Origin of the sequence: Aeromonas sp. QDB31 (assembly GCF_027707605.1) — a bacterium.
Classification (GTDB): domain Bacteria; phylum Pseudomonadota; class Gammaproteobacteria; order Enterobacterales; family Aeromonadaceae; genus Aeromonas; species Aeromonas media.
In genome coordinates, this window is record NZ_JAPCIX010000010.1 from 1 (window position 1) to 57,671 (window position 57,671).

The following is a 57,671-nucleotide window of genomic DNA, read 5'->3' on the forward strand; positions in this document are numbered from 1 at the left end:
CCAGGGATTGAGCCATCAGGTGCTGCATAACCGGGCGGGACAGCGGGTGATAAGCGGTGCTTACCATATCCAACATGTGAACGGGTATCACCGCAGGCTAAAGGAATGGTTGGAGCGATTTCACGGTGTCGCGACGTCTTACTTGAAGCATTATCTGGGTTGGCGGCGGATGCTGGAGCGTTATCAACGAGGGATAGACGTCAGGTGTTGCTTGCATGAGGCGCTAGGGCGCCCCATGCAACACGTAATTGGGACATAGCCTTTTTTTATGCCGGTGCGCTGAAAAACGGTCATTTTGCGTATAAAAGCAGACATTGGCACGCAATCTGCAAAGTTCCACATGTCCTGCATAAGGATATGTGTGTGATTGTTACCCCAACGTTCAGGTTTTAAGGGCCATCCCGGCGGGATGGCCTCTTTTTATGGTTTTTTCGGGGGAAGGGCCCGTCAGGGGCACAGATCGGCCGTGGGGCTGTGCACTCTTGGGGCTTGTCACTGGTGATTTCACCCCATGATGGTGCATTTTTTACCTATAAGGGAATAGGTCGCATGGCTGTGGGGATCCCTGGCTGCATGGACCTCAGTTGGCAAAGCCGCTCATGTCGATCACCAGCTTGCCCACCATGCGGCCCGCCTCCAGCTCGCTATGGGCCTGTGCCAGGCTGGTCGGAGTCAGTTCGGGCAGTGTGCGAGTGAGCGTGCTCTTGAGCACCCCTTGGTCCAGCAGGGCGGCGACCCGGCCGAGCAGCTTGTGCTGCTCGATCATGTCCGGGGTCTGGAACAGGGAGCGGGTAAACATGAACTCCTGGCTGAAGGTTACGCTCTTGGCCTTGAGCAGGCCCAGATCCCAGGGCTCGCTGGATTCGGCAATGGTGCAGATGTGACCGAAGGGGCGAATGAGGCTCGCCATGGCGGCCCAGTGCTGCTCGGTGGCATTGGTGCAGAAGATGGCATCGAGCTGGCTGATGCCAAGGCCGGCCAGCTCTTCCTGCAGGTTGTGATGACTCACTACCTGGTGGGCGCCCATGGCCAGGCACCAGTCACGGGTTTCAGGTCGGGAGGCGGTGGCGATCACCTCCATCCCGGTGAGCTGGCGTGCCAGCTGGATGGCGATGGAGCCGACGCCGCCGGCGCCACCTATGACAAGCAGTCGCCCGGTACTTTCGCGGTTGAGGCCGATGCGCTCGAACAGGGTTTCCCAGGCGGTGATGGCGGTCAGGGGCAGGGCGGCGGCTTCCAGGTCGCTCAGGGTCTTGGGGGCGAGGGCGGCGATGCGCTCATCCACCAATTGCAGGGCGCTGTTGCTGCCGGGGCGGCTGATGTCGCCGGCATACCAGACCCTGTCCCCCGTCTTGAACAGGGTCACCTCGTGGCCCACGGCCACCACTTCCCCCACGGCATCCCAGCCCAGCACCCGAGGATTGCTCTCTACCTTGGCCTTGGGGGCGCGTACCTTGGTGTCCACCGGGTTGACCGAGGTTGCCGTTACTTTCACCAGCAGATCCCGTGGGCCCGGGGTCGGATCCGGTAGTTCAGTCTCGATGAAGCAGTAGGGGTGATCGCTTGGCAGATAATGGGTGAGGGCGATGGCTTTCATGGCAGTTCCTTTCAAATCGCTATGAGTGGGATTGCCAGCGAGTCTAGTCTGGTTGATTATTTCGATTAAGATGGGTAATCGGGACAGACTGTTTGTATATATGAACAATGTCGAACTGGAGTTGATGGGGCTGTTCGCCACCGTGGTGGAGCAGGGCAGTTTTACCGGGGCGGCCGAGGTGCTTGGCATGCCCAAGTCCTCGGTGAGCCAGAAGATCTCACGCCTCGAATCACGGCTCGGGGTGCGACTGTTGCAGCGCACCACCCGCAGGCTCAGCCTGACTCCCCAGGGGGAGGTCTATGTGGAACATTGCCAGGCCCTGCTGGCCCTGGCGAGAAGCGCCAATCTGGCCATGGCCAGGTTGCGCTCGGCCCCTGCGGGTCGGGTGCGGATCACCGCCCCCGAGGCGACCGGCACCCTGCTGCTTGGCCGGATTATGGCCGAGTTTCGTGCCCTCTATCCCGAGGTGGTGCTGGAGCTGACCTTGAGCGACGAGCAGCTGGATCTGGTGGGGGAGGGCTACGATCTGGCGCTGCGGGCGGCGCCGCTCAAAGATTCGAGCCTCATCTGTCGGCGCATCGGCCAGGTGGCGCGCCATCTGGTGGCGGCCCCGGGTTATCTGGCGAGCCAGGGCACGCCGCAGCAACTGACTGAGCTAGGGGGGCATGTCTGCCTGGTGCACACGTCGCTGCCGGTATGGCCGTTGCTGGAGGGGGGCTGGCGGCCGCAGGGGGCCTGCATCAGCAACAGCCTGCTGGCGCTGAGGGAGCTGGCGCTCCACGAAGGGGGGATAGCCCTGTTGCCAGATCATGTCTGCCGGGACGATCTGGCGGCGGGGCGCCTGCTGAAGGTGCTGCCGGATCACCCCATACCCCCCAATCCCTTCTATCTCATCTACCCGAGCCGCGAGCATCTGGCACCCGCCCTGCGCAGCCTGATGGACTTCGTCGCCGAGCGGCTGCCCTTCGCCTGATCAGCGGTGCTGGCTGAGGGGGGCCTGACCGGGTTCGAGACCGAGCGGCACTGACTGTCGCTCTGCCAGCATGCGGATCTGCCCCTCGATGAGACCGGCGTTGGGGCCCAGCACCAATACCAGCTGATGCTCGTTGAGCTGGATCCAGGAGAGGCAGCCGAGCCTGGCCAGACGGGACTGATCCACCAGCGCCATCTCCCGCACCCGCAGGCTGAGGCGCGTCAGGCAGACGCTCATGGCCTGCAGGTTGTCCATGCCTCCCAGCATCTTGAGGTACTGGATGGCCAGCATCTGGGGATCCGTGGGGGCCACGGTCGCGAGCTGGGGCAGCTCCTCGGCGATGGGCTTGCTCGGCAGGCTGAGGGGGGCGTACTCAAGCAGCCGGGAGAAGACCAGGGCATAAATGACGAAGAACAGGATGCCGAGGGGAATGAGCCAGAAACTGTGTTCACCTGAGTCGTAGCTGAGCACCAGATCCAGCAGCCCGGCGGAGAAGTAACTGCCCACCTGGATGCCGAGCCCGCTGCAGATGGCCAGCGACAACCCGGTCAGCAGGGCATGGGCCAGGAACAGCCAGGGGGCGGTGAAGGCGAACAGGAATTCGATGGGTTCGGTGATCCCCACCAGGGCCGAGGTGAGCGCCAGGGTGAGCAGCAAGCCCCCCTGCGGCAGGCGCCGCATCCGCTGGCGATGGAGCCAGATGGCAAAACAGGCGCCGGGCAGGCCGAACATGATGACCGGATAGAGACCCGCCACATAGCCCTCGTGCAGCGGCTGGGCGGCGGAGAGCGCCTGCAGGTTGCTCTCCCCCAGCCCCATGAGGCTGCCCAGCACCTGGTGAAGGCCGAGGGGGATCAGCAGCCGGTTCAGCACGCCGTAGCAGAAGGCGCCAAACGGCGTGGTGAGCAGGTCGGAGGCGAGCAGGGTGATGCCTTGCTCCAGCAGCGGCCAGAGCAGGGCCAGGGGCACGACCAGCAGCAGGCTGGCCAGGGCCGAGAGCAGCAGGCCGGGCAGCTCTTCCTGCAGCGGTCGCAGCCAGCCGGGGAGGGTGAGGTTGCGGGTCCAGGAGCAGACCATGGCGGTGGTCAGGCCCGCCAGCAGGCCGCAGATCATGTCCGCATGCAGACCGGGCTGCAGGGTGGCGAGCGCCGAGCTCAGCAGCAGGAAGTTGACCGCGCCGGCCAGGGCCTGCGCCCCTTGCCCCTGCCGGCTCAGCCCGAAGGCGATGGCCACCGCATAGATGAGCGGCATCTGGCTGAACAGGGCGCGTCCGGCCAGGGAGAGCACCGCCAGATCCAGCACGTCCGGCTGGCCGAGCCGATAGAGCAGGGCCGCCAGCGGCAGGATGGAGACGGGCAGCAACAGGGCATAACCGAGCCGTTGCAGGGACTGGGTCAGGATCTTTCTGGCGTTCTGAACTGGCATAAGGGCGCGGTATTTTGTGACGTGGCGCACATTTTACTCACTCGCACCCATTTGGGAATAGGTGCGAGTCCCTTTATTGGCCCTTTCTTATTTCTGATCAAACAATCGGCGAACCGACTGATCCGGGGCCGGGGTCAGCAGGCTGACCAGGATGAAGGCCGCGAGGCCGAGTCCCAGGCTAGGCACTATGGCGTGCAGGCCGGCCAGCTTGATCCCCCACTGACTCAAGGCCCCGTAGCAGACAATGCCTGACACCATGCTGGCCAGCGCCCCCGGGCCGTTGGCCCGCGACCAGTAGAGGCCGAGCACCAGGGGCCAGAGGAAGACCGCCTGCAGGCCGCCGAAGGCGAGCAGGTTGAGCCAGATGATCATCTCGGGGGGCTGCAGCGCCGCCAGCAGCACCAGGGTGCCGAGGATCAGGGTGCAGAGCAGGGAGAGCCTGGGAATGCGCACCTCCAGCTTCTCTTGGCGAGGATTGAGGTAGTTGAGGTAGAGATCCTTGACCAGGGTCGCCGAAGCCTGGATCAGCTGGGAGTCGATGGTGGACATGATGGCCGCCATGGGGGCCGCCAGGAAGACCCCCGCCAGCCAGGGGGGCAGCACTTCCATCATCAGGGAGGGCATGATCTTGTCCGGGCTGTCCATGCCGGGCAGGATGGCGCGGCCCAGGGCACCTGCGAGGTGCATGCCCAGCATCAGCAGCGCGCTGACCACGGTGCCGATGAGGATGCCCCGGTGTAGCGCCTTGCTGTCCCGATAGCCGAAGCAGCGCAGGGCCGAGTGGGGCAGCCCCACCACACCGACGCAGACCAGGATCCAGAAGCTCAACATGAAGGGCTGGGTCAGCATGTCACCGGCGCCGGTCGGGCTCACCAGCTTGGGATCGATTACCTTGAGCTGGTGGATGAGGTTCGGCAGGCCGTCACCGGCGATCAGGATCCCGGCCAGCAGGGCGCCGGTGCCGATCAGCATGATGATCCCTTGCAGGGCGTCGGTCATCACCACGGCGCGAAAGCCGCCGATCACCGTGTAGAGCAGCACGCAGCTGGCAAACAGGAAGAGCCCCTGCTGGTAGCTGAGGCCGGTTGCCGTCTCCAGCAGGCGGGCGCCGCCGATGAACTGCACCACCATGGTCGCGATGAAGGCGAGGATGATGGTCACCGAGCCCAGCACCACCACCCACTTGCTGCGGTAGCGGGCCCACAGCATGTCGTTGATGGTCACCGCATTGACCCGGCGGGCGATGATGGCGAACTTCTTGCCAAGCACCCCCAGGGTGAGCCAGACGGTGGGTAGCTGGATCATCGCCAGCAGCACCCAGCCCAGGCCTATCTTGTAGGCGGCACCGGGCCCGCCGATGAAGGAAGACGCCGAGGTGTAAGTGGCTACCAGCGTCATGGCCAGCACCAGACCGCCCATGCTGCGGTTGCCGATGAAGTACTCCTGCACGAAGTCACCCCCGGCACGGTGGCGACCGGCCCAGAAGCCGACCCCGAGCACCAGCACCAGATAGACGAAGAGCGGCAGCATCAACTCAAGATTCATGGGGGGACTCCTGGGTGTCCAGCGGGGCGTCGGCAAACCGGGGATCCGTCATGGGTTCAGTACGCGGCTCAGGAGTCATGAGGAGGTTCCTCGGGGTCGAGAGGAATGTCGACGAACAGGCGATCCACCATGAGCGCGCAGAGGCCGATAAACAGCAGTGGCATCAGGATGCAGCTGAGCAGAAACCAGAGCGGCATATTCCAGAGCTCGAGCGTCTCGGGAACGAAGTACGCCGAGCCATACCAGGCAACGAAGTAAAGCAGGGTCAGCAGCAGGCAGAGGGCTGCTTCCCGACGGGCGAGCGCGAAACGATTCACCTTGGCCTCCGACAATTTTGAGGGGCGCAAGGATAACAAAAAAGGGCCATGTCGCCATGGCCCTTTTTTCGCTGTCGATCCCGAGGGACCGAACGCGCTCTGCTAAAGCGTCTTTTACAGACCCAACTTCTTGTGCAGGTAGTGGATGTTGGTGCCACCGTGCTGGAAGTTCTCGTCCTTCATGATCTCTTTTTGCAGGGCGATGTTGGTCTTGATCCCTTCCACCACCAGCTCGTCGAGAGAGTGACGCATGCGGGCGATGGCGATGTCACGGTTCTCGCCGTAACAGATCAGCTTGCCGATCATGGAGTCGTAGTAGGGCGGCACCTTGTAACCCGCATAGATGTGGGATTCCCAACGCACGCCCAGACCGCCCGGCGCGTGGAAGCGCTGGATGAGGCCAGGAGACGGCATGAAAGTGGCCGGGTCTTCGGCGTTGATCCGGCACTCGATGGCATGGCCACGGATGCGGATGTCCTGTTGGGTGATCGACAGGGGCTGGCCGGCGGCGATGCGTAGCTGCTCCTTGATGAGATCCACACCGGTGACCATCTCGGTGACCGGGTGCTCGACCTGGATCCGGGTGTTCATCTCGATGAAGTAGAACTCGCCGTTCTCGTACAGGAACTCGAAGGTGCCCGCACCGCGGTAGCCGATTTCGAGACAGGCGCGCACGCAGCGCTCACCGATGAACTTGCGCATCTCTTCGGTGATGCCGGGTGCCGGCGCCTCTTCCACCACCTTCTGGTGACGACGCTGCATGGAGCAGTCGCGCTCACCCAGATAGAGGGCGGTGCCCTGGCCGTCAGCCAGCACCTGGATCTCGATGTGGCGCGGGTTCTCCAGGTATTTCTCCATGTAGACCATGTCGTTCTTGAAGAACTGGCCCGCTTCGGATTTGGTCAGGGCGATGGCGGCGGCCAGCTCCGACTCGTTGCGCACCACGCGCATGCCACGACCACCACCGCCACCGGCGGCCTTGATGATCACGGGGTAGCCGATCCGCTTGGCAATGGTGGCGTTGCGCTTGGCATCGTTGTCCACCGGGCCGTCGGAGCCGGGTACGCAGGGCACGCCCGCCTTCTTCATCGCTTCGATGGCGGAAACCTTGTCACCCATCAGGCGAATGGTCTCGGCGCGCGGGCCGATGAATATGAAGCCGGATTTTTCGACCACTTCGGCAAAGTCGGCGTTCTCGGAGAGGAAGCCGTAGCCCGGGTGGATGGCGACGGCACCGGTCACCTCGGCGGCGGCGATGATGGCCGGCACGTTGAGGTAGGACTCACCGCTGGCGGGTTTGCCGATACAGATGGTTTCGTCGGCCAGGAGCACATGCTTGAGCTCCCGATCGGCAGTGGAGTGAACGGCCACTGTCTTGATCCCGAGCTCTTTGCAGGCGCGCAGGATCCGCAGGGCAATTTCACCGCGGTTGGCGATGACTACTTTGTCCAACATGGGTGGCGTCTTCCCTTATTCGATGATGAACAGCGGCTCGTCAAATTCGACGGCCTGACCATTTTCAACCAGGATCGCTTTGATCACACCGGCCTTGTCAGACTCGATTTGGTTCATCATTTTCATGGCTTCGACGATGCACAGGGTATCGCCGACATTGACGTGTTGACCGACTTCCACGAACGGCTTGGCTTCCGGGCTGGAGGAGCGGTAGAAGGAGCCGACCATGGGGGAGCGCATCAGATGGCCACTCGGGGCGGCATCGGCAGCAGGGGCGGCGGCCTGGGCGGCAGCGGCGACCGGCGCGGCAGCATGTTGAACCTGCGCCGGCTGCATCATCATCTGCGGGGCAACGCTAACCTGGCCGGAGAAATTGCGGCTGATGCGAACGGACTCTTCCCCTTCGGAGATTTCCAGCTCGGCGATGCCGGACTCTTCAACCAGTTCAATCAGCTTCTTGATTTTGCGGATATCCATTAGCATTCTCTTTCTTCTTTATCTGATCAGTGATTATCAAGCCGCGCGCAACTGATGCACGGCCGCGGTTAAAGCGAATTGGTAGCCATCGGCACCCAGCCCACAAATGACCCCTTTGGCGACATCAGACAGATAGGAGTGATGGCGGAAGGGTTCCCTGGCATGAACGTTTGACAGGTGAACCTCGATAAAGGGGATGGCCACGCCCAGCAGGGCATCGCGCAGGGCGACACTGGTGTGGGTGAAGGCGGCCGGGTTGATGATGATAAAATCCACCTGGCCCATGGCCTGATGGATGCGGCCGACCAACTCATGTTCGGCATTGGATTGCAGGTGTTCCAGGGTGACACCGAGTTCGTTGGCGTGCTGGGTCAGATCGGCGACGATCTCATCGAGCGTCTTGCTGCCGTAGATGCCCGGCTCCCGCTTGCCCAGCAGATTCAGGTTCGGGCCATTGAGCAGGAGGATTCGGTGATGTTGCGACATATTGAGTACATCCTCGATGATTATGCTGCTATCTATCAGCTATCTGTGGACCACCAAAAATCTAGCCACTTTCTGCACAATTCGGTGTGCCCTGGCACACAGATTTCGCAATTATATTGATTTCGTGAAAATTAGCAGCATTTTACTGGTCTAATCTCTACATCTGGCCATTTATTGAGCATGTTGGCGCGCAGCGCCGCTCTGCCGCAGTGTCCGCCTCTTTGGGCTTTCCAGATACAACAAAGCCGGCACAAGGCCGGCTTTGTTGTGAGAGGGGAAGGACTCAGGCCGCTTCCGACTTCTCGCGGATAAGTTTGTCCACGACGCCCGGATCCGCCAGGGTGGAGATATCCCCCAGGCTGTCGGTCTCGCCGGTGGCGATCTTGCGCAGGATACGGCGCATGATCTTGCCGGAACGGGTCTTGGGCAGCCCCTCGGCCCAGTGGATCACGTCCGGGGTGGCGATGGAGCCGATCTCCTTGCGCACCCACTCCTTCACCTCTTTATGCAGCTCGCGGCTCGGCTCCTCCCCGGCGATCAGGGTGACATAGGCGTAGATGCCCTGACCCTTGATCTCGTGCGGCACGCCCACCACCGCCGCCTCGGCGATCTTGGGATGGGCCACCAGGGCCGACTCGATTTCGGCGGTGCCCATGCGGTGGCCGGAGACGTTCAGTACATCATCCACCCGACCGGTGATCCAGTAGTAGCCATCCTCGTCGCGACGGGCGCCGTCGCCTGTGAAGTAGCGGCCCGGGAAGGTGGAGAAGTAGGTCTGCTCGAAGCGCTCGTGATCGCCGAACACGGTGCGCATCTGGCCAGGCCAGGAGTCGGTGATCACCAGGTTGCCCTCGGTGGCGCCCTCCAGCGGCTCACCCAGGTTGTCTACCAGAGCAGGCTGTACCCCGAAGAAGGGACGGGTGGCGGAGCCGGGCTTGAGGGCGGTGACGCCGGGCAGCGGGCTGATGAGGATGCCGCCTGTCTCGGTCTGCCACCAGGTGTCGACGATGGGGCAGCGCTCGTCCCCTATGGTGCGGTAGTACCACTCCCAGGCTTCCGGGTTGATGGGTTCACCCACAGATCCCATGATGCGCAGGCTGGTGCGGGAGGTGCCCTCAATGGCCTCCTTGCCCTTGGCCATCAGGGCGCGGATGGCGGTGGGTGCGGTATAGAGGATGCTGACCTGGTGCTTGTCCACCACCTGGCTCATGCGGTTGGTGGCCGGGTAGTTTGGCACCCCCTCGAACATCAGGGTGGTGGCGCCGTTGGCGAGCGGCCCGTAGACCAGATAGGAGTGACCGGTGACCCAGCCCACATCGGCGGTACACCAGTAGATGTCCTCTTCGTGATAGTCGAACACGTACTTGAAGGTGAGGGCGGCATAGACCAGATAGCCGCCCGTGGTGTGCAGCACCCCCTTGGGCTTGCCGGTGGAGCCCGAGGTGTAGAGCACGAACAGGGGATCCTCGGCGCTCATGGCCTCGGGCGGGCAATCAGGGCTGGCGGCGGCGACGGCGTCGTGCCACCAGATGTCCCTGTGGTCATGCCAGGCGACCTTGCCGCCGGTGCGCTTGAGCACGATGACCTTGTTGACCTTGGTATCAGGGTGGGTGAGCGCCTCGTCCACATTCTTCTTGAGGGGAATGGGGCGGCCGCCGCGCAGGCCTTCATCGGCGGTGATGACGATGGAGGAGCCCGAGTCGATGATACGACCCGAGAGGGCCTCCGGCGAGAAGCCGCCGAAGACGATGCTGTGCACGGCGCCGATGCGGGTACAGGCCAGCATGGCGATGGCCGCTTCCGGCACCATGGGCATGTAGAGACAGACCATGTCACCGCGCTTGACCCCCTGGGCTTTGAGCACGTTGGCAAACTTGCACACCTCGCCGTGCAGCTCGCGATAGGTCAGCTTGCGATCCTCGGCCGGGTTGTCCCCTTCCCAGATGATGGCGACCTTGTCGCCGCGCTGGGCCAGATGGCGATCCAGGCAGTTGGCCGACACGTTGAGCAGGCCATCCTCGTACCACTTGATGGAGACGTGGCCCGGATCGTAGGAAGTGTTCTTGACGCGGGTGTAGGGGGTCATCCAGTCGAGGATTTTGCCCTGCTCACCCCAGAAGGCGTCCGGGTTCTGTACCGACGCCAGGTACATGGCTTCATAACCTTCCTTGTCCAGCAGGGCGTCGCTACCTATGTGGGCCTTGACCGGATAGACCTTGCTCTCGCTCATCTCTCACTCCTGTAAATACATTTTTGTAATGATTGAGTAACAACTTATACCTTTGGCACGGGAGGGCAATTAGACTTTTGGATAGCGACGCGAGGAGGAGGGGTACCTCTGAGCGGCCCCTGACGGGAGCAAGCGGAAGGGAGTAAAGAGAAGGGAGCCTGGCGCTCCCTTCTTCATGGGGTCCCTTTCGGCTCGCCGTCAGCGCTGGGGGGCGAGCATGGAGGTCATGTGGGGTTGGGACAGGGGGTGGCTGAACAGGTAGCCCTGACCCTCCTCGCAGCGCAGAGACTGCAAGAACTGGCGCTGGGGCTGGGTTTCTATGCCTTCCGCCGTGACCGCCATGCCGAGGCTGTCGGCCAAGCTGACGATGGTGCGGCACAGCTCCCGGCTGTGCTTGTCGTCGGGCAGCGCCTGCACGAAGGCCCTGTCTATCTTGATGCGATCGATGGGCAGGCTCTTGAGCAGGCTCAGGGAGGAGAAGCCGGTACCGAAGTCGTCGATGGCGATCTGCACTCCCAGCGCCTTGAGGCGAGTAAAGAGGTGCAGGCTCTGATCCACGCTCTGGATGATGCTCTCGGTGACTTCTATCTCCAGCCGCTCCGCCGGGAAGCCGGTCTGCGCCAGGATGGCGGTGACCCTGTCCACATAGTCGGGGGAGCGCATCTCCCTGACCGACACATTGACGGAGAGCCTGGGCACGGCAAACCCCTCCGCCAGCCACCGCTGTCCCTGCTGGCAGGCGGTGCGCATCACCCACTCCCCCAACTGCTCTATCAGGCCGCACTCCTCGGCTACCGGAATGAAGCGGGCGGGAGAGATCATGCCCTCGCTGGGGTGCTGCCAGCGCACCAGGGCCTCGAGGCCGCTGAGGCTGTCATCGGCCAGATCCGTCATGGGCTGGTACAGCAGGCGGAATTGCTGCTGCTCCATGGCCTTGAGCAGCCCCTGCTCGAGGGCCATGCGCTCTCTCATCTGCGCCATCATGTCGGGGGAGTAGAACAGGTAGCCGTTGCGGCCCCGGCGCTTGGCCTCGTGCATGGCATTGTCCGCCGCGCTGATGAGGCTATCCGGGGTCAGGCCATGATCCGGGTAGAGGGCGATGCCGATGCTGGCGGAGAGCCGCACCCGCTCCTGCCCGATCTCGGTCGGATCGTGGAGCCTGTGTTGCAGCCGCTCGATCAGCCCCACCAGATCCTGGGGCTGCCGGATGTCGGGAAGCAGCACCAGGAACTCGTCTGCACCGAGCCGGGTGGCGAGATCCCCCGGGCGCAGGCTGTGGCGGATGCGCTGTGCCAGCAGCTTGAGCAGCAGATCCCCGGCGCTGTGTCCCAGGTTGTCGTTGATCAGCTTGAAGCCGTCGAGATCGATGAACAGCAGGGCGAGGGCCTGCTTGTTCAGGCGGGCCGTCTCTATCTCCAGATCGAGCCGCTCCTGCAACAGGTTGCGGTTGCCAAGATCGGTGAGGGGGTCGTGATAGGAGAGGTGGTGGAGCCTGGCTTCCGCCTGGTAGAGCCGCTGTGCGTGCTGGTTGCTGGTTTCCTGGATCTCCCCGGTGAAGCGGGTCACGCCCAGGTAGGCGCGGGGATCCTGGGTGAGATCGCGGGCGATGAGAAAGATGCCATTGAAGCTCCCTGCGGCGTCCATCAGGGGGCTGCAGCTCAGCTGCCAGCGCCTTGGCCCGCCGGGGCGGGAGACATGGACAGTGCCCAGATCCAGCTCGGCGCGCGGCGTGTCACCTAGCCATTGCTGAAGTTGGAGGCGCAGCAGGGGGCCCTGGGCGGGCGTGATGTCAAACAGCGTCTTGCCGAGGTGATCCTCCTGCGCCAGACCGCTCAGCTCGGTGAAGATCCCGTTGACGCCGCGGCACCTGAATTCACGATCGAAGACCCCTATCCCAAAGGGTGCCAGCTCGAACAGTTGTTGCCATTCATGAAGGGATAACGGGCCTGACAAATGCAGTGTCTGAACCGATTCGGGTAGCACTTTTTCCATGGAGGCTCCTGAATTGATTTCTTTGTCATTTAGACGACTGTGTCAGTATGGCAGGAAGTTTTAAGGGGGAGGGAAAGTCTGGGAATGATGTTAAATCAACGGGATGTCAGCCTTTCTGGCGGCCGAATGCCTGAATGCCGCGCACCAGCACCAGCCAGCCGAGCAGGTGGAACGGCAGGGCCAGCAGGTAGAGCAGCAGGAAGTGTGACTCGCTGCCGCTGCTGTTGATGAAGCCGATCCAGGCCACCAGCAGGGTGAGCATGCCCGCTATCTGGAAGCGGCGGCGCAGCACCACTTCGACCCCGAGATTGGCGAGGTAGAGGGTGAGCAGTATGCCGCCAAAGCCGGTCAGCTGGGCGGCGCCGTACAGTTCCCTGTCAGGGTGAAACAGCAGGACGGCGAGGGGGGTGAGGCCCTGATCCAGCGGGATCAGGGCCAGCAGCCAGCATGCAATGAGAAGCAGGGCTGTCTTCATGCGAGGCTTAGTCGGCGGACTGCGCCGGCTTGACCAGGCTGAGGTAGTTGGCATCCATGGTGAGGAAGACTCCCAGCAGACGGGCGCTGGCGCCGTAGAAGCCAAACTGGTCAGCCGCGCGACAGGCGGCCTCGAAGCGCGGGAACCAGGCCAGCAGGTGTTCGTGCAGCAAGGCTTCCTGCTCCCCGAGCCAGCTCTCCCGCTGGGCGGCCGTGGTCGCTTCCGCCGCGTGGATGATGAGGTTGCCCATCAGATCCAGCTCGATGGCCAGATGGTCGGCGGGCTCCTGGTACTTGTCGCTGACATTGATGCCGAGGCGATCGAGGCGGGCCTGCATCTCGGCCATGGGGGCCTGCATCAGCAGCTTGGCTTCGCCCCGGTAGAGCGATTCGTAGGGCAGGGCCCCCTGCTTGGGATCCACCAGGAACAGGCCGGCGAAGTCGGCGGCGAGCTCCAGCTGGCGATCGGTGCGCACCAGCAGGCGGGCGATGGCGTCGTTGAGTTCGGCCACGGCCTCGCGCATGGGATCCAGAGTGGAGAGGCTTTTCAGGAAGCTTCGCACGTCATAGGTGTCATATTCGGCGATCTGTTCATCACTGAGTTCGGCGGCAAACAGGGTGGAGAACCACCAGTAGAGTTGGGCCCGGCGTTCGCTGGTAGCCATGAATTCCTGCATTTATCCTCCGTGGATGGCAATCGGGAGCCTTGATGGCTCCCGATTCTAACGACTTTAAAAATAAAGGAAACTCAAGGGGGCGCTTTCGTCCCCCCGGGGTCAGAGCGCAGGGAACATGGGGTCTATTCCCTTGGCCGACTCCGGCGCGCCGAAGGCGGTGACGGCGGGCGCCTCGCCACTGAACTTCTCGATCTCCACCAGGGCGGTATGGGCCGTGGTGGCCTGCGCCAGGCTGGAGGAGCCGATGTCGGCGGTCAGTACGTTGGGATCCCCATAGGTGCAGAGGGTGCCGACCTTGCCGCCCTCCTGGGGGCCATACCAGGCGCCCTCCTGGATCCTGACCACGCCAGGGGCGTAGTCCTCGCTCACCACCAGACCGGCCAGCACCTGACCACGACCGTTGAACACCCGCACCAGATCCCCGTCCTTGAGGCCGCGCGCCCTGGCATCCTGCGGGCTCATGTAGACGGGCTCGCGACCCTGCACCGTGTAGCTGGCACGGTAGTTGTCGGAGGAGCAGAGCTGGCTGTGCAGCCGCTTGTCCGGGTGACAGGATTGCAGGTGCAGCGGGTATTGCTTGCTGCCCGGCCCGCCGTGGGAGCGCTCGTAGGGCTCTATCCAGACCGGGTGGCCCGGGCAATCCCCATAGCCGTAGTCGGCGATGGTCTTGGAGTAGATTTCGATGAGACCGGAAGGGGTACCCAGTGGTTCCAGATCCGGCTCCTGACGGAACGACTCGTGGCGCACCCAGGGTTGGCCCGCCGGGAAGGTGACGAAGCCTTCGCCGTGCCAGAACTGGCTGAAACGGGGCAGACGAATGCCGATGCCGCGGCCCTGCAGGCGGGCGTCGTCATAGATGCTCTGGATCCACTCCAGCTTGCTCTTGCCACCGGTGAACTCGGCCTCGCGACCGAAGCGACGGCAGAGATCGGCGAAGATGTCGTAGTCATCGCGCGCCTCGAACAGCGGCTCCACCACCTTGTACATGGCCAGAATGCCCGCGTTGGAGTGGGAGCCCCACTGCTCTATGTCGTCCCGTTCATAGGTGGTGGTGGCGGGCAGCACGATATCGGCGAAACGGCAGCTGGCGGTCCACTGGTGATCGATGCTGACCACGGTTTCCAGCTTGCGCCAGGCCGAGACCATCTTGTTGCGATCCTGCTGGTGGTGGAACGGGTTGTTGCCGCAGAACACCGCCATCTTCATGTGGGGGTAGGTGATTGTCTGGCCGTTGAAGGCGATCTGCTTGCCCGGATTGAGGATGCAGTCGACGAAGCGGGCCACAGGAATGTATTTGGAGTAGCCCTTCCAGTCGCCGTCATGAAGCGGCTTGACCCCGGGAATGACCGAGCTGAAACCGGACATGATGGGGCCGCTGGAGGTGATGGTACCCGCCCCGTTGTAGTGCCAGCCAAAGCCGTAACCACCGCCCGGCAGACCGATCTGGCCAATCATCGAGGCCAGTACCACCAGCATCCAGGCGTACTGTTCGCCGTGGTGCATGCGCTGTACACACCAGCCGCCGATGAGCTGGGTACGGCCGCTGCTCATGGCGCGGGCCAGCTCGCGGATGGTCTCGGCAGGTACGCCACAGATGGCGGCGGCCCACTCGGCATCCTTCACCTGACCATCGCTGGTGCCCAGCAGGTAGGGCAGGAACTTGTCAAAGCCGGTGGTGTAGTTCTTCAGGAACGCCTCGTCGTGGCGCTTCTCGCTGTAGAGGGTGTGGGCGATGCCCAGCATCAGCGGTACATCGGTCTGCGGATTCAGGGTCACCTGATCGCAATTGAGGTACTTCTGGGTCTTGGATTTGACCGGGTCGACGCTGATGACCCGGATCTCGCCCTTGGCCACCTTCTCTTTGAGCTGCGCCCAGTAGTCGTAGACGCTGTGATCCGGCACCAGCCAGCCCACTTGCAGGTTCTTGATGGGATCGGAGCCCCAGATAACGATGGTCTTGCTGTGTTCCAGCACCAGTGGCCAGGAGGTTTGCTGCTCATACACCTCCATGGCGCCCGCCACGTGGGGCAGGATCACCTGGGCGGCACCGGTGGAGTAGTCACCGGCCTTGGCCAGATAGGTGCCGTGCAGGTTCATGGCGCGTCCCAGCATGGCGCCGGCTGAGTGCAGCTTGCCCACCGACTGCCAGCCGGAGTGACCGGCATAGAGGGCGCTCGGGCCATAGGTTTTCTGCACCCGTTCCAGCTCGTGATAGAAGAAGTCCAGCGCCTGTGACCAGGTGACCCGCACAAAGCGGTTCTGGCCGCGTTCGCTGGTGTCGGACTGGTGGCCCTTGCGCAGCCAGTCCAGTCGCACCATGGGATAGCGGATGCGGGAGGGGTTGTAGACCACCTCACTCAGGGCCTTGAGCATCTCGGTGGGGTGCTTGTCGTGCTCGAATGGCAGGGTCTCGACCCAGCGGCCATCGACCACCCGGGCGCGGAAGGCGCCCCAGTGGGAACCGGACTGCACCAGCTTGTCGCCGGACTCGGCGGCCATCACGGCGCGACCGAGCAGGGAGGGGCCGATCAGGGCAGAGGCACCGCTGGCCAGCAAGCCACCCAGAAAACCACGACGGGAAATATTGATCATCTTGTTATTCCTCTCTCGGATCCGGAACTCGAATCCGGAATTAGTGGCTGCCCTGACCACCGGTATCGGCGGCATGGTTTTGCAGGTATTTGAGCAGGGTGCGCTCCTCTTCCTTGCTCAGGCGATAGTAGGCAGACATCGCCTTGAGCCCCGAGATCCAGCCGTTGGCAGTGAAGTGAGCGGGATCCGGCGCGCCGTGGCAGGAGTTGCAGGTGGATTTGTACATCTCGCCGGCGTAATCCCAGATTGGCTTGAGTGAGGACTCAAAGCCCTTGCCATCGACCCAGGCCTGCACTTGAACCTGTTCCCACTTGATATGGGTGGCGCTGTCGGTCTCCTGCTTGAGCACTGTCTCGCTCGCTTTCAGCTCGTCACGGACGGTGGCGACAAAGACCCGCTTGCCCATGTATTCGCTCAGTACCCGGCCCTTGCCGTCGCTCTCGCGCCACCCTTCGATGGTCACCTTGAGGCGATCGCCGCTGCGGGCCACTACCTCGATGCGGGAGGCGGGCAGCAGCTTGCCGACCGGTTCGTTGCTCTGTTCGCTGGCGTAGAGATCTTTTTCACCCAGGTTGTAGAGGGTCTCGGCGGCCGGTGCCTGTTGCGCGTCGTTGGCCAGGGTGGCGTAAGTGGCCCGGAAGCCGCCCGCCATGTTGGGCAGTTCGTGGGCGATGCCCTTGTGGCACTCGATGCAGTTCATGTTCTTCGCCGCCGCATCTTTCATCGCCAGCGCTGCCGCCGGGGACTGCTTGGCGTGATCCATGTTGTCGTAGCTATGGCAGGACTTGCAGGTCTTGGAGTTCTGGCGGCTCATCCGGGCCCACACTTTCTCGGCCAGATGCAGGCGCCGGTCCTCGAACTTCTCCTGGGTGTCGATGCTGTGGCCGATGTACTCCTGATAGAGGTCGTTGGCCGCCTCCATCTTGCGTGCCACCTTGCCGACGAAATCCTTCGGCTGGTGACAGTCGGTACAGACCGCCTGCACCCCGGAGGCATTCTTGAAGTGGATGGACTCCTTGTACTCCGGATAGACGGTGTCTTTCATGGAGTGGCAGGAGATGCAGAATTCGAGGCTGCTGGTTTTCTCAAAGCCATAGTGCAGGCCGACGGTGCCCGCGAGGGTGACGCCGACGCCCACCAGAAGCAGCGCCAGTACCGACCAGCGACGGCTGGGGGTGCGCAGGAAGTGCCACAGTTTTTTCATCATGCTCTCTCACATCACTTTTTTGATGGGAGCCATGATAGGGAGGCGTTGTGAACAGGGCTGCCGCCACAAATTAATGAAATAGGGGTATTTATGACAAAATGTGAATAGAATAATCCTCCCTTGTCGACCATCGTGAACCCTGCCCATGAGCTACCACATTCTGGTTGTTGAAGATGATGCGGTTACCCGCGAGAAGCTGACCGGCTATTTCGAGCGGGAGGGCTATCGGGTGACGGCGGTCGAAAATGGCCAGGAGATGCGCGCCGTGCTGGCGGAGCAGACGGTCGATCTGGTGATGCTGGATATCAACCTGCCGGGGGAAGATGGTCTGCTGCTGACCCGTGAACTGCGGGCACGCAGCACTGTGGGGATCATTCTGGTCACCGGCCGCAGCGATGCGGTGGACCGGATTGTCGGCCTCGAGATGGGCGCCGATGACTATGTCACCAAGCCGTTCGAGCTGCGGGAGTTGCTGGTGCGGGTCAAGAACCTGCTGTGGCGGATCTCGCTGGCGGCCGCCGCGCCGAGCGAGCCTGCGGTCGTTGACGATGCGGTGCGCTTTGGCCCCTGGCGGTTTGACATTCCCCGTCGCCAGCTCAGCAAGGACGGAGTGCCGGTGCGTCTGACCAAGGCCGAATATGAAGTGCTGGTGGCCTTTGTCGCCCATGCCGGGCGGGTGCTCAGTCGGGAGCGGATCCTGACCCTCATCAGCCATCGCGGCGATGGCCCGAGCGATCGCACCATCGACGTGCTGATCCGGCGGCTGCGGGGCAAGATGGAAGCAGATCCCCGGGATCCCCAGTTGTTTGTCACCGTCCATGGTGAAGGCTATCTGTTTGCTGGCGAGATAGCCTCCTGAATCAGGCGTGGTGGCCTTGGTCTGTCTAACTCGCGAGGATCAGACCGGCGGGCGGGTATCAAATTGCGGACAGTCGTCGCCAATCTGGTGCCAGGGTGCCTTGGAGCCGACAAAGATATGAAATGCGGGTCGCTGGCTTGGCACATCGTCCAGCACCCCGAGGCGCAGGTTGATCTTGCCGCTGCTGCTCTTCTGGCTGAACAGGCTGGAGCCGCAGTGACGACAGAAGGCCAGGGTGGTCTCTGCCGATTTCTGGTAGCGGCTGATGGCATCAATGCCCTTTACGATGGTGACCTTGTTGCCATCCAGTCCGCCGACCGAGGCGTAATCTCCCCCTGAAAACTTGCGGCATTCGCCGCAGTGGCAGTTACCCATATAGTCGAATTGATCCGGCAGGGTCAGGGCAACGGCGCCGCACAGGCAGCTGGCATGTAACACTTTCATCTCTTCTCCTTGAGTGTGCTAATCGGATTTTGGACGGCTATTCGACCCGATAGACGGGACGAAAAGCGCCATCCGAGAGGGAGTCGGCGGGGTCGGCCAGCGGCGCAGACAGCGTCAGAATGGGTGGCCCCATCACCCGTGGGCACTGCTGTGCACTAGCATCCGGGTGTTGCAGAAGGCAGACCGCCTGAGCGACCGCAAGACGCCCCTGCAGCCGCATCTGATCGCTGTTGGCGGCCAGGATCTTGCCCCGGCGCAGGCCACGCTGTACCCCGTGACTGAAGTAGGTGCTCAGCACTTGGGGCCTGTCGAGATGGCGCTGCGCCAGCTCGTTGACCGCCACTTCGGCGGCGATGGCGCCCCCCACCAGATAGTCGAAGTCGGGATAGCGGGCCAGAGTCTGCTGCACCAGAGTGCGCTGGATTTCCCGGCTGTTGTCGCCGCGCTCGGTGGTGACCAGCTTGATGGCGCTCCCCTTGATGGCGTCGGCAAAGCCCGGCTCGACGAAGTTGTTGCCGCCGCTCGCCTGCGGGCCGGGGAAGAGGGCGACCGAGACCGGCTTGCTGCCTGCGGGGTGGCGCTGCGCCAGCCAGTGGCCAATCTGCCAGCCCATCTGGTACCAGGAGACCCCCACCTTGGCTTGCACCAGACCGGTGGGCAGATCGTTGACCAACCCAAAGACCGGCAGCGGCGTGGCCTTGATTGCCTCGCTCAAGCCCTGATAGCTCACCGCGCCGAGCAAGATGGCGTCGCTGCCTTCCTGCACGCACCGCTGCAACTGCTGGCGCTGCTCGACGAGGGCGCCGTAGCCCCCCGCTTCGTGGATCTGCAATTTGACCCCCAGCCGTTTCGCCTCTTCCACCATGCCCTGATTGACCGACAGCCAATAGGCGTCGCGCAGATGGGGGTAGAGGGCACAGAGGGTTAGCGGTTTGGTTGTGGCGGAAGGTTCCGGCCACTGCTGGCGCACCGGCTGGCCGCTGAATTCGCCGCCAGGCCAGAGATCGACTGCAAAGGCGAGGGCGGTGCGAGGAAGCGTGAGCAACCACATAAGCAACAGCAGGGAGAGATAGACGCTTCGCATGGTCAGGGGTTTTGTTAAAGTGTTGGGCCATATTATCCGGTCAAAGCCGACCACAACCAAGGTGCTGAGCGTGAGAATCTTTTCCGGCCTGGGTGGCAAGTTGCTGCTGGCCTTCTCCCTGATGGCGTTGCTGACCCTGAGTGCCTCCCTGCTGGGCTGGGTGGGGCTTAGCCATCTGCGCCAGCTGGAGCAAGGAGTGCAGCAGACCCTGGCCGACCAGGAGCTGGCGCGCACGCTCTCTCGCCTCAGCGGCGAGATCCAGAGCGCGTCGCGGCTGCTGGCCACCGCGACCAGCGAGCAGGAGCGGGAGCATCAGGGGCGCTTGCTTACCCTGCAGGGACAACAGCTTCAGCAGGTGCTGGCACTACTTGGCCGTGGGCAGGGTTCAACAACCCTCGATCAGCTCAGCCAGAGCATCATCGGCAATCTGGGTCAGCAGGGCTGGCTGGTGGGAGAGCGACTGACCTTGATGGCGCAGGGCGAGGCGCAGCGGGCCCGTCTGGTGGCGGCGGCCGGGCAGATCGCCGAGCTGGCGCGCAGCCAGATGGAGAACGCCGAAACCGTGATGGTGGCGGGACTGGGTTCCCTCTACCAACAGCAAGGTGCGCAGGCGACCCGGACGCTGGACCGCCTGCTGGAGCAGGATCTTGACTGGCTGGAGCAGATGACCGAGCTGCGTCATCGCACTCTGATGCAGCAGCAGCGCATCGAAGAGATGTGGCGCAGCGAACGGCAGGAACAGTTGCAAACGCTATTGCAAGAGGGGCAGCTGGAGCTGGCCATCTTGCAACTGCGGGCCGGGGCGGTGACGGATCCGGCCCGCCGGCAGGGGGTGGAGCAGGCGCTGACCGTGCTGGCGCAGAGCGACAAGCTGGTGCAACTGCGTAGCGACTGGCTCGGCAAGGGGGAGGCGCTGCGGGTGCTGGCCAGCGCCAATGAGGCCTTGATGAGCAGCCTCAACCAGCAGGTGGGTGACTTGGTCAACCGCGCCCGCGACTCCCTGGGAGAGAGCCAGCAGGCGTTAAGCCAGCGCCTCAAGTTGTTGGAGCAGGCCCTGATGGGGATAGGTCTGCTTACCCTGGTGCTGCTGATGCTGCTGATGTGGCGCATGGTCTACGGCCGCATCGTCTGGCCGCTGCAACATGCGGTGAAGGGGATGAGCCGGTTGGCGCGCGGGGATCTGGCTCCCCTTGAGCCGATCGCCGGGGCGGGCCGCGATGAGCTGGCGGAGCTGGGCCGGGCCCTACAGGTGTTTCGAGACAATGCGGTCGAACTGGGCCGCCATCAGTGCGAGCTGGAGTCGCGGGTCGAGGAGCGCACCGGTCAGCTCAGCCATGCCAACCTGCGCCTCAACGAAGAGGTGGATAAGCAGCGGCAGGCACGGGCCGAGGCGGAACAGGCCAATCGGGCCAAGTCGGTCTTTCTCGCCACCATGAGCCACGAAATTCGCACCCCCATGAACGGCATTCTGGGGGGCCTGACCCTGCTGGAGGATACCAGCCTGAGCGAGACCCAGCAGCGCTATCTCGCCGCCATAGAGCACAGCGGCGAATCCTTGCTGGAGATCCTCAACGACATCCTCGATTACTCCAAGATCGAGGCGGGCCACGTGGAGGCGCGCCGGGAACCCTTCCCGCTGCATCAACTGGTCGATGAACTGAGTGCCCTGTTCAGACCCAAGGCAGAGGCCAGAGGAGTGGCCCTGGTGCTGGAATACGCCCCCGCCCTGCCTCCCGTGGTGGAAGGGGATCTGGGCAAGCTGCGCCAGGTGCTCGCGAACCTCTTGGGCAACGCGGTCAAGTTCACCGCCAGGGGGCGGATCTGCCTCGAGGTGAGCCCCCTCCCATGCGGTGGCCCCTGCGCCGAGCCCTGCATCCTGTTTGTGGTGAGCGATACCGGCCCCGGCATTCCTGAACATGAGCAGGAGGCGGTGTTCGAGGCGTTCCGCCAGCGCAAGCGGGACATGGGGCATCAGGGGGGCACCGGACTCGGGCTTGCCATCAGCCGCAAGCTGGTGGCCGCCATGGGGGGAGATCTGCGTCTCGCCAGCCAGCCCGGAGAGGGCTGCCGCTTCAGCTTCAGTCTGCCCCTGCAACGCTCGGCCGCCCAGCTGCCGGCTGCGGCCCAGCCGCTGCACCTCGGCCAGTCTCACGAGATCCTGCTGGTGGAAGACAACGAGATCAACCGGCTGGTGGCGCACGGCATGCTGACTCGCCTGGGTCATCGCGTCACCCTGGCGGAAGATGGGCGCTCGGCGTTGGCGCGGGTAACCGAGCGAGGATTCGATCTGGCGCTACTCGACATCAACCTGCCCGACATGGACGGGATGACGCTGCGCGAAGATCTGGCCGCCATCAGCGAGGAGGTGCACGAGCGGCCGCTGCCCGCCATCGCCATCTCGGCCCAGATGTACCCCGAGGATATCCGCCTCTGTCTGGAGGCGGGTTTTGCGGACTTTGTCGGCAAACCGGTACGCCTGGCTGCGCTGGCCAGCGCCATAGACCGTCAGTTCCAGATAGAGACAGCGCAGGCCCTGCCGGGCACGAGGGAGGGCACTGTCAGTCAGCCCGCCCCCCGGGTCGCCAACCCCGTGCTGGACGCCGACCTGGCCTTGCTCGGCAGTCAGCGCATCCGTCAGCTCATCGGATTGTTCGAATCCCAGGGGGCGGCTCTGGTGGCCGCGCTGGTGCGGTGCGAGGGGGAAGAGCGCAAGGGAATGGCCCACAAGCTCAAGGGCAGTGCCTTGGCGCTCGGACTGGATGACTTTGCCGCGCAGTGCGCCGCCCTGGAGGCGGGTGACGCTGATCCGGCCGGGCTGGCCGGGGAGTTTGATGCGGCGGTGGCGATGCTGAAGGCGTGGCAGGAGAAGCACCTGACGGCCCCGGCATGATCCTCAGCCTGGTCTGCTGCCGACGGTTTCTCTGCCGCTTTCTTCCTGCTCCTCGTCTCTATAGAGCGCCTGCTTGCAGCGGGGGCAGATGTGCTGGCGCCGGTAGTCGGCCTGGTGCACCACCCCCACCTCGAGCTGCTGATGGTGGCCGCAATGGATGCAGAAGATGATATCGCCATCGACGGCCTCGGGGTGGGCCGCCAGGTACTGCGCCCGGGTGGGCAGCGTCTCCCAGCTGGTGGTGCAGGCGCCCTTGCGACTGCCGGTGTAGTAGACCCAATAGAAGATGGCAAAGACAGCGACAATCACAAACAGCATCAGATGATCCATGGTGGAGTTCCCCCTTGTGGTGAGAGAGGCAAATGCAGGGCTCTGGTGTGACCCTGTGCGCCAAAGGGCCCTGCCGTTGCCAGCCCATGGCCGCTCGCCAGGCTTCGCAACCGCTGTGCTGTCTAAAGATGTTATCTGTTAGTAAATGCTATATCCATGATCTGGCTCTGGTTTTTGCCCTCCATTGGGGAAGACTCGGAGGGCGGGTCAGGCAGGAGCGTCGGGCGCCTGAGGAGGGGGCGAGTCGGTGCAGGGCGCGCGGGGCCCGCGAGAGGCAAGGGGGAAGAGGGGCGTCCGGCTTCGAAAATTGCGACGTATTTTACATTTTATAAACAAGTTTTTGGGTGGTTGGACTGTCTCTTTGATCCAGCTCACGTTACAATGCGCGGGCCCACTTCACCTATCGCGCAAACGATTTTCAGGAGATAAACGGATGTTGAAACGTGACATGACCATCGCCGGCTATGATCCAGAGCTGTGGCAGGCCATCACAGACGAAACCCGTCGTCAGGAAGAACATATCGAGCTGATCGCGTCTGAGAACTACACCAGCCCCCGCGTCATGGAAGCCCAGGGCTCCCAGTTGACCAACAAGTACGCTGAAGGCTACCCGGCCAAGCGTTACTACGGCGGTTGCGAGTACGTCGACGTGGTCGAAACCCTGGCCATCGAGCGCGCCAAGGAACTGTTTGGTGCCACTTATGCCAACGTGCAGCCGCACTCCGGCTCCCAGGCCAACAGCGCCGTTTACATGGCCCTGCTGCAGCCGGGCGACACAGTGCTGGGCATGAACCTGGCCCATGGTGGTCACCTGACCCACGGCTCCCCCGTCAACTTCTCCGGCAAGCTGTACAACATCATCCCCTACGGCATCGATGAGTCCGGCAAGATCGACTATGACGAGATGGAGCGCCTGGCCGTCGAGCACAAGCCGAAGATGATGATCGGTGGCTTCTCCGCCTACTCCGGCATTGTCGACTGGGCCCGCATGCGCGAAATCGCCGACAAGATCGGTGCTTACCTGTTCGTCGACATGGCTCACGTGGCCGGTCTGATTGCCGCAGGCGTCTACCCGAACCCGGTGCCCCACGCCCACGTGGTCACCTCCACCACCCACAAGACCCTGGCCGGTCCCCGTGGTGGTCTGATCCTCTCCGCCGCTGACGACGAAGATCTGTACAAGAAGCTGAACTCCGCCGTCTTCCCGGGTGGTCAGGGTGGCCCGCTGATGCACGTCATCGCCGGCAAGGCCGTGGCCTTCAAGGAAGCGCTGGAGCCAGGGTTCAAGACCTATCAGGCCCAGGTCGTGAAAAACGCCAAGGCCATGGCCGCCACCTTCATGGAGCGCGGTTACAAGATAGTCTCCGGCGGTACCGACAACCATCTGATGCTGGTGGATCTGATCGGTCGCGAGCTGACCGGTAAAGAAGCCGACGCCGCTCTTGGCAAGGCCAACATCACCGTCAACAAGAACTCGGTGCCGAACGACCCGCGTTCCCCCTTCGTCACCTCGGGTGTGCGGATCGGTACCCCGGCCATCACCCGCCGTGGTTTCAAGGAAGCCGAGTCCATCGAGCTGACCAACTGGATCTGCGACGTGCTGGACAACCACGACAACGACGCCGTGCTGGCCACAGTTCGCGAGAAGGTGCTGGACATCTGCCGCCGTTTCCCTGTCTATGCCTGATTGGCCAGACAGTCTGGTTTGAGACCAATGCCACCTTAGGGTGGCATTGTTTTTTCTGGCATTTGGCAAGAGGTGAGGGCTGATGACGTTGAACAACGGCGAACAAATGTGCGATGAAGGGCGTGATGAGGAGTGGGAGGCGGCGCTCAAGCTGGCGATCCGCGCCCAGTATCACTTTCGTACCAGCGATCAGGGGCTGCTGGCCTGGGATGTGCGCCGCTTGGTGCGACTGAGTCGCGACCTGCCGGTGCAGGCGGTGGCACTCGGCCGGATTACCGAACTCGACAAGGTGCACTGGTATGGCCATGACGCCGCCAGCCCCACGGTGCGCAGTGTGGTCGAGCATTGTCAGCTCATCATGGCGGCGGATCTCGCTTATCCGGTCATTCTGGACAGCGCCGGTCGGGTGATGGATGGCATGCACCGGATCGGCAAGGCATTGATGCTGGGTCATGACTATATCGATGCGGTGCAGTTTGCACTCGATCCTGCCCCCGATTATCTGGATTGCGATCCCGATACCCTGCCTTACGACGACTGAGCTGCCCCTTGGTGATAACGGGCAGAAAAATCACGCTTTTCCACTTTTTACCGCCCTTGTATGGCCGTGCTACACTGGCCGGCCAAGATCCTGACCCCGCGGGGCAGGTGCCTTTTCCGTTAACGCCGGAGGTCAGATGCATTGCCCTTTCTGTAGTGCCGTTGATACCAAGGTGATCGACTCCCGTCTGGTGGCAGAAGGCCATCAGGTGCGCCGCCGTCGTGAATGCCTGCTCTGCCACGAGCGCTTCACCACCTTCGAGATGGCCGAGCTGGTGATGCCCCGTGTCATCAAGTCCAACGGCTCCCGCGAGCCCTTCAATGAAGACAAGCTGCGGGCCGGCATACTGCGGGCCCTGGAGAAGCGGCCAGTGAGCATGGAGGCCATCGAAAAGGGGGTCAATCACATCAAGTCCCGGCTGCGTGCCACCGGCGAGCGCGAAGTCGCCTCCCAGCTGGTGGGCAACTTGGTGATGGATGAGCTCAAGAGCCTGGACAAGGTGGCCTATATCCGCTTCGCCTCCGTCTATCGCAGCTTCGAGGACATCCGCGAATTCGGTGAAGAGATCGCCAAGCTGGAGAAGTAATGCTATCGGGTGGGCAAGCTGATATCCGCTTCGTTTCCACCTATCGCAGCTTCGAGGACATCCGCCTTGTTTATGACAAGAAGCGGTGAAGAGATCGCCAAGCTGGAGAAGTAAATCTTTCTGCTAACCCATGTTGCCGCGTCCGATTACGCTGCGCTAATCGAACCTAGGATACTGCGCAAAGCCGGGATGTTTTGTCAGAGGAGCCCAGATGTTTAGTCAAGATGATTACCAATGGATGAGTCGGGCCCTCGAACTGGCCCGTCGCGGCCGTTACACCACGGCCCCCAATCCCTGTGTAGGCGCCGTGCTGGTGAAGGCCGGCGTTGTGGTGGGGGAGGGCTGGCACCAGCGTGCCGGTGAACCCCATGCCGAGGTCTATGCCCTGCATGCCGCCGGGGAAGAGGCCCGCGGCGCCACCGCCTATGTGACCCTGGAGCCCTGCTCCCATCACGGTCGCACCCCTCCCTGCGCCGAGGCGCTGATCAAGGCCGGCGTGACCCGGGTGGTCGCTGCCATGGTGGATCCCAATCCCCAGGTGGGGGGACGCGGCCTGCGCATGCTCTCCGAGGCGGGCATCAAGACCGACTTCGGCCTGCTCAGCGCCGAGGCCGAGGCCCTCAACCCGGGCTTCTTCAAGCGGATGCGCACCGCCTTCCCGCAGGTGACGGTCAAGCTCGGTGCCAGCCTGGACGGTCGCACCGCCATGGCGAGCGGCGAGAGCCAGTGGATCACCTCCCCGGAGGCGCGCCGCGACGTGCAGCGGCTGCGTGCCCGCCACGATGCCGTGCTCTCCAGCGCCGAGACTGTGCTGGCCGACGGCGCCTCCCTCAACGTGCGCTGGGACGAGTTGCCGGCCTCGGTAAAGGCAAGCTATCCCAGGGAGACCCTGCGCCAGCCGCTGCGGGTCATCGTCGATTCCCAGAACCGGCTCACCCCTAACCTGCCCCTGTTCCAGAGCGAGAGCCCCGTGCTGCTGGCCCGTCACAAGGTCGACGGGGACTGGCCTGCCTGGGTGCAGCAGCTGACCCTGCCGCTGCTGGATGGCAAGCTGGATCTGGTGAGCCTCTTCATGCTGCTGGCCAAGCAGAACATCAACTCTGTGCTGGTGGAGGCGGGCCCAAGGCTGTGCGGCGCCCTGCTGGCCAAGGGGCTGGTGGACGAGCTGGTGCTCTATCAGGCCCCCAAGCTGCTGGGGGATGAGGGGCGTGGCCTGTTCCACCTGCCGGAGTTGACCAAGCTGTTCCAGGCCCCCAAGCTCCAGCTCAAGGATGTGCGCCTGGTGGGGCAGGACATTCGCATCACAGCGAAAATTGCCTGATTTTTTACTGTCTATCGGGGCCGGATCGGCCCCGTCATCATCAAGGTGATCTGCATGTTTACCGGAATTATCGAAGCCATGGGCACCCTGGCCGCCCTGCGCCGCCAGGGGGATGACATGGCCCTCACCGTCCATGCGCCGACCCTGGACTTTGGCGACGTCAAGCTGGGTGACTCCATCGCCACCAACGGCGTCTGCCTGACGGTGGTGGCCCTGGGGGACAAGAGCTACACAGCCGACGTTTCCCTTGAGACCCTCTCTCGCACCGGCTTTGCCGAGGCCAAGGTGGGGGATCCGGTGAATCTCGAGAAGGCGCTGATGACGAGCTCCCGCCTCGGTGGCCACCTGGTCTCTGGCCACGTGGATGGCATAGGCGAGGTGAAGAGCAAGTCCAGCAGCGGCCGCGCCATCGAGTACTGGATCCAGGCGCCACAGGAACTTTCTCGCTACATAGCCGAGAAGGGGTCTATTGCGGTGGATGGCATCAGCCTGACGGTCAACGCCGTGCAGGGGGATCTCTTTCGCCTGACCATAGTGCCCCATACGGCGCAGGAGACCACCATAGCCCGCTGGAAACCGGGCCACAGGGTGAACCTGGAGGTGGATCAAATCGCCCGCTATCTGGAGCGGCTGATGCAGGGCAGGGCGCAGGAGCAGGGCGGATCCAGCCTGACCCTGGAGACACTGGCCCGATCCGGGTTTATCTGACAGGCAGGCGAGCGGGCAAAATACGGTTCTGTGATCCCGCTCCGATTGAAATGGGGCCCCGCGCCCCCATCTAGCACACAATGATGCAGTATCAAGCCGAGCCGGCAGGCTCAATTCCCCAAGCATGTTGATGGAGTAGCCCATGGCGCTGAGCACAACCCAGGAAATCATTGCCGATATCAAGGCGGGCAAGATGGTGATCCTGATGGATGACGAAGACAGGGAGAACGAAGGGGACCTCATCATGGCCGCCTCCTGTGTCCGTCCGGAGGATATCAACTTCATGGCCCGTTACGGCAGGGGCTTGATCTGCCTGACCCTGACTCGGGATCGCTGCAAGCAGCTGGCGCTGCCGCTGATGGTGGACAGGAACAACGCCCAGTTCTCCACCGCCTTCACCGTGACCATAGAAGCGGCCGAGGGGGTGACCACGGGTATCTCAGCCGCCGATCGCGCCGTCACCGTACAGGCCGCCGTCGCACCGAACGCCAAGGCCGCCGATCTGGTGCAGCCGGGCCACATCTTCCCGCTGATGGCGCAGGATGGCGGCGTGCTGACCCGTGCCGGCCATACAGAAGCGGGCTGCGATCTGGCCCGTCTGGCCGGATACGAGGCGGCCTCCGTCATCGTCGAGATCCTCAACGAGGATGGGAGCATGGCGCGCCGTCCCGACCTTGAGATATTCGCCGAGCAGCACGGCATCAAGCTCGGCACCATCGCCGACCTCATCGAGTACCGCAACCAGCATGAGACCACGGTGGAGAAGGTGGCCGAGTGCAAGCTGCCCACCGAGTTCGGGGAATTTGATCTGGTCACCTTCCGCGACACCATAGACAACCAGGTGCACTTCGCCCTCAAGAAAGGCGAGGTGAAAGCCGACCAGCCGACCCTGGTTCGGGTCCATCTGCACGACGTGCTGAGCGATCTGTTGCTGACGGATCGCCACAGCGCCCGCAGCTGGCCGCTGCCCAAATCCATGGCCCGCATAGCCGAAGAGGGCGGTGTGCTGGTGATCCTGGGGGCCGAAGCCCAGGGCGCCGAGCTGCTGGCCCGGGTCAAAGGCTTTGAAGCCGCCGACAAGGGACTGGCACCGGAAGGGGCCAAGTGGCAAGGTACCTCGCGCCGGGTCGGTGTGGGCTCCCAGATCCTCAAGGCACTCGGGGTTGGCAAGATGCGCCTGCTGAGCTCGCCGAAGAAATACCATGCCCTCGGCGGCTTCGGCCTTGAGGTGGTGGAGTACGTCGGCGAGTAAGCGCTTTGGTACTCGCTTGACGAAATACCATCCTCGTCAGCGGCTTCGGCCTTGAAGTGGTGGAATACGTCGGCGAGTAAGCGCTTTGGTACTCGCTTGACGAAATACCATCCTCGTCAGCGGCTTCGGCCTTGAGGTGGTGGAGTACGTCGGCGAACAAGTCCCTGATGGCTTGAATGACTATCATGGCCGCACGTTGCGGCCATGGTTTTTTGTCGCGGCTCTGTTGTGCTAGAATGCGTGCACTTTTGGCCCCGGCCCCTATTGATTGCACAGAGACAGGATTTCCAATGAAGATTATCGAAGGGAATATCGCCGCTCCCGAGGCGCGTGTTGCTATTGTCGTTGCCCGTTTCAACAGCTTCATCAATGACAGCCTGGTGAACGGCGCGCTGGACGTGCTGAAGCGTCAAGGCCAGGTCCAGGACAGCAATCTCACCCTGGTGCGTGTGCCGGGTGCCGTCGAAATTCCCCTGGCAGCCAAGAAGCTGGCCAAGAGCGGTCAATACGACGCCATAGTAGCGCTCGGTACCGTCATCCGTGGCGGCACCTATCACTTCGAACTGGTGGCGAGCGAGAACGGCAAGGGGCTGGCCCAGGTGATGATGGAGTATGAAATTCCCGTCGCCTTCGGCGTACTGACCACTGAAAACATTGAACAAGCCATCGAGCGCGCCGGTACCAAGGCGGGTAACAAGGGTGCAGAGGCTGCACTGAGCGCGCTCGAAATGATCAACGTCCTGAAACAACTGGACGTGTAACGAGGAGAAGTACATTGAAACCGTCCGAGCGCCGTAAGGCCCGCCATTGCGCCACCCAGGCCATCTACCAGTGGCAGATGACCCAGGCCAACGTGGGCGACATCGAAGAGCAGTTCAAGATCGATCAGGACACCAAGGGTGTGGACCTGAGCTATTTCCGCGATCTGCTGTTCGGGGTAGCGGTCCACTGCAACGAGCTGGACAAGGTGTTCTCACCTTTCCTCTCCCGTCCGCTGGAAGAAGTGGACATGGTGGACAAGGCGATCCTGCGTCTGGCGACCTACGAGCTGACCCGTCGTGATGATGTGCCGCCGCGCGTGGTGATCAACGAAGCGATCGAGCTGGCCAAAGCCTTCGCCGCCGATGACAGCCACAAGTTTGTCAACGGCGTACTGGACAAGGTGATCAAGACGCTGCCCAAGCGTTGATCCCGCCGTCCGTAAGCATTTAAGAGAGGAGCCAGCTTATTGCTGGCTTTTTACTGTATGGGTGAATTTGAGCTGATTGAGAAGTACTTCAAGGTCCACCACGCCCGCAAGGACGTGGTGATGGGACCAGGGGATGACTGCGCCCTGCTGACCCTGCCCCCCGATACCCAACTGGCGGTGAGCACGGATACCCTGGTGAGCGGCGTGCACTTCTTCCCGGACATGGATCCGGTGGATCTGGGGTACAAGGCACTGGCGGTCAACCTCTCCGATCTCGCCGCCATGGGGGCCGAGCCGCGCTGGGTCTCCCTGGCACTGACCCTGCCCGCTGTCAACGAGGCCTGGGTCGCGGGCTTTGCGGAAGGGTTCCTCGAGCTCGCCGAATATTACAACGTGGCCCTGGTGGGGGGCGACATGACCCGCGGGCCACTCTCCATCACCGTCTCGGTGAAGGGCTCCGTGCCGACCGGTCGTGCCCTGATGCGCAACGGTGCCAGGGTAGGGGACGGCATCTATGTCACCGGCACCCTGGGGGATGCGGCCCTGGCCCTCTCCCATCTGCTGGGCAAGCGCACCCTCAACGAGAACCAGCTGGCGGCCGTGCTGCCCAGGCTCGATCATCCCCATCCCCGCATCCTGGCAGGTCAAGCCTTGCGCGGGCTGGCGAGCAGCGCGCTGGATCTCTCTGACGGCCTGGCTTCCGATCTCGGTCATATCCTCAAGGCGTCCGGTGTACGGGCCCAGATCGATCTCGACCTGCTGCCGCTCTCGCCGGTGTTGCAGGACGCCGTGCCCGCACGGGATGCCTGGCAGCTGGCGCTGGCCGGCGGCGATGACTACGAGCTCTGCTTCACCGTGCCACAAGAGCATCACGGTGCCCTGGACACGGCGCTGGCCAACTGTGGCGTCAGGTTCACCCGCATCGGCCGCATCCAGGCCGGCGACCCCGGCATCGACTACGTGCAGTGTGAACAGCCGGTCGAGCTTCATCTCAAGGGCTGGGATCACTTCGCATGAGCTTTTTCAAGATAAGCCCCGAACTGAAAAGCCTGAGCCTGAAGAACCCGCTCCACTGTCTGGCGCTGGGTTTTGGTGCCGGCCTCTCCCCCAGGGCGCCGGGCACCATGGGGACCCTGGTGGCCATTCCGCTCTACCTGCTGGTGAGCGGCCTGTCGACGCCCTGGTTCATCGCCCTGCTGGCGGTGGGGTTCGTGGCGGGCATTCGCATCTGCCAGGCGGCCACCGATGCCATCGGCATGCCGGATCACGGCGCCATCGTCTGGGACGAGGTGATAGGGTTCGGCGTCACCATGATAGCGGCCCCCGCCGGCTGGGAGTGGGTGCTGGCCGGCTTCGTGTTGTTCCGGCTGTTCGACGTGCTCAAGCCCTGGCCCATCTCCTGGTTCGATCGCCGTATCCACGGCGGGCTCGGCATCATGCTGGATGACCTCATCGCCGGCCTGTTCGCCCTGCTCTGCATGCAGCTGCTGGCTCGCTGGTAAGGCGGGTCGGCGATCACGGCCGTCATGGCGGGCCTGGCCCTCGCTGCCGCGCAGTTTCATCGTCTGTCTGCCCACTCTTTTCATACAATTAAGCTTCAGGCGCAGTTCCTTGATGGGACTGCGCCTTTTTGTATGCAATCCCTCCGCCTTGTCCGGTGATGGCGCATTGGGCTCTGGCAGATCATTCTGAGTTGACCCTATTTATCTCTGCTTAGTTTTCCTTCATCCAGATATGCTGCCGTTAAAAAATCATTTCACATAAATATTCACTACTCATTCGAAGCCGCGTAGTCTGCATTGAATAGTGGATTCGATTGCTTGTTACATCTTTGTTGAAATTTAAATAAGCTAATCCCTCGCGTTGCCATCACAATCTCTGTTAATGTGATATTTATCGACATTTTGCGCCAATGGCGAGTGCGTTATCTGCGCAAAGTATTGCGAAATTGTATAACTGGATCATTTACACCCGCGGGCAAACCGACTAACTTACTCGCGGGTTATTCCAAAAAAATGCAAAAAACCCGCCCGGATCGCTGGTTTGGCTGCCTCATGGATTGAGCGTTTACTGCACAAGAGAAGCTCTCAACATAAGTACCAAGGCACAACCAGCATCTGCGGCTGATTTACGGACGAATTATTTGGGACGGATGTCCCCCGCAGAGGTAACCATGTCCTTGCTCGAAGTGAAAAACTTGCGGATCGAGTACCCCTCCCGCTATGGGGTGCTGGCCGCGGTCAAGGATCTCTCTTTTTCCGTGGAAAAAGGCGAGATCGTCGGCGTAGTCGGCGAATCAGGTGCCGGCAAGTCCACCATAGGCAATGCCGTCATCGATCTGTTGAGTCCGCCCGGTCGCATCGCCCGTGGCGATATCTACCTCAACGGTGAGCTCATCTCCGGCAAGAGCCAGAACGAGATGCGGGCCATTCGTGGCTCCCGTATCGGCTTCATCTTCCAGGATCCCATGACCTCCCTCAATCCGCTGTTCACCGTTGAGCAGCAGTTGGTGGAGACCATACTGGCCAATACCGATCTCAATCGCGAGGCGGCCTTTGCCAAGGCCCTCGAGCTGATGGGGGCGGTCGGGATACCGCAACCGGAAGTGCGCATCAAGCAGTACCCGCACCAGTTCTCCGGTGGCATGCGCCAGCGGGTGGTCATCGCCATCGCGCTGTCTGGGGATCCCGAACTCATCATCGCCGATGAGCCGACCACGGCGCTGGATGTCTCCATTCAGGATCAGATCCTCCAGCTCATCCGCAACCTCTGCAAAGAGCGTCAGGTAGGCTGCATGCTGGTGACCCACGACATGGGCGTGGTCTCCAACGTCACCGACAAGGTGGCCGTCATGTACCGCGGGGATCTGGTGGAGTTCGGCACCACCGAACAGGTGCTGGGTCGCCCCAGCCACCCCTATACCCGCAGCCTCATCTCGGCGGTGCCCCGCTCGGATGTAAAGCTGGTGCGCTTCCCGCTGGTCTCCTACATCGAGGATGCCGGTGCGCCGGATCTCAGTATCGATCTCAAGACCCACTGGCTCGGCCAGAGTCAGGACGAGCGCAGCTATGAAGGTGCCCTGCTGCGGGTGGAGAACGTGGATCTGAAGTTCGTCACCAAGGATTCCATCTTCCCGAGCCGCCGTCAGTATGTGCGCGCCTGCAACAACATCAGCTTCGAGATCTTCGAAGGGGAGACCTTCGGCCTGGTGGGGGAGTCGGGCTCCGGCAAATCCACCATAGCGCGTGCCATCACCGGCCTCTATCCGCCCGATACCGGCAAGATCTTCTTCGAGGGGATCGACCTCACTGCCTTGAAAGGGGAGCATGAGCGCCGCCCGCTGCGCCGCCAGATGCAGATGGTGTTCCAGAACCCTTACTCCTCGATGAACCCGCGCATGAAGGTGCGTGACATCATCGCCGAGCCGATCCGCTTCCACAAACTGGCGAGCAGCGAGAGCCAGATCGAGGGCATAGTGAGCGATCTGCTGGATCACGTCGGCCTCGGCCGCGGGGCCGGGGTCAAGTATCCCCACGAGTTTTCCGGTGGTCAGCGCCAGCGCATCTCCATTGCCCGTGCCCTGGCGACCCGGCCGCGCTTCCTTATCTGCGACGAGCCCACCTCGGCGCTGGATGTCTCGGTGCAGGCCCAGATCCTCAACTTGCTCAAAGACTTGCAGCAGGAGCTTGGGCTGACCATGCTGTTCATCAGCCACGATCTGCCGGTCATCCGCCAGATGTGCGACCGCATCGGCGTGATGCAGCACGGCCACCTGGTGGAGGTGGCGGAGACCGAAAAACTGTTTACCAATGCCGGGCATGAGTACAGCCGCAAGCTGATCTCCCTCATGCCGGAATTTAAGGGAATGTCCCGCGAGGGGCTGGAAATCGCAAGCTAGGAAAGCACCGGCTCGCCGGTTTGTCTGTCAATAAAAAGCCAAAAGCATGGAGAAAGACATGAAGAAAGGATTATCCAAGATCGCCATGGCGCTGTTCGCCGCTGGTCTCGCGTTCAACGTTTCTGCCGCCGACATCAAGGTTGCCGTCGCCTCCGACGCCACCTCGCTGGACCCGCAGGAGCAGCTCTCCGGTCAGACCCTGGAGATGTCTCACCTGGTGTTCGATCCCCTGATGCGTTACACCCAGGATCTGCAATTCGAGCCGCGTCTGGCCGAGAAGTATGAGCGCATCGACGACAAGACCGTCCGCTTCCACCTGCGCAAGGGTGTCAAGTTCCACTCCGGCAACGACTTCACCGCCGATGACGTGGTATGGACAGTCAACCGTCTGAAGGCCTCCCCGGACTTCAAGGCTATTTTCGACCCCATCGCCGAAGCCAAGAAGGTGGATGACTTCACCGTGGATCTCGTCACCGCCAAGCCGTTCCCGCTGGTGCTGCAGACCGTCACCTACATCTTCCCGATGGACTCCAAGTTCTACAGCGGCAAGGATGAAGCCGGCAAGGACAAGGCCGCCATCGTCAAGAACGGCGACTCCTATGCCTCTACCCACGTTTCCGGTACCGGTCCGTTCAGCGTCAAGTTCCGCGAGCAGGGTGTGAAGCTGGAATATGCCCGCAACGCCAACTACTGGGACAAGGCCTCCAAGGGCAACGTCCAGAACCTGACCGTGGTGCCGATCAAGGAAGACGCGACCCGCGTAGCCGCCCTGCTGGGTGGTGACGTGGACATGATCTACCCGGTTGCCCCGAACGATCTGGAGCGCGTGAAGAACGGCAAGGATTCCCAGCTGGTGACCCTGTCCGGTACCCGCGCCATCATCATCGAGCTGAACCAGAACACCAACCCGGCGCTCAAAGACAAGCGCGTGCGTCAGGCGATCAACTACGCCATCAACCAGGTGGGCATCGTCGACAAGATCAACAAGGGCTTCGGTACCCCCGCTGGCCAGCTGAGCCCGAAAGGCTATGCCGGTTACAACGAGGCGCTCAAGCCCCAGTATGATCTGGCCAAGGCCAAGGAGCTGATGAAGGAAGCCGGTTACGAGAAGGGCTTCAAGATGACCTTCATCTCCCCGGCTGCCCGCTACGTCAACGACGTCAAGATCGCCCAGGCTGTCTCCGCCATGCTGTCCAAGATCAACATCAAGGTGGATCTTAAGACCATGCCGGTGGCCCAGTACTGGCCCGAGTTTGACAAGTGCGCCTCCGACATGCAGTTGATCGGCTGGCACTCCGACACCGAAGACAGTGCGAACTTCTTCGAATTCCTGACCTTCACCAAGGATGCCAAGACCGGCATGGGTCAGTACAACTGCGGCGGTTATGCCAACGCAGAAGCTGACAAGATGGTGATGGAAGCGAACACCGAAACCGATCCGGCCAAGCGTGCCGCCATCCTGCAGAAGGTGGAAGCCATGCTGATCGACGACGCTGCCTACGTGCCCTTGCACTGGGAAGACCTGGCCTACGGTGCCAAGAAGAACGTCGACATCAAGCCTGTGGTCAACGTGATGAACTTCCCTTACCTGGGTGACCTGGTGGTCAACAAGTAAGTGAAGCGCTAAGGAAGGACCTGGCGGGGCGCCCATGGGTGCTCCGCCATTAACAGAAGCCTGTGCCAAGACACAGGCCACGTAGAAGGACAAGCATGTTTACATTCCTGCTGAAACGGTTCTATCAGGCCGTGATAGTGATGTTCGTCATCAGCCTGGTCGCCTTCTCCATCCAGGACAACCTGGGGGATCCGCTGCGCGAGCTGGTGGGACAATCCGTCTCCGAGTCCGTGCGCCAGGAGCTGCGCGACAAAATGGGCCTCAACGATCCCTTTTTGGTGAAATACAGCCGCTTCCTGCAGAACGCGGTGCAAGGGGATCTGGGCACCTCCTATTTCTTCAAGCGACCGGCCCTCGAGGTGATCCTCGACAAGCTGGTGGCTACCCTTGAGCTGGTGTTTGCCGCTGCGCTCATCATCGTCGTGGTCTCCATTCCGCTGGGGGTTTATTCGGCGATAAGACCGCGCAGTTTCCTGACCAAGCTCATCATGGCGGTGAGCAGCATCGGCATCTCGATCCCGGTCTTCCTGACCGCCATCATGCTGATGTACCTCTTCTCCATCCAGCTCGGCTGGCTGCCGGCCTATGGCCGCGGCGAGACCTACAACCTGCTGGGCTGGGAGTCGGGCTTCTTCACCTGGGATGGCATCAAGCACCTGATCCTGCCTGCGGTGTCCCTCTCCTCCATCATGCTGCCGCTGTTCATCCGGCTGGTACGCTCCGAGATGCTGGAGCAGCTCTCCTCCGAGTACGTGAAGTTCGCCCGTGCCAAGGGGCTGGATAACAACAAGGTCTACTACCAGCACGCCCTGAAGAACACCATGCTGCCGGTCATCACTGTCGGCGGCGTGCAGATCGGCACCATGGTGGCCTACACCATACTGACTGAGAGCGTGTTCCAGTGGCCGGGGACGGGTTTCCTGTTCCTCGAGGCGATCCACAGGGTCGATACCCCGCTGATCACCGCTTACGTCATCTTCGTGGGCCTTATCTTCGTGGTGACCAATACCCTGGTCGACCTGCTCTACGGGTTCATCAACCCGACCGTCAACCTGACCGCCAAGGGGTAACAGATGACTAACGCTGTAACTGCAAGCCCAAGCCGTTGGGCGCGATTCAAGAACTCTGACATCGTCTACTACTTCCTGCGGGACAAGGTAGCCATGTTCAGCTTTGCCGTGTTCGTGGTGTTCGTACTGGCGGCGCTGCTGGCGCCCTGGCTGGCGCCGCACAACGTCTATGACCAGACCAGCTTCGATCTGATGGACGCCGAGTTGCCTCCCTCCTGGCTGGAAGGGGGCGAGGCGCGCTTCTGGCTCGGCACCGACAACCAGGGACGGGACATCTGGAGCACCATCCTCTATGGCGCCCGCATCTCGCTGACCATAGGTCTGTTCGCCGTCGGTCTGCAGCTGGTGCTCGGCATCGTCATCGGTCTCATCGCCGGTTACTTCGGTGGTCGCATCGACAACCTGCTGATGCGCTTTGCCGACGTGCAGCTGTCGTTCTCCACCATGATGGTGGCCATCATCATCTCCGCCATCTTCCAGGCGACCTTTGGCTCGGATCTCTATTCCGAGTTCGCCATCGTCATGCTGGTGGTGATCATCGGCATCGCCGAATGGCCCCAGTATGCCCGTACGGTGCGCGCCTCGGTGCTGGCGGAGAAGAAGAAGGAGTACGTGGAAGCAGCCCAGGTGATGGGGTTCCGTGCCCCGCGCATCATGTTCCGCCACATACTGCCGAACTGCCTGTCGCCCATCCTGGTCATCTCCACGGTGCAGGTGGCGAACGCCATCATGAGCGAGGCAGCACTCTCCTTCCTGGGGTTGGGCATGCCGGTGGATCAACCGTCGCTCGGCTCGCTCATCAGTGTGGGTTTCAACTACATCTTCTCTGGCTCCTGGTGGATCACCGCCTTCCCGGGCATCTGCCTGGTGGTGCTGGTGCTGGTCATCAACCTGCTGGGTGACTGGCTGCGGGATGTATTCAACCCCAAGATCTACAAGGGCTGATAAAAACCTGTCCTCACACTTACTGCGAGGGCGTGATCAAGGCTCATGTGCTGCTCGCTTATGTGGAACCAAAGAGTGCTCACGTATGTCTATACGTTCCGGTTCCTGAGCAGCTTGTCACCTTGCTGACGCCCTTCTCGCTACAGTGTGTGCACAGGTTTGAAATAATGGATAACAAAAAGGGCGCCATCAGGCGCCCTTCTTTATTTGCTCGTCAACGAGCCTGTTCAGGTCAACAGCCAGGCCTCTATGCTGGCCTGAATGCCAACGGCATCCAGCCCCAGCTGGGCATAGATCTCCTCCTGGGTACCTTGCTCCACGAAGCGATCCGGCAAACCGAGATTCAGCACAGGTTTGCACTGCTTGGCACGCATCAGCAGCTCGTTCACCGCAGAACCGGCCCCGCCCATGATGGCGTTGTCCTCGAGAGTGACAAACTGATCGTGGGAGGCGGCAAGTTCAAGCACCAGTGCCTCGTCCATGGGCTTGACGAAGCGCATGTCCACCAGGGTGGCGTCCAGCGCCTCGGCGGCGGCCCTGGCCTGATGCAGCAGGGTACCGAACGCCAGTATGGCGGTGCCTTTACCCTGGCGAACAATCCGGCCCTTGCCGAGTTCCAGTGCCTGCATCTCGCTCATGATCTCGCTGCCGCAGCCGCTGCCACGGGGATAGCGCACCGCAGCGGGCTGGTTGCACTGATAGCCGGTGAAGAGCATCTGGCGGCACTCGTTCTCGTCGGACGGCGTCATCACCACCATGTTCGGGACTGTGCGCAGGAAGCTGATGTCGAACGCCCCCTGATGGGTGGGGCCGTCGGCGCCTACCAGGCCGGCCCTGTCGATGGCGAACAGCACCGGCAGGTTCTGCAGCGCCACATCGTGGATCAGCTGGTCATAGGCCCGTTGCAGGAAGCTCGAATAGATGGCGACCACGGGTTTCTTGTCGGCGATGGCAAGGCCAGCGGCGAAGGTGACCGCATGCTGTTCGGCGATGGCTACGTCGAAGTAGCGATCCGGATACTGCTGGCTGAACTTGACCAGGCCGGAGCCCTCGCGCATGGCGGGGGTGATGCCGACCAGCCGCTCATCCTTGGCCGCCATGTCGCACAGCCACTGGCCGAAGATGGCGGAGAAGGTTGGTTTGCCACCGGCGCTCTTGGGCAGGGCGCACTCGTCCGGATTGAACTTGGGGACGGCGTGATAACCGATGGGATCTTTCTCGGCAGGCTCGTAGCCCTTGCCCTTCTTGGTCTTGACGTGCAGCAGCTGCGGCCCCTTGAGGTTGCGCATGTTGCGCAGGGTCTCGACCAGAGCGTGGATGTCGTGGCCGTCGATGGGGCCTATGTAGTTGAAGCCGAACTCCTCGAACAGGGTGCCGGGCACCACCATGCCCTTGAGGTGTTCCTCGGCCCGTTTGGCCAGCTCCTTGACCGGCGGCAGCCCCGCCAGCACCTTCTTGCCACCTTCGCGGATGGTGGTGTAGAGCTTGCCGGACATCAGTCTGGCCAGGTGGTTGTTGAGCGCCCCGACATTCTCGGAGATGGACATCTCGTTGTCATTGAGCACCACCAGCATGTCCTTGTGAACGTCGCCGGCGTGGTTGAGGGCCTCGAAGGCCATGCCTGCCGTGATGGCGCCATCACCGATGACTGCCACCACCTTGCGGCCCAGCCCCTCGCTCTCGGCGGCGACTGCCATGCCGAGGGCGGCACCTATGGAGGTGCTGGAGTGGCCCACGCTGAGCACGTCATACTCGCTCTCTTCCCGCCAGGGGAAGGGGTGCAGGCCATCTTTCTGGCGAATGGTGTGAATGCGCTCGCGCCGGCCGGTCAGGATCTTGTGGGGATAGGCCTGATGGCCCACATCCCACACCAGTCGATCGAAGGGGGTGTTGTAGACGTAGTGCAAGGCAACCGTCAGCTCGACGGTGCCGAGGCCGGAGGCGAAGTGGCCGCTGGAGCGGCTCACCGAGCGCAGCAGATACTCGCGCAGCTCTTCGCACAGAATGGGCAGCCGCTCTTTGGGCAGGGATCGCAACTCGACCGGCGTATCCGCGAGGGCCAGGTTGGGGAAATCGCTAATATCAACGCTCATATTGTTACTGTTATCCAGCGTTTAGTGGGTTCGCTCGATGATGTAATCGGCAAACGCTTCCAGAATGTCGGTATTGTAGGGCAAGGATTGCAGGGCTGTTAAGGCCTTGTCATGCAGTTCGCGAGCCAGCTCACGGGCAGGGTCGAGACCGAGCAGGGCCGGATAGGTGCTCTTTTCCTGCACCAGATCCGAACCTTGCGGCTTGCCGAGGGTGGCGGTGTCGCCCGTGATGTCGAGGATGTCATCCTGCACCTGGAAGGCAAGCCCGATGGCGGCGGCATAGGTTCGCAGCGCGGCCAGGGTGGCAGGCGCCACGTCGGCCTTGCACAGGGCTCCCAAGGTGACGGCGCACTCGATGAGTGCTCCCGTCTTGTGGCGATGCACCTGCTCCAGCTCGGCGAGGCTGATCCGGCGGCCTTCGGCCTCCAGATCCAGCGCCTGGCCGCCACACATGCCGAGATAGCCGGAGGCGCGGGCCAGGGTACTCAGCATCCGTACCCGGTTGGCCAGCAGCTCGTCGGGGAGGGGATGATCCGCCAGTATGGAGAATGCCAGGGTCTGCAGAGCATCGCCGGCCAGGATGGCTGTGCCTTCATCGAACGCCTTGTGCACTGTCGGCTGGCCGCGACGTAGATCGTCGTTGTCCATGGCAGGCAGGTCGTCGTGCAGCAGGGAGTAGGCGTGGATGCACTCCACCGCGGCGGCAGGGCCGTCGAGCTGTTCGCTTGGCACCCCCAGCATCTCGCCAACGGCGTAGACCAGGAAGGGGCGCACCCGCTTGCCGCCGAGCAGCAGGCCGTATTTCATTGCATCCCGCAGGCGTGGTGCCATGGCGGGCAGGGCCTCAAGCTGTGCCGAGAGACAGTCGTCGATGCGGCGCCGGTGCAGGCGGGAGAAATCGTCCAGGGTCACTCACTCCTCTCCTTGCTCTGATCGAAAGGGGATCGACTGTTCGCTGCCATCGGCCTGGGTCAGGAGGATCTGGATCTTCTGCTCGGCCTGCTCCAGCTTCTGCTGGCCGGCCCGCACCAGATGGATGCCCTGTTCGAATTGTTTGAGTGCCTCCTCGAGGGGGAGCGACCCCTGTTCCAGTTGATGCACTATGGTTTCCAGCTCTTCCAGGGTGGCATCAAAACTCAGACGGTCGATTTTTTTACTGGCCATGTCCATCCTCGGGGATTGAAAAAAACGGCTCATCTTAACATCGACCGGGCACAGGGGGGAGGCAGAAAAGTGTGCCGTCCTCAAACTATCCTGACCCCGGCCGATAGAAAGGCGCTGGCATCCATGTACTGCCGATGGGTTATTGAGGTGTGCCGGGCTTGCTGCCAGGGGCGCAATAGCAGAAAATTCAACGCAATATAAATAGATGGCAAGTTCGGCGACAGGAGTAGGGATGTGGATTTAGGCAGTCTGATAGGCATAGTGCTGGGGTTCGGGGTCGTGGTGTACGGCATGCTGCTGGGTGGCCCCATGAGCATGTATGTGGATATGCCTTCGGTCTATATCACCATATTGGGTTCTCTGTTCATCTGCATGATGAAGTTCAACCTCAGCCAGTTTCTGATGGCGTTCAAGGTGGCCGGCAAGGCGTTCATGTACAAGGGCGACAAGCTCGACGATCTGATTGCCAAGGCGGTCGAGCTGGCGGACTCGGCCCGCAAGGGAGGCTTTCTGGCGCTTGAGGCGGCGGAGATCCCCAATCCCTTCATGAAGAAGGGCATCGACATGCTGGTGGACGGCCATGACGCCGATGTGGTGCGCGCCGTGATGGAGAAAGACATCGAACTGACCTCGGAGCGCCATGTCATCGCCATCAAGGTGTTTCGCTCCCTTGGCGATCTCGGCCCCGCGATGGGGATGATAGGTACGCTAGTGGGGCTGGTGGCCATGCTGGCGAACATGAGCGACCCCAAATCCATCGGCCCGGCTATGGCGGTGGCCTTGCTGACCACGCTGTACGGGGCGATTGAAGCCAACATGATCGCCATCCCCATCGCCGACAAGCTGGAGCTGCGCAGCGGCGAGGAGCAGTTGAGCCGCACTCTGATCCTCGACGCCATCATGGGGATCCAGGACGGCCAGAACCCTCGCGTGATCCAGGCCATGCTGCAGAACTACCTGAATCAGTCCAAACGCAACAACGGGCTCGAATAGGAGGCCCCATGGCAAAGTGCAAGTGTCCGCCGCCCGGCCTGCCCGGTTACATGGGTACCTTCGCCGATCTCATGTCCCTGTTGATGTGCTTCTTCGTGCTGCTGCTCTCCTTCGCCGAGATGGATGTGCAGAAGTTCAAGCAGATCGCCGGCTCCATGGAGAAGGCGTTCGGGGTGCAGAACATTCTGGAGGTGAAGGACATCCCCAAGGGTACCTCTGTCATCGCCCAGGAGTTTCGCCCCGGCCGGCCCGAACCGACGCCCATCGACACCATCATGCAGCAGACCATAGATATGACCCAGACCGAGCTGGATTTTCAGCCCGGGGATGCGGATCAGGCGGGAGGCCATGACAAGACCGAGGGGCAGCAGAGCGGTGGCGACACCGCCCAGCAGGCCCAGAAGGCGCAGGAGCAGTCCAACGAACTGGCCAAGGCGCTGGCCGAGCAGATGCAGGCACAGATCCAGGACGGTGCCATCGAGATAGAGGCGCTGGGTCAGCAGATCATCATTCGCATCCGCGAGAAGGCTGCGTTCCCGGCGGGATCCGCCTTCCTGCAGCCCCAGTTCTGGCCGGTGATCCGTAAAGTCGCGACCTTGCTCAAGGATGTGCCGGGGGAGATCACCGTCTCCGGTCATACCGATGACGTTGCCACCGAAGACGAGCTGTTCCAGTCCAACTGGGAGCTCTCATCCCAGCGTGCGGTGGCGGTGGCCCACCAGATGATCAAGGTGCCCGGCTTTGACGGCAGCCGTCTGGTGGTGCAGGGGATGGCGGATTCCCAGCCACTGGTGCCGAACAACAGCCCGGAGAACCGGCGCATGAACCGGCGGGTGGAGATCGCCATCATGCAGGGCAAACCGACGGTATCTGCCCCTATAGGGGTGGCGGATCCCAAGTAGCTTTCGCCAGGAAGCGCGATCCCGTTCGCAGGGGCTGACATGGATTTTGTGGCGGCTTCATATTAAGATGCCTCATCCGAACCGATAGCTGCGGCTCTCTTTGATTGCCGCAGCTTCTCTTTATAAAGCAACCCAGGTTTCGACTATGAATCATACTCCGATGACTGTTCGCGGCGCTGAAAAGCTGCGTCAAGAGCTCGACTATCTGAAGAGCGAGCTGCGTCCCCAGATTATCGAAGCGATTGCTGATGCCCGTGAACATGGTGATCTGAAAGAAAACGCCGAATACCATGCCGCTCGCGAGCAGCAAGGTTTCTGTGAAGGCCGCATTCAGGAGATTGAGAGCAAGCTCTCCAATGCTCAGGTGATCGATATCACCAAGATTGCCAACAATGGCCGCGTCATCTTCGGTGCGACCGTGACCCTGCTGAAAAGCGAAACGGAAGAGGAAGTGGTGTACCGCATCGTGGGCGACGACGAGGCGGACATCAAGCAGAACATGATCTCCGTGAACTCGCCCATTGCCCGTGCCCTGATCGGCAAGGAAGTGGACGATGTGGCCATCGTCAAGACACCGGCTGGCGATGTTGAGTACGAAATTTTGGAAGTCGCCTACCTCTGACGATGAGGGGCGATGAAGAAACAGGGGAGCCCGGCTCCCCTGTTGCATTTAGTCCCCCTGATAGGCCTGGACGAAGGCGTCCTGATGACGCTGGAAGAGCCAATCCCGCAGTTGCTCCTGGTCTCCCTTGTCCAGCTGGAATTTCAAGGCCCAGTCGTGGCGCTGCTGGTGGGAGTGGACGTGCCTTATCAGGGTGCCGCTCAGTGCCAGGGGAGGCAATCCTTCTATGCCGAGGGTACCGTGCAGCCGATCGCCCTTGGCCAGGGTCGGTGGCAAACCGGCCACGATGAGACCGCCGAGGGAGAGGCTATGCACCTCATACTCGGCATCGCCGGTGTGCAGGACGGCCTTCTCATCGAGTCGCCAGGCACGCAGGTGAGGGGAGCCCAGCTCCGTGATGGTAGGGGCGGCGATGCGCAGTTCGGTGTGGCCTTCCGCCGCCAGGGTACAATGCAGCGGAAAACGCAGTTGATGGCCGGCGATGCGGGCCTCGATCGTCAAGGGGCTGGCCCGTTGCAACAGGCTCTGTAGGGGAAGACTCAGGTTGCCTCGCAGGAACTGGCCGGCGGCCATGTCCTCGGCGTCTCCCAAGTCCTGCAGCATGGCCAGCTCCTCGTCGGTGAGAATCTGATGCTTGTCCATAGTGGATGTCCGCAAGTATTCATCGCAGGTTAAGGGCCTGACGACTATTTTGGCAAGCGACTTGGGAAGAAGAGAAATGAAGGAAAGAGCGAACGCTCTTTCCTGTTACTTGCGGGGCAACTGGATCTTGGGTTCTGTGGCCTGACGATAGATGGTCAGTACATGGCCCATGCTCTGTACCTTGATGGCGCCGGTTTCACGAACGATGGCATCCATTACCAGCTGTTTCATCTCACGATCTTCAGACGACACCTTAACCTTGATCAGCTCGTGGTGGTTCAGCGCCAGATCGATCTCGGCCAGCACACCTTCGGTCAGGCCGTGTTGTCCCAGCAGGACGACCGGCTTCAGGCTGTGGGCGAGGCCCTTGAGGTATTGTTTCTGTTTATTGTTGAGAATCATGGCAATTTCTTCATAAGTCAGGGTTGAAAGGGGCGTATTCTACCCCCACTTAGCCCTTAATACTAATAACCCTTGTGGTTTTTTAAAGTCGACAATCATGACCCAGAAAAAACATTCCCCCAGTTCAACCCGCTGGTTAAAAGAACATTTTGACGATCATTACGTCAAAAAAGCCCAGAAGTTGGGACTGCGTTCCCGCGCCGTGTTCAAGATCGACGAGATCCAGGGCAAGGACAAACTGCTCAAGCCGGGCATGACGGTGGTGGATCTGGGAGCCGCCCCTGGTGGCTGGTCCCAGTTCGCTATCGATCAAGTGGGCGACAAGGGACGGGTGATTGCTTGCGATATTCTGCCGATGGATTCCATTGCCGGTGTCGATTTCCTGCAAGGGGACTTTCGGGAGGAAACTGTGCTTGCCGCCTTGCTGGCCCGGGTTGGCCCGGACAAGGTTGATGTGGTCATGTCTGACATGGCGCCTAACATGAGCGGGACCCAGCAGGTGGATCAGGCTCGCTCCATGTATCTGATCGAGCTGGCGCTGGACATGTGCAATCAGGTCCTGCGCAGTAATGGCAGTTTCGTGGTCAAGGTATTTCAGGGGGAGGGCTTCGACGCCTATCTCAATGAAATTCGTAGACTTTTCTCTGTCGTCAAGATTCGTAAACCAGACTCCTCCCGTGCCCGTTCACGAGAAGTCTACATTGTGGCTACCGGTTTTAAACTGTAGTACCCTAACCCTCATCGTTAACTGTCAGTCTGCGAGGTCATTGATTTGAGTGACATGGCGAAAAACCTAATCCTGTGGCTGGTCATCGCCGTCGTGCTGATGTCGGTGTTCAATAGCTTCAGCCCCAGCGATACCACCAGTCGCCAGCTGGACTATTCCAGCTTCGTGAAAGAAGTGACCCAAGAGCAGATCCGTGAAGTGCGGATGGATGGCAAGGTCATTAATGGCGTCAAACGTACCGGTGAACGTTTCACCACCATCATCCCTGCGCCGGATCCCCAACTGCTTAACGACATGCTCAACCATAACGTGAAGGTGATGGGTGAGAAGCCGGAAGAGCCGTCTCTGATCACGTCAATCTTTATCTCCTGGTTCCCGATGCTGTTGCTGATCGGTGTCTGGGTCTTCTTCATGCGTCAGATGCAGGGCGGCGGTGGCAAGGGTGCCATGTCGTTCGGCAAGAGCAAGGCTCGCCTGATGAGTGAAGATCAGATCAAGACCACCTTCGTCGACGTGGCGGGTTGTGACGAGGCAAAGGAAGAGGTCAAAGAGCTGGTCGACTATCTGCGCGATCCGACCAAGTTCCAGAAACTGGGCGGCAAGATCCCCACCGGCGTGTTGCTGGTAGGCCCGCCTGGTACCGGTAAGACCCTGCTGGCCAAGGCCATCGCGGGTGAGGCCAAGGTGCCCTTCTTCACCATCTCCGGTTCCGATTTCGTCGAGATGTTCGTGGGTGTCGGCGCCTCCCGGGTGCGCGACATGTTCGAGCAGGCCAAGAAATCCTCCCCCTGCATCATCTTCATCGATGAAATCGATGCGGTCGGTCGCCAGCGTGGCGCCGGTCTGGGTGGTGGCCACGATGAGCGTGAGCAGACCCTGAACCAGATGCTGGTCGAGATGGATGGTTTCGAAGGCAATGAAGGCGTCATCGTCATCGCCGCGACCAACCGTCCAGACGTGCTGGACCCCGCTCTGCTGCGCCCGGGTCGTTTCGACCGTCAGGTCGTGGTCGGTCTGCCGGATGTCCGCGGCCGTGAGCAGATCCTGAAGGTGCACATGCGCAAGGTGCCGTTGGCGGATGACGTCAATCCGGCGCTGATTGCCCGCGGTACACCCGGTTTCTCTGGTGCCGATCTCGCCAACCTGGTCAACGAGGCTGCCCTGTTCTCCGCCCGTGAGAGCCGCCGCGTGGTCTCCATGCTGGAATTCGAGAAGGCCAAGGACAAGATCATGATGGGCGCGGAACGCCGCTCCATGGTGATGAAAGAGTCCGAGAAGGAGATGACGGCTTATCATGAAGCCGGTCACGCCATCATTGGTCGTGTCGTGCCGGATCATGATCCCGTCTACAAGGTCTCCATCATCCCGCGCGGTCGTGCGCTGGGTGTGACCATGTATCTGCCGGAGCAGGATCGCTGGAGCCACTCCAAGCAGCATCTGGAGTCGATGATCTCCAGCCTGTACGGCGGTCGTCTGGCGGAAGAGCTGATCTACGGTACCGAGAAGGTATCGACCGGTGCCTCCAATGACATCGAGCGTGCTACCGACATCGCGCGCAAGATGGTCACTCAGTGGGGGATGTCCGAGCGCCTCGGCCCCATGCTCTATGCAGAAGAAGATGGTGAAGTGTTCCTCGGTCGCAGCATGGCCAAGGCCAAGCACATGTCCGACGACACCGCGCGTGTCATCGATGCCGAGGTCAAGCAGGTCATCGATCGCAACTATGCTCGTGCCAAGCAGATCCTGCAGGACAACATGGATGTACTGCACACCATGAAGGATGCCTTGATGAAGTACGAGACCATAGATGCTAAGCAGATCGACGATCTGATGGCACGTCGTGAGGTTCGTGCTCCCAGCAACTGGCATGATGAGCACGGTGATACCCCGCAAGGTGGCGCCAGTGTGAGCCGCGAGCCCGAGGTCAAGGCGCCGTCCGATGACAGCAGTGCACCGCTGAATGACATCGACAAGGCGAACGATGTCCCGGCCAAATAAGCTTTCATGATCCAAACCCCGGGCTTGCCCGGGGTTTTTCTTTATGCGGATACCCAGATTTTCTTGTAACAGGTAGATGTAAAGATGCAACTAATCAGCAAGGGGCGCAGCCTCTCCCTGGAGCGTCCCCACGTCATGGGGATCCTCAACGTGACTCCGGACTCCTTCTCCGATGGCGGCCGCTTCAAACCACTTGAACTGGCGCTGGCTCATGCTCGTCAGATGGTGGAGGAGGGAGCCACCCTCATCGACATCGGTGGCGAGTCGACCCGCCCGGGCGCACCCGACGTGAGCGAGCAGGAGGAGCTGGACAGGGTTATCCCTGTGGTCGAGCGGATGGTGCAGGAACTCGATGTGATGATCTCCCTCGATACCTCCAAGGCTGCCGTGATGAGGGCGGGCTGCTCGGCAGGCGCTCACCTCATCAATGACGTGCGGTCCCTGCTCGAGCCCGGTGCCCTGGCTGCAGCGGCAGGGGCTGACGTGCCCGTGTGTCTGATGCACATGCAAGGCCAGCCGAGAACCATGCAGGCCGAACCTCATTACGACGACTTGCTGGGGGAAGTGAGGGCCTTCTTCGACGAACGGATAGTCGCTTGCCTGGATGCAGGGATCCCGCGTCGGCACCTGCTGCTGGATCCGGGTTATGGTTTTGGCAAGACGGTGGCACACAACTATCAGTTGCTGGCCGAACAGCAGAAGTTGTTGGATTACGGTCTGCCGCTCTTGGTGGGGATGTCGCGAAAGTCTATGATAGGCAATCTGCTTGGCCGCCCCGTTGATGAGCGGCTGGCCGGCAGCCTGGCCTGCGCTCTGATCGGGTTGCAACATGGCGCCAGGATCATCCGGGTGCACGACGTGCGAGCCACCATGGATGCTCTGCGCGTTGGCTGGATGGTAATGACGGGACAAGATTTCATATCCAAATAAAAAAACGAGAACAGACAATGACCAGAAAGTATTTTGGCACCGATGGTGTCCGCGGCAAGGTTGGCGAATTTCCGATCACCCCGGATTTCGTGATGAAGCTGGGTTGGGCCGCCGGCAAGGTGCTCTCCAAGAAGGGCACCAAGAAGGTGCTGATCGGCAAAGATACTCGCATCTCTGGCTATATGCTTGAATCCGCCCTGGAAGCGGGCCTCTCCGCAGCGGGCCTCAAGGCCATACTGATGGGTCCCATGCCGACGCCGGCGGTGGCCTACCTGACTCGCACCTTCCGTGCCGAGGCTGGCATCGTCATCAGCGCCTCCCACAACCCTTATTACGACAACGGCATCAAGTTCTTCTCCGCCGATGGCACCAAGCTGCCCGATGAAGTGGAGCTGGCCATCGAGGCCGAGCTGGATAACGAGCTCAAGTGCGTGGAGTCCGCCGAACTTGGCAAGGCGCAGCGCATCGACGATGCCGCCGGCCGTTACATCGAGTTCTGCAAGAGCACCTTCCCCACCCATCTGAGCCTGGAAGGAGTGAAGATGGTGGTGGATTGTGGCCATGGAGCCACCTATCACATTGCCCCCTCGGTGTTCCGCGAGCTGGGCGCCGAGGTGATTGCCATAGGTTGCAGCCCGGATGGCCTCAACATCAACGATGGGGTGGGCTCCACCGCACCGGAGGCGCTGGCCGCCAAGGTGCTGGAGTGCAAGGCCGATCTCGGTGTTGCCTTCGACGGTGACGGCGATCGCCTGGTGATGGTAGACAGCACTGGCTACATCATCGACGGCGACGAGATCCTCTACATCATCGCCCGCGATGCTCTGCGCAACGGCCGCCTCAAGGGCGGTGTGGTAGGTACTCTAATGGCCAACATGGGTCTGGAGCTGGCGCTGCAGACGCTCGGTATTCCATTTGCCCGTGCCAAGGTGGGTGACCGCTACGTGCTCGAGATGATGAACGAGAAGGGCTGGCGCATCGGTGGCGAGAACTCCGGTCACATCATCTGCCTGGACCAGACCACCACAGGGGATGGCATAGTCGCCGCCCTGCAGGTGCTGACGGCGGTGTGCTCTGCGGAGATGCCGCTGGCCAAGCTGCGCTCCGGCATGAGCAAGTTCCCCCAGGTACTGGTGAACGTGCGTTTTGCCGAGGGCAAGGATCCGCTGGCGGCCGAAGCCGTGCAGCAGGAAGTGGCCAAGGTGGAACAGGAACTGGGCGGCCGTGGCCGTGTCCTGCTGCGCAAATCCGGCACCGAGCCCTTGATCCGGGTCATGGTGGAAGGGGAGCATGAGCAACAGGTGCGTGACATGGCACAACGCATCGCCCAACAGGTCGAATCGGCGTTTTAATGAGCAACCAGGGCGATGTTTTAATCGCTCTGGTTGTATCTTGTTCAAACGATTCGAAAATTTGAAAATAGCACTTGTCAGCTGATCATCCTCTGGATATTATCAGCCCCGCTTTCGCAAGGGAGTTGCCGATGGGACATCGCAAGCCGTTTGTAGCCGCCAACTGGAAGTTACACGGTAGTAGGTCGCAGTTAGAGCAGTTTACGAGTCAATGCCTGAAGGGTGTTGGTGATGATGTAGATGTTGTTCTCTGTCCTTCCCATGTGCATCTCGACTTTACCGCACGACTGCTCGATGAGCAGAAGGTGATAAGGTTGGGGGCTCAGAATGTGAGCCAGCACAGACAGGGCGCTTATACGGGTGAAGTCTCGTGTGAGATGCTGGTCGAGGCAGGGTGCCGATACGTACTGGTCGGTCACTCCGAGCGCAGGCGTCTCTTTGGTGAGACCAGCTTTATCGTCGCAGAGAAGTTTGCGGCAGTCAGAGCGGCAGGTTTGATTCCCATCCTTTGTCTGGGGGAGTCAGGTGCGGCGAGGCAGGCGAGAAGAACCTTTGAAGTGATCGCCGAAGAGCTGGATATCGTCATAGAGAAAAATGGCGCGATGGCTTTCGATAATGCTATCATCGCCTACGAGCCGATTTGGGCTGTAGGTACAGGTAAATGCGCCACACCCGAGCAGGCACAAGAGGTTCATTCCTTTATACGTGGTCGCTTGGCGGAGGATACTCCGGTAATAGGTGAGAAAGTCAGAATCATCTATGGTGGGAGCGTGACGCCGACCAACGCGAGAGATTTGTTTGCCCAGCCCGACATTGATGGCGGACTGATAGGTGGAGCAAGCCTCGACAGCGATGCGTTTTTAGGAATTGTTGAAGCGGCAAAGGGTGCAAGTTAAATGTACGAGATTCTTTTAGTCGTTTATCTGCTGGTGTCACTGGCTCTGATCGGTCTGGTGATGATTCAGCAAGGTAAAGGGGCTGATATGGGCGCCTCCTTCGGCGCAGGGGCATCGAATACTGTATTCGGCTCCGGTGGTTCAGGCAGTTTCCTGACCCGCACAACTGCAATTTTGGCCACTCTGTTCTTTTTGATCAGCCTGGTGCTCGGCTCAATGTCAAGCAACAAGGTAAAACAGGGTAGCGAATGGGAAAATCTGCAACAGACTCAGCAAGTTGAGCAGACCAAAGCGCCAGTTAAGAAAGACGCTGACGTTCCCGAGTAAAGAGTTTTTGCCGTGGTGGTGGAATTGGTAGACACGCTATCTTGAGGGGGTAGTGCTCTAGGGTGTGCGGGTTCGAGTCCCGCCCACGGCACCAATTAAGCAGTGAACCCGGGTAACCGGGAAGTTATAGCCAGTCAGTCTTGTGTGATGAGAATGAAGTGGCTATAATCTCGCACGATTTCGGACGCGGGGTGGAGCAGCATGGTAGCTCGTCGGGCTCATAACCCGAAGGTCGTCGGTTCAAATCCGGCCCCCGCAACCAAATTTCACGCATTTCCTACGCTCAGGAAGGCGGTCGCTGCGAGGCGACAATCAGGGTAAAGCGCCAAGCCCCGATTTGACATCGGGGCTTTTTGTTATGTGCGATTTACTCTGAATCGATCTCTATCTGGGCTATATGCCCTTTTTTTGTTTTTCGGAGGGTGACTTTGGCTACGTTGGAACAACGTTTGACCGATCTGCTCGAGGCTCCGGTCGTTGCCTTGGGTTTTGAACTTTGGGGTGTCGAGTTTATCCGTGCGGGTAAGCACTCGACCTTGCGCGTCTTCATCGACTCAGAGCAAGGTGTGACGGTGGAAGACTGTGCCGAGGTGAGCCGCCAGGTTGGCGCCATCATGGACGTTGAAGATCCCATCACCGAGGAGTATTACCTCGAGGTTTCCTCCCCGGGCCTGGATCGTCCGCTGTTCAAGGTTGCCCAGTTCGAAAAATACGTTGGCCAAGAGGCGGCGGTTTCGCTTCGGATGGCAACAAACAACCGCCGCAAGTTCAAAGGCGTAATCAAAGCTGTGCAGGGGGACATGATCACCCTGACAGTAGATGGTAAGGACGAGGTGTTGGCTTTCACCAATATCCAAAAAGCGAACATAGTGCCGAACTTTGGTTAACGAGGCTATCGGATATGAATAAAGAGATTTTGCTGGTCGTTGACGCTGTGTCCAACGAGAAGGCTGTCCCCCGCGAGAAGATTTTCCAGGCTCTGGAGACTGCGCTGGCGACTGCGACCAAGAAAAAATACGAAGGCGAGATTGAAGTTCGGGTCGAGATCGATCGCAAGACCGGTGACTACGACACCTATCGCCGTTGGGTCGTGGTGGCCGATCAGGCTTCCATGGAGAACCCGTACGGGGAAATCACTCTCGAAGCCGCTCAGATCGAGCAGCCGGATATCCAGATCGGCGACTATGTTGAAGACCAGATTGACTCTGTCACCTTCGACCGCATCACCACTCAGACCGCCAAGCAGGTCATCGTGCAGAAAGTGCGCGAGGCCGAGCGTTCCCAAGTCGTTGACCAGTTCAAGGACAAGGAAGGCACCATCATCAGCGGCGTGGTCAAGAAGAGCAACCGCGACAACGTCATCCTGGATCTGGGCAGCAATGCCGAGGCCGTGATCTTCCGCGACGACATGCTGCCCCGTGAGACCTTCCGTCCCGGTGACCGCATCCGTGGTCTGCTCTATGCAGTCCGTCCGGAAGCCCGTGGTTCCCAGCTGTTCGTCAGCCGCTCCAGCCCGGACTTCCTGAAAGAGCTGTTCCGCATCGAAGTGCCGGAAATCGGCGAAGAGATGATCGAAATCATGGGCGCTGCCCGTGATCCGGGTTCCCGCGCCAAGATTGCGGTCAAGACCAACGATCGTCGTATCGACCCGATCGGTGCCTGTATCGGCATGCGCGGTGCTCGCGTTCAGGCGGTATCCGCCGAGCTGAGCGGTGAGCGTGCCGACATCGTGCTGTACGATGACAACCCGGCCCAATACGTGATCAATGCCATGGCGCCTGCCGATGTGGCCTCCATCATCGTTGATGAAGACAACCACACCATGGACATCGCCGTGGAAGCCGCCAACCTGGCCCAGGCCATTGGTCGCAACGGTCAGAACGTGCGTCTGGCTTCCCAGCTGACCGGTTGGGAGCTGAACGTCATGACCGTCGAGGACATGCGTGCCAAGCACCAGGCCGAGAACGATCGCATCCTGACTCTGTTCACCACAGCGCTGGACATCGACGACGATTTCGCCGGTCTGCTGATGGAAGAAGGTTTCTCCACCCTGGAAGAGATCGCCTTCGTACCCGTCAATGAGCTGCTGGCCATCGACGGTCTGGACGAAGACATGGTGGAAGAGCTGCGCAAGCGTGCCAAGGATGTCCTGACCACCAAGGCCCTGGCCAAAGAAGAATCCTTCGACGGCGTAGAGCCTTCCGAAGAACTGCTCAATCTCAACGGCCTTGGCCGTGACATGGCGTATGCCCTGGCCGCTCGCGGCGTCGGCACCCTGGAAGATTTGGCAGAGCAAGGTATCGACGACCTTGCCGACATTGAAGAGCTGACCGCTGAGAAAGCCGGTGAGCTGATTATGGCTGCTCGCAATATCTGTTGGTTCGGAGAAGAGCAGTCTGAATAAGATCAAACGGAGGAAAATGAATGGCAGAAGTATCAGTCAAACAACTTGCCACTGACATCGACACGCCGGTTGATCGTCTTCTCCAGCAGTTTGTCGATGCCGGTATCAGCAAGAGCAAGGCCGACGACCTCGTCAGCGAGTCTGAGAAACAGACTCTGCTGGCTCACTTGAAAAAACAGCATGGAGGTGACGAGATCACCGCACCAGCCCGCATGACATTGCAGCGCAAGACCAAGAGCACCATCAGTGTTCAAGGTACTGGCGGCAAGAACAAGGAAGTGCAGGTTGAAGTGCGCAAGACTCGCACCTATGTAAAACGCTCGGCGCTGGAAGATGAACAGCGTCAGGCGGAAGCCGAGGAAAAAGCGCGTTTGGAAGCAGAAGAAAAAGCTCGTCACGAGGCCGAGAACAAGGCTCGTCTCGATGCTGAAGAGAAGGCTCGCCGTGAGGCTGAGCAGGCTCGTCGTGAAGCTGAGGAAAAGGCGCGGATCGAGGCACAATCAAAGGCTCGACAGGCTCCACAGCCCGCCAAAGTAGCCGCTAGCACAGCTCAGCAAGAGGCAGAAAAGATGGCCAAGCGCGAAGCAGAAGAACTGAAGCGCCAACAGGAACAAACCGCTTTGCAAAAAGCAGAAGAACTCGCCGCCAAGAAAGCCGAAGAGGCTCGTCTGATGGCGGAACAGAACGGCCCTCGCTGGGCTGAAGAAGAAGCTGCTCGCGCCAAAGAGAGCAGTGATTACCATCTGACCACCAACAAGCATGCGCAAGCCGCAGAAGACGAGTTGGACCGGAAGGAAGAGACCAGTCGTCGCACTGCTGCTGCAGCGGTCAAGGCACCGAAAAAGGCTACTCGCCGCGAAGACGACCGTGACTCCCGCAACCCCCGTGCTCGCAAAGGCAAGCGCGGCAAGGTCGCCATGCCCAACGCCATGAAGCACGGCTTCAACAAGCCGGCTGCCGTGGTGAACCGCGATGTCGTCATCGGCGAGACCATCACTGTGGCCGAGCTGGCCAACAAGATGGCCGTCAAGGGTGTCGAAGTCATCAAGGCGATGATGAAGATGGGCGCCATGGCTACCATCAACCAGGTGATCGATCAGGAGACTGCTCAGCTGGTCGCCGAGGAGATGGGTCACAAGGTATTGCTGCGTCGTGAGAACGAACTGGAAGAGGCGGTACTGTCCGATCGTGACGAGACCTCCGAAGCCAAGCCGCGCGCACCTGTCGTGACCATCATGGGTCACGTCGACCACGGCAAGACCTCGCTGCTGGACTACATCCGCAAGGCCAAGGTTGCCGCTGGCGAAGCCGGTGGTATTACCCAGCACATCGGTGCTTACCACGTCGAAACCGACAGTGGCATGATCACCTTCCTGGATACTCCGGGTCACGCCGCGTTTACCTCCATGCGTGCCCGTGGTGCCAAGTCGACCGATATCGTGGTACTGGTCGTCGCTGCCGATGATGGCGTCATGCCGCAAACCATCGAAGCCATCCAGCACGCCAAGGCGGCAGAAGTGCCCATCGTGGTTGCGGTCAACAAGATCGACAAGCCTGAAGCGGATCCGGATCGCGTCAAGACCGAGCTGGCCCGTTACAACGTCATGTCCGAAGACTGGGGTGGTGACAGCCAGTTCGTGCACGTCTCCGCCAAATCCGGCGAAGGCATCGACGATCTGCTGGAAGCCATCCTGATCCAGTCCGAAGTGCTGGAACTGAAAGCGGTCGTCGATGGCATGGCCAGCGGCGTCGTGATCGAGTCCTTCCTGGACAAGGGCCGTGGTCCGGTCGCCACCGTACTGGTACAAGAAGGTACTCTGCGCCAGGGCGACATCGTACTGTGTGGTCTGGAATACGGTCGTATTCGTGCCATGCGTGACGAACTGGGTCGCGAGATCAAGGAAGCGGGCCCGTCCCTGCCGGTGGAAATCCTGGGTCTGTCCGGTGTGCCGTCTGCCGGTGACGAAGCCACTGTTGTACGTGACGAGAAGAAAGCCCGTGAAGTGGCGCTCTATCGTCAGGGCAAGTTCCGCGACGTCAAGCTGGCTCGCCAGCAGAAGGCCAAGCTGGAAAACATGTTCGCCAACATGACCGAGGGCGAAGTGTCCGAAGTGAACGTGGTGATCAAGGCCGACGTACAGGGTTCCGTGCAAGCTATCTGCGATGCACTGGTGCAGCTCTCTACCGACGAAGTCAAGGTCAAGATCGTGGGTTCCGGGGTCGGTGGTATCACCGAAACCGACGCTACCCTGGCAGCTGCTTCCAGCGCCATCCTGGTGGGCTTCAACGTCCGTGCCGACGCTTCTGCGCGCAAGGTCATCGAATCCGAGAGCCTGGATCTGCGTTACTACTCCGTCATCTATGACCTGATCGACGAAGTGAAGCAGGCCATGAGCGGCAAGCTGGCCCCTGAGTATCGTCAGGAGATCATCGGTCTGGCTGAAGTCCGTAGCGTCTTCAAGTCACCGAAGTTCGGCGCCGTTGCCGGCTGTATGGTCACCGAAGGTGTGGTCAAGCGTTCCAACCGTATTCGCGTTCTGCGTGACAACGTGGTTATCTATGAAGGCGAGCTGGAATCCCTGCGTCGCTTCAAGGATGACGTCAACGAAGTCCGCAACGGTTACGAGTGTGGTATCGCGGTCAAGAACTACAACGACGTGCGTGAAGGCGACCAGATCGAAGTTTACGAGACCATTGAAATTCAGCGGACTCTGTAAGCCGAGCGTTAGAACAAATAGGGGGCTGCGGCCCCCTTTTATCGCAGGATAGAATATGGCCAGAGAATTTAGCCGGACCCGTCGGGTCGGGCAGCAGATCCAGCGTGAAATCGCGCTGATCTTGCAGCGCGAGGTGAAAGACCCGCGCATCGGTATGGTGACCGTCTCCGACGTGGAAGTGTCCAAGGACCTCAACTATGCCAAGATTTACGTCACCTTCTTGCAGCTGGAGAATGACGCCGAGCGCATCGCGGAAGGGCTCAAGGGCCTGACCGAGGCGGCCGGTTACATTCGCAGCCTGCTCGGCAGCGCCATGCGTCTGCGGGTGGTGCCGGAGCTGCGTTTCTACTACGACCAGACCCTGGTCGAGGGGATGCGCCTCTCCAACCTGGTGACCAACACTGTGCGTGAAGACAAGCGTCGCATGACCGAAGCTGGTCGTGAAGAAGACGAAGCCGCACCGGATGATACAACTGAGGATAAAGCCTGAGATGTCTCGAAGACGTCGTTTCAAGGGCCGTGACGTACACGGTATCCTGCTGCTGGACAAGCCGACCGGTCTGACCTCCAACGATGTGTTGCAGAAGGTCAAGCGGATCTACAACGCGGCCAAGGCCGGCCACACCGGCGCCCTGGATCCCTTGGCAACCGGCATGTTGCCGATCTGCCTGGGCGAAGCCACCAAGTTCTCCCAGTATCTGCTGGAGGCGGACAAGCGCTATGAGGTGACCGCCAAGCTGGGCGAGCGCACCAACACCAGCGACTCCGACGGCGAGGTGGTCTCCACCCGTCCGGTGAACGTGGCCGTGGGTACCCTGATCGAGGCGCTGGACCAGTTCCGCGGCCCCATCATGCAGGTGCCGTCCATGTACTCCGCCCTCAAGCACAACGGTCGCCCGCTCTACGAGTACGCCCGTGAAGGCATAGAGATCGAGCGGGAAGCCCGTCCCATCACGGTATTCGAGCTCAAACTGCTGAGCTTTGAAGGTGATGAAGTGCGCCTCGAAGTGCACTGCAGCAAGGGCACCTACATCCGCTCCCTGGTGGACGATCTCGGCGAAGTGCTGGGCTGTGGTGCTCACGTCACCCAGCTGCGTCGTACCCAGGTGGCCAGCTATCCCTACGACAGGATGCTGACCCTGGAGCAGCTCGAATGTATCTTCGAGCAGGCCAAGGCCGAGAGCATTCCGCCGCGGGAGCAGCTGGATCCGCTGCTGCTGCCGATGGATACCGCAGTGGCGTCCCTGCCCGAGGTGAACATGTTGACGGCCGTGGCCGCCTATGTGAACCAGGGCCAGGCCGTGCAGGTGGCGGGTGCGCCGCAAAGCGGTCAGGTACGCATGACGGTGGGCCCTGAGCGCGAGTTCATCGGCGTCGGTGAGATCGACGACGAAGGGCGAGTCGCTCCCAAGCGGCTGGTGCGTTATCACGACGATCGCGACGAGGAGTGATCCTCTGGCGGTCTCGCCCTGGCTCACCGGCCAGGGCGCGTGCAGCTCGTTCCTCTTTGTCGTTGCGAAAAGGGGCGGCTGCGATTATGATACCGCCCTCATTTCACGGCTGAATTAGAGATTGGCTGTGAACCTTTAAACACTCTACTGGAGTAATACCATGTCTCTAAATGCTGAGATCAAAG

The 57,671-nt window shown here is 61.1% G+C and carries 52 protein-coding genes, 2 tRNA genes and 3 pseudogenes (1 of these 57 running past the window's edge); 35 read left to right on the forward strand and 22 right to left on the reverse strand.

Annotation, left to right across the window (positions count from 1 at the left end):
* Positions 1–259 (forward strand): annotated as a pseudogene (locus PG898_RS11890) (IS1595 family transposase); the annotation flags it as partial.
* Between the two features lie 321 nt (positions 260–580).
* On the opposite strand, the gene PG898_RS11895 reads toward PG898_RS11890, so the two are convergent.
* Entirely contained in the window at positions 581–1,597 is a 1,017-nt protein-coding gene (locus PG898_RS11895; protein ID WP_270824274.1) for a zinc-binding alcohol dehydrogenase family protein, read from the reverse strand.
* A 100-nt stretch (positions 1,598–1,697) separates the two neighbouring features.
* Between PG898_RS11895 and PG898_RS11900 the strand changes: the two genes are divergently transcribed.
* Positions 1,698–2,570, forward strand: a complete 873-nt coding sequence (locus tag PG898_RS11900; RefSeq protein WP_270824273.1) for a LysR family transcriptional regulator — start codon at positions 1,698–1,700, stop codon at positions 2,568–2,570.
* Here PG898_RS11900 and PG898_RS11905 read toward each other — a convergent pair whose 3' ends face one another.
* The 13 genes and pseudogenes from PG898_RS11905 to torC form a co-directional block, all read right to left on the reverse strand.
* The gene (locus tag PG898_RS11905) at positions 2,571–3,995 is read right to left on the reverse strand and encodes a PTS transporter subunit EIIC (protein ID WP_270824272.1); all 1,425 of its coding nucleotides are present in this window, start codon (positions 3,993–3,995) and stop codon (positions 2,571–2,573) included.
* 87 nt (positions 3,996–4,082) lie between these two features.
* A complete protein-coding gene (gene panF, locus PG898_RS11910) occupies positions 4,083–5,540 on the reverse strand; it encodes a sodium/pantothenate symporter (RefSeq protein ID WP_270824271.1) in 1,458 nt (485 codons plus the stop codon).
* Between the two features lie 68 nt (positions 5,541–5,608).
* Complete coding sequence (locus PG898_RS11915) at positions 5,609–5,857, reverse strand: YhdT family protein (protein ID WP_005326553.1); 249 nt, start codon at positions 5,855–5,857, stop codon at positions 5,609–5,611.
* Positions 5,858–5,971: 114 nt separating this feature from the next.
* Positions 5,972–7,312 carry an acetyl-CoA carboxylase biotin carboxylase subunit gene (gene accC, locus PG898_RS11920; RefSeq protein WP_005326556.1) on the reverse strand — a complete coding sequence of 447 codons (1,341 nt, stop codon included), beginning with the start codon at positions 7,310–7,312 and terminating at the stop codon, positions 5,972–5,974.
* Positions 7,313–7,327: 15 nt separating this feature from the next.
* Positions 7,328–7,789 (reverse strand): acetyl-CoA carboxylase biotin carboxyl carrier protein, encoded by a 462-nt coding sequence (gene accB / locus PG898_RS11925; protein ID WP_005326559.1) that lies wholly within the window; start codon positions 7,787–7,789, stop codon positions 7,328–7,330.
* 36 nt (positions 7,790–7,825) lie between these two features.
* A complete protein-coding gene (aroQ, locus tag PG898_RS11930) occupies positions 7,826–8,275 on the reverse strand; it encodes a type II 3-dehydroquinate dehydratase (protein ID WP_270824270.1) in 450 nt (149 codons plus the stop codon).
* Positions 8,276–8,558: 283 nt separating this feature from the next.
* Complete coding sequence (gene acs / locus PG898_RS11935) at positions 8,559–10,505, reverse strand: acetate--CoA ligase (protein WP_270824269.1); 1,947 nt, start codon at positions 10,503–10,505, stop codon at positions 8,559–8,561.
* A 198-nt stretch (positions 10,506–10,703) separates the two neighbouring features.
* A pseudogene (locus PG898_RS11940) lies at positions 10,704–12,011 on the reverse strand (putative bifunctional diguanylate cyclase/phosphodiesterase); the annotation flags it as partial.
* A gap of 141 nt (positions 12,012–12,152) precedes the next feature.
* A pseudogene (locus PG898_RS21360) lies at positions 12,153–12,497 on the reverse strand (PAS domain-containing protein); the annotation flags it as partial.
* 106 nt (positions 12,498–12,603) lie between these two features.
* Positions 12,604–12,972: a hypothetical protein gene (locus tag PG898_RS11945; protein WP_043129151.1), complete on the reverse strand. Its 369-nt coding sequence runs from the start codon at positions 12,970–12,972 to the stop codon at positions 12,604–12,606.
* A 7-nt stretch (positions 12,973–12,979) separates the two neighbouring features.
* Positions 12,980–13,648, reverse strand: coding sequence for a molecular chaperone TorD (gene torD, locus PG898_RS11950; protein WP_005326569.1), 669 nt, complete (start codon positions 13,646–13,648; stop codon positions 12,980–12,982).
* A gap of 99 nt (positions 13,649–13,747) precedes the next feature.
* Positions 13,748–16,240: a trimethylamine-N-oxide reductase TorA gene (torA, locus tag PG898_RS11955; RefSeq protein ID WP_270824267.1), complete on the reverse strand. Its 2,493-nt coding sequence runs from the start codon at positions 16,238–16,240 to the stop codon at positions 13,748–13,750.
* 40 nt (positions 16,241–16,280) lie between these two features.
* Positions 16,281–17,447, reverse strand: a complete 1,167-nt coding sequence (torC, locus tag PG898_RS11960) for a pentaheme c-type cytochrome TorC (protein ID WP_171273377.1) — start codon at positions 17,445–17,447, stop codon at positions 16,281–16,283.
* A 145-nt stretch (positions 17,448–17,592) separates the two neighbouring features.
* Here torC and torR point away from each other — a divergent pair, with 145 nt between their 5' ends.
* Positions 17,593–18,306 (forward strand): two-component system response regulator TorR, encoded by a 714-nt coding sequence (gene torR / locus PG898_RS11965; RefSeq protein ID WP_021230387.1) that lies wholly within the window; start codon positions 17,593–17,595, stop codon positions 18,304–18,306.
* Between the two features lie 39 nt (positions 18,307–18,345).
* Here torR and PG898_RS11970 read toward each other — a convergent pair whose 3' ends face one another.
* Positions 18,346–18,750: a GFA family protein gene (locus tag PG898_RS11970; protein ID WP_161506918.1), complete on the reverse strand. Its 405-nt coding sequence runs from the start codon at positions 18,748–18,750 to the stop codon at positions 18,346–18,348.
* Positions 18,751–18,787: 37 nt separating this feature from the next.
* Positions 18,788–19,834 carry a TMAO reductase system periplasmic protein TorT gene (gene torT, locus PG898_RS11975; RefSeq protein WP_270824266.1) on the reverse strand — a complete coding sequence of 349 codons (1,047 nt, stop codon included), beginning with the start codon at positions 19,832–19,834 and terminating at the stop codon, positions 18,788–18,790.
* Between the two features lie 70 nt (positions 19,835–19,904).
* On the opposite strand from torT, the gene torS reads away from it, so the two are divergent.
* Entirely contained in the window at positions 19,905–22,724 is a 2,820-nt protein-coding gene (gene torS / locus PG898_RS11980; protein ID WP_270824265.1) for a TMAO reductase system sensor histidine kinase/response regulator TorS, read from the forward strand.
* Between the two features lie 3 nt (positions 22,725–22,727).
* Here torS and PG898_RS11985 read toward each other — a convergent pair whose 3' ends face one another.
* The gene (locus tag PG898_RS11985; protein WP_270824264.1) at positions 22,728–23,054 is read right to left on the reverse strand and encodes a hypothetical protein; all 327 of its coding nucleotides are present in this window, start codon (positions 23,052–23,054) and stop codon (positions 22,728–22,730) included.
* Positions 23,055–23,487: 433 nt separating this feature from the next.
* Between PG898_RS11985 and glyA the strand changes: the two genes are divergently transcribed.
* The 14 genes from glyA to PG898_RS12055 all read left to right on the forward strand — a co-directional run bounded on the left by glyA (position 23,488) and on the right by PG898_RS12055 (position 37,866).
* Positions 23,488–24,741, forward strand: a complete 1,254-nt coding sequence (gene glyA / locus PG898_RS11990) for a serine hydroxymethyltransferase (protein WP_106887638.1) — start codon at positions 23,488–23,490, stop codon at positions 24,739–24,741.
* A gap of 82 nt (positions 24,742–24,823) precedes the next feature.
* Complete coding sequence (locus PG898_RS11995) at positions 24,824–25,282, forward strand: hypothetical protein (RefSeq protein WP_270824263.1); 459 nt, start codon at positions 24,824–24,826, stop codon at positions 25,280–25,282.
* A 136-nt stretch (positions 25,283–25,418) separates the two neighbouring features.
* Positions 25,419–25,868 (forward strand): transcriptional regulator NrdR, encoded by a 450-nt coding sequence (gene nrdR, locus PG898_RS12000; protein ID WP_025326027.1) that lies wholly within the window; start codon positions 25,419–25,421, stop codon positions 25,866–25,868.
* 211 nt (positions 25,869–26,079) lie between these two features.
* Positions 26,080–27,189: a bifunctional diaminohydroxyphosphoribosylaminopyrimidine deaminase/5-amino-6-(5-phosphoribosylamino)uracil reductase RibD gene (ribD, locus tag PG898_RS12005; protein ID WP_163154270.1), complete on the forward strand. Its 1,110-nt coding sequence runs from the start codon at positions 26,080–26,082 to the stop codon at positions 27,187–27,189.
* A gap of 54 nt (positions 27,190–27,243) precedes the next feature.
* The gene (locus PG898_RS12010; RefSeq protein ID WP_270824262.1) at positions 27,244–27,897 is read left to right on the forward strand and encodes a riboflavin synthase; all 654 of its coding nucleotides are present in this window, start codon (positions 27,244–27,246) and stop codon (positions 27,895–27,897) included.
* A gap of 142 nt (positions 27,898–28,039) precedes the next feature.
* Positions 28,040–29,149, forward strand: a complete 1,110-nt coding sequence (ribBA, locus tag PG898_RS12015; RefSeq protein WP_106887634.1) for a bifunctional 3,4-dihydroxy-2-butanone-4-phosphate synthase/GTP cyclohydrolase II — start codon at positions 28,040–28,042, stop codon at positions 29,147–29,149.
* Between the two features lie 290 nt (positions 29,150–29,439).
* A complete protein-coding gene (ribH, locus tag PG898_RS12020) occupies positions 29,440–29,910 on the forward strand; it encodes a 6,7-dimethyl-8-ribityllumazine synthase (RefSeq protein ID WP_106887633.1) in 471 nt (156 codons plus the stop codon).
* A gap of 14 nt (positions 29,911–29,924) precedes the next feature.
* A complete protein-coding gene (nusB, locus tag PG898_RS12025; RefSeq protein ID WP_025326032.1) occupies positions 29,925–30,338 on the forward strand; it encodes a transcription antitermination factor NusB in 414 nt (137 codons plus the stop codon).
* A 57-nt stretch (positions 30,339–30,395) separates the two neighbouring features.
* Positions 30,396–31,355, forward strand: a complete 960-nt coding sequence (gene thiL, locus PG898_RS12030) for a thiamine-phosphate kinase (RefSeq protein ID WP_270824261.1) — start codon at positions 30,396–30,398, stop codon at positions 31,353–31,355.
* Entirely contained in the window at positions 31,352–31,840 is a 489-nt protein-coding gene (locus PG898_RS12035; RefSeq protein WP_270824260.1) for a phosphatidylglycerophosphatase A family protein, read from the forward strand. Before thiL ends, PG898_RS12035 begins: the two co-directional genes overlap by 4 nt.
* A gap of 671 nt (positions 31,841–32,511) precedes the next feature.
* Positions 32,512–34,236, forward strand: coding sequence for a dipeptide ABC transporter ATP-binding protein (locus PG898_RS12040; RefSeq protein WP_041205187.1), 1,725 nt, complete (start codon positions 32,512–32,514; stop codon positions 34,234–34,236).
* Positions 34,237–34,294: 58 nt separating this feature from the next.
* Positions 34,295–35,851: an ABC transporter substrate-binding protein gene (locus tag PG898_RS12045; protein WP_106887629.1), complete on the forward strand. Its 1,557-nt coding sequence runs from the start codon at positions 34,295–34,297 to the stop codon at positions 35,849–35,851.
* Positions 35,852–35,946: 95 nt separating this feature from the next.
* Entirely contained in the window at positions 35,947–36,921 is a 975-nt protein-coding gene (locus PG898_RS12050) for an ABC transporter permease (RefSeq protein WP_005326609.1), read from the forward strand.
* A 3-nt stretch (positions 36,922–36,924) separates the two neighbouring features.
* Positions 36,925–37,866: an ABC transporter permease gene (locus PG898_RS12055; protein WP_041205190.1), complete on the forward strand. Its 942-nt coding sequence runs from the start codon at positions 36,925–36,927 to the stop codon at positions 37,864–37,866.
* Positions 37,867–38,093: 227 nt separating this feature from the next.
* On the opposite strand, the gene dxs is transcribed toward PG898_RS12055, so the two are convergent.
* The 3 genes from dxs to xseB are packed head-to-tail and all read right to left on the reverse strand — an operon-like array spanning position 38,094 to position 41,123.
* A complete protein-coding gene (dxs, locus tag PG898_RS12060; protein WP_270824259.1) occupies positions 38,094–39,959 on the reverse strand; it encodes a 1-deoxy-D-xylulose-5-phosphate synthase in 1,866 nt (621 codons plus the stop codon).
* 21 nt (positions 39,960–39,980) lie between these two features.
* Positions 39,981–40,871 carry a (2E,6E)-farnesyl diphosphate synthase gene (gene ispA / locus PG898_RS12065; RefSeq protein WP_042648786.1) on the reverse strand — a complete coding sequence of 297 codons (891 nt, stop codon included), beginning with the start codon at positions 40,869–40,871 and terminating at the stop codon, positions 39,981–39,983.
* Positions 40,872–41,123: an exodeoxyribonuclease VII small subunit gene (xseB, locus tag PG898_RS12070; RefSeq protein WP_042648787.1), complete on the reverse strand. Its 252-nt coding sequence runs from the start codon at positions 41,121–41,123 to the stop codon at positions 40,872–40,874.
* 234 nt (positions 41,124–41,357) lie between these two features.
* Between xseB and pomA the strand changes: the two genes are divergently transcribed.
* From pomA to greA, 3 genes are all read left to right on the forward strand, one after another.
* Positions 41,358–42,116 carry a flagellar motor protein PomA gene (pomA, locus tag PG898_RS12075; protein WP_005326615.1) on the forward strand — a complete coding sequence of 253 codons (759 nt, stop codon included), beginning with the start codon at positions 41,358–41,360 and terminating at the stop codon, positions 42,114–42,116.
* An 8-nt stretch (positions 42,117–42,124) separates the two neighbouring features.
* Positions 42,125–43,018, forward strand: coding sequence for a flagellar motor protein MotB (locus PG898_RS12080; protein ID WP_042648788.1), 894 nt, complete (start codon positions 42,125–42,127; stop codon positions 43,016–43,018).
* A 145-nt stretch (positions 43,019–43,163) separates the two neighbouring features.
* Positions 43,164–43,640 carry a transcription elongation factor GreA gene (gene greA, locus PG898_RS12085; RefSeq protein ID WP_041205192.1) on the forward strand — a complete coding sequence of 159 codons (477 nt, stop codon included), beginning with the start codon at positions 43,164–43,166 and terminating at the stop codon, positions 43,638–43,640.
* 48 nt (positions 43,641–43,688) lie between these two features.
* On the opposite strand, the gene PG898_RS12090 is transcribed toward greA, so the two are convergent.
* Positions 43,689–44,282: a PilZ domain-containing protein gene (locus PG898_RS12090; RefSeq protein ID WP_171273386.1), complete on the reverse strand. Its 594-nt coding sequence runs from the start codon at positions 44,280–44,282 to the stop codon at positions 43,689–43,691.
* 105 nt (positions 44,283–44,387) lie between these two features.
* Positions 44,388–44,684 carry a ribosome assembly RNA-binding protein YhbY gene (gene yhbY, locus PG898_RS12095; RefSeq protein ID WP_005326620.1) on the reverse strand — a complete coding sequence of 99 codons (297 nt, stop codon included), beginning with the start codon at positions 44,682–44,684 and terminating at the stop codon, positions 44,388–44,390.
* A gap of 97 nt (positions 44,685–44,781) precedes the next feature.
* Here yhbY and rlmE point away from each other — a divergent pair, with 97 nt between their 5' ends.
* The 14 genes from rlmE to rpsO form a co-directional block, all read left to right on the forward strand.
* Entirely contained in the window at positions 44,782–45,411 is a 630-nt protein-coding gene (gene rlmE, locus PG898_RS12100; protein ID WP_005326622.1) for a 23S rRNA (uridine(2552)-2'-O)-methyltransferase RlmE, read from the forward strand.
* 45 nt (positions 45,412–45,456) lie between these two features.
* On the forward strand, positions 45,457–47,409 hold the full coding sequence (gene ftsH / locus PG898_RS12105) for an ATP-dependent zinc metalloprotease FtsH (protein WP_041205193.1): 1,953 nt from the start codon (positions 45,457–45,459) through the stop codon (positions 47,407–47,409).
* Positions 47,410–47,493: 84 nt separating this feature from the next.
* Positions 47,494–48,339: a dihydropteroate synthase gene (gene folP / locus PG898_RS12110; RefSeq protein ID WP_042648791.1), complete on the forward strand. Its 846-nt coding sequence runs from the start codon at positions 47,494–47,496 to the stop codon at positions 48,337–48,339.
* Positions 48,340–48,356: 17 nt separating this feature from the next.
* Complete coding sequence (glmM, locus tag PG898_RS12115; protein ID WP_042648792.1) at positions 48,357–49,691, forward strand: phosphoglucosamine mutase; 1,335 nt, start codon at positions 48,357–48,359, stop codon at positions 49,689–49,691.
* A 131-nt stretch (positions 49,692–49,822) separates the two neighbouring features.
* Positions 49,823–50,587: a triose-phosphate isomerase gene (gene tpiA, locus PG898_RS12120; RefSeq protein ID WP_042648793.1), complete on the forward strand. Its 765-nt coding sequence runs from the start codon at positions 49,823–49,825 to the stop codon at positions 50,585–50,587.
* Complete coding sequence (gene secG, locus PG898_RS12125) at positions 50,588–50,914, forward strand: preprotein translocase subunit SecG (protein WP_042648794.1); 327 nt, start codon at positions 50,588–50,590, stop codon at positions 50,912–50,914. It begins immediately after the preceding gene.
* Positions 50,915–50,923: 9 nt separating this feature from the next.
* Positions 50,924–51,008 (forward strand) — tRNA-Leu (locus PG898_RS12130).
* A 91-nt stretch (positions 51,009–51,099) separates the two neighbouring features.
* Positions 51,100–51,176, forward strand: a tRNA-Met gene (locus tag PG898_RS12135).
* A 166-nt stretch (positions 51,177–51,342) separates the two neighbouring features.
* Positions 51,343–51,801 carry a ribosome maturation factor RimP gene (gene rimP, locus PG898_RS12140; protein WP_025326064.1) on the forward strand — a complete coding sequence of 153 codons (459 nt, stop codon included), beginning with the start codon at positions 51,343–51,345 and terminating at the stop codon, positions 51,799–51,801.
* A 14-nt stretch (positions 51,802–51,815) separates the two neighbouring features.
* On the forward strand, positions 51,816–53,318 hold the full coding sequence (gene nusA, locus PG898_RS12145) for a transcription termination factor NusA (protein WP_042648795.1): 1,503 nt from the start codon (positions 51,816–51,818) through the stop codon (positions 53,316–53,318).
* Positions 53,319–53,338: 20 nt separating this feature from the next.
* A complete protein-coding gene (infB, locus tag PG898_RS12150) occupies positions 53,339–56,035 on the forward strand; it encodes a translation initiation factor IF-2 (protein WP_005326640.1) in 2,697 nt (898 codons plus the stop codon).
* Positions 56,036–56,090: 55 nt separating this feature from the next.
* Complete coding sequence (rbfA, locus tag PG898_RS12155; RefSeq protein WP_005326642.1) at positions 56,091–56,525, forward strand: 30S ribosome-binding factor RbfA; 435 nt, start codon at positions 56,091–56,093, stop codon at positions 56,523–56,525.
* Between the two features lies 1 nt (position 56,526).
* Positions 56,527–57,486: a tRNA pseudouridine(55) synthase TruB gene (gene truB / locus PG898_RS12160; RefSeq protein ID WP_042648796.1), complete on the forward strand. Its 960-nt coding sequence runs from the start codon at positions 56,527–56,529 to the stop codon at positions 57,484–57,486.
* Positions 57,487–57,646: 160 nt separating this feature from the next.
* Positions 57,647–57,671, forward strand: the 5' end (the start) of a protein-coding gene (rpsO, locus tag PG898_RS12165) for a 30S ribosomal protein S15 (RefSeq protein ID WP_005326646.1). Its footprint extends 245 nt past the window's final position; the window shows 25 of its 270 coding nt (coding positions 1–25); its start codon is at positions 57,647–57,649; its stop codon lies beyond the right edge, outside the window.

Coding starts and splice junctions, on each gene's coding strand:
- nrdR (WP_025326027.1), top strand. CDS start 25,419: ATGCATTGCCCTTTCTGTAGTGCCGTTGATACCAAGGTGATCGACTCC.
- PG898_RS11995 (WP_270824263.1), top strand. CDS start 24,824: ATGACGTTGAACAACGGCGAACAAATGTGCGATGAAGGGCGTGATGAG.
- PG898_RS12055 (WP_041205190.1), top strand. CDS start 36,925: ATGACTAACGCTGTAACTGCAAGCCCAAGCCGTTGGGCGCGATTCAAG.
- panF (WP_270824271.1), bottom strand. CDS start 5,540: ATGAATCTTGAGTTGATGCTGCCGCTCTTCGTCTATCTGGTGCTGGTG.
- accC (WP_005326556.1), bottom strand. CDS start 7,312: ATGTTGGACAAAGTAGTCATCGCCAACCGCGGTGAAATTGCCCTGCGG.
- rbfA (WP_005326642.1), top strand. CDS start 56,091: ATGGCCAGAGAATTTAGCCGGACCCGTCGGGTCGGGCAGCAGATCCAG.
- PG898_RS12090 (WP_171273386.1), bottom strand. CDS start 44,282: ATGGACAAGCATCAGATTCTCACCGACGAGGAGCTGGCCATGCTGCAG.
- PG898_RS12080 (WP_042648788.1), top strand. CDS start 42,125: ATGGCAAAGTGCAAGTGTCCGCCGCCCGGCCTGCCCGGTTACATGGGT.
- torR (WP_021230387.1), top strand. CDS start 17,593: ATGAGCTACCACATTCTGGTTGTTGAAGATGATGCGGTTACCCGCGAG.
- glyA (WP_106887638.1), top strand. CDS start 23,488: ATGTTGAAACGTGACATGACCATCGCCGGCTATGATCCAGAGCTGTGG.
- PG898_RS12040 (WP_041205187.1), top strand. CDS start 32,512: ATGTCCTTGCTCGAAGTGAAAAACTTGCGGATCGAGTACCCCTCCCGC.
- folP (WP_042648791.1), top strand. CDS start 47,494: ATGCAACTAATCAGCAAGGGGCGCAGCCTCTCCCTGGAGCGTCCCCAC.
- torC (WP_171273377.1), bottom strand. CDS start 17,447: ATGATGAAAAAACTGTGGCACTTCCTGCGCACCCCCAGCCGTCGCTGG.
- PG898_RS11945 (WP_043129151.1), bottom strand. CDS start 12,972: ATGAAGACAGCCCTGCTTCTCATTGCATGCTGGCTGCTGGCCCTGATC.
- ribBA (WP_106887634.1), top strand. CDS start 28,040: ATGGCGCTGAGCACAACCCAGGAAATCATTGCCGATATCAAGGCGGGC.
- thiL (WP_270824261.1), top strand. CDS start 30,396: ATGGGTGAATTTGAGCTGATTGAGAAGTACTTCAAGGTCCACCACGCC.
- xseB (WP_042648787.1), bottom strand. CDS start 41,123: ATGGCCAGTAAAAAAATCGACCGTCTGAGTTTTGATGCCACCCTGGAA.
- truB (WP_042648796.1), top strand. CDS start 56,527: ATGTCTCGAAGACGTCGTTTCAAGGGCCGTGACGTACACGGTATCCTG.
- PG898_RS12010 (WP_270824262.1), top strand. CDS start 27,244: ATGTTTACCGGAATTATCGAAGCCATGGGCACCCTGGCCGCCCTGCGC.
- PG898_RS11895 (WP_270824274.1), bottom strand. CDS start 1,597: ATGAAAGCCATCGCCCTCACCCATTATCTGCCAAGCGATCACCCCTAC.
- glmM (WP_042648792.1), top strand. CDS start 48,357: ATGACCAGAAAGTATTTTGGCACCGATGGTGTCCGCGGCAAGGTTGGC.
- dxs (WP_270824259.1), bottom strand. CDS start 39,959: ATGAGCGTTGATATTAGCGATTTCCCCAACCTGGCCCTCGCGGATACG.
- ribD (WP_163154270.1), top strand. CDS start 26,080: ATGTTTAGTCAAGATGATTACCAATGGATGAGTCGGGCCCTCGAACTG.
- greA (WP_041205192.1), top strand. CDS start 43,164: ATGAATCATACTCCGATGACTGTTCGCGGCGCTGAAAAGCTGCGTCAA.
- infB (WP_005326640.1), top strand. CDS start 53,339: ATGGCAGAAGTATCAGTCAAACAACTTGCCACTGACATCGACACGCCG.
- tpiA (WP_042648793.1), top strand. CDS start 49,823: ATGGGACATCGCAAGCCGTTTGTAGCCGCCAACTGGAAGTTACACGGT.
- accB (WP_005326559.1), bottom strand. CDS start 7,789: ATGGATATCCGCAAAATCAAGAAGCTGATTGAACTGGTTGAAGAGTCC.
- torT (WP_270824266.1), bottom strand. CDS start 19,834: ATGCGAAGCGTCTATCTCTCCCTGCTGTTGCTTATGTGGTTGCTCACG.
- acs (WP_270824269.1), bottom strand. CDS start 10,505: ATGAGCGAGAGCAAGGTCTATCCGGTCAAGGCCCACATAGGTAGCGAC.
- PG898_RS12035 (WP_270824260.1), top strand. CDS start 31,352: ATGAGCTTTTTCAAGATAAGCCCCGAACTGAAAAGCCTGAGCCTGAAG.
- PG898_RS11985 (WP_270824264.1), bottom strand. CDS start 23,054: ATGGATCATCTGATGCTGTTTGTGATTGTCGCTGTCTTTGCCATCTTC.
- secG (WP_042648794.1), top strand. CDS start 50,588: ATGTACGAGATTCTTTTAGTCGTTTATCTGCTGGTGTCACTGGCTCTG.
- PG898_RS11970 (WP_161506918.1), bottom strand. CDS start 18,750: ATGAAAGTGTTACATGCCAGCTGCCTGTGCGGCGCCGTTGCCCTGACC.
- rlmE (WP_005326622.1), top strand. CDS start 44,782: ATGACCCAGAAAAAACATTCCCCCAGTTCAACCCGCTGGTTAAAAGAA.
- PG898_RS11905 (WP_270824272.1), bottom strand. CDS start 3,995: ATGCCAGTTCAGAACGCCAGAAAGATCCTGACCCAGTCCCTGCAACGG.
- ribH (WP_106887633.1), top strand. CDS start 29,440: ATGAAGATTATCGAAGGGAATATCGCCGCTCCCGAGGCGCGTGTTGCT.
- torD (WP_005326569.1), bottom strand. CDS start 13,648: ATGCAGGAATTCATGGCTACCAGCGAACGCCGGGCCCAACTCTACTGG.
- PG898_RS12050 (WP_005326609.1), top strand. CDS start 35,947: ATGTTTACATTCCTGCTGAAACGGTTCTATCAGGCCGTGATAGTGATG.
- PG898_RS12045 (WP_106887629.1), top strand. CDS start 34,295: ATGAAGAAAGGATTATCCAAGATCGCCATGGCGCTGTTCGCCGCTGGT.
- PG898_RS11900 (WP_270824273.1), top strand. CDS start 1,698: ATGAACAATGTCGAACTGGAGTTGATGGGGCTGTTCGCCACCGTGGTG.
- torA (WP_270824267.1), bottom strand. CDS start 16,240: ATGATCAATATTTCCCGTCGTGGTTTTCTGGGTGGCTTGCTGGCCAGC.
- aroQ (WP_270824270.1), bottom strand. CDS start 8,275: ATGTCGCAACATCACCGAATCCTCCTGCTCAATGGCCCGAACCTGAAT.
- nusA (WP_042648795.1), top strand. CDS start 51,816: ATGAATAAAGAGATTTTGCTGGTCGTTGACGCTGTGTCCAACGAGAAG.
- yhbY (WP_005326620.1), bottom strand. CDS start 44,684: ATGATTCTCAACAATAAACAGAAACAATACCTCAAGGGCCTCGCCCAC.